The organism is Rouxiella sp. Mn2063, from assembly GCF_049319665.1.
Lineage (GTDB): Bacteria > Pseudomonadota > Gammaproteobacteria > Enterobacterales > Enterobacteriaceae > JBMOUD01.
Genome location: NZ_JBMOUD010000007.1, coordinates 115,344 through 173,014, shown reverse-complemented (window position 1 = coordinate 173,014; position 57,671 = coordinate 115,344). Strand labels below are relative to the sequence as shown.

Annotated in this window: 33 protein-coding genes and 1 tRNA gene (2 of these 34 cut by a window edge); 22 read left to right on the top strand and 12 right to left on the bottom strand. The window is 51.3% G+C overall.

Annotated elements, in window-relative coordinates; genetic code table 11:
- From ACL9RG_RS12685 to ACL9RG_RS12630, 12 genes are all read left to right on the top strand, one after another.
- On the top strand, positions 1–9,557 hold the 3' portion of the coding sequence (locus ACL9RG_RS12685) for an SDR family NAD(P)-dependent oxidoreductase (protein ID WP_422792975.1). The gene continues 6,529 nt to the left of window position 1, outside the view; the window shows 9,557 of its 16,086 coding nt (coding positions 6,530–16,086); its start codon lies beyond the left edge, outside the window; the stop codon is at positions 9,555–9,557.
- Positions 9,554–10,543 (top strand): NAD-dependent epimerase/dehydratase family protein, encoded by a 990-nt coding sequence (locus ACL9RG_RS12680; protein ID WP_422792974.1) that lies wholly within the window; start codon positions 9,554–9,556, stop codon positions 10,541–10,543. The genes ACL9RG_RS12685 and ACL9RG_RS12680 overlap by 4 nt, the downstream gene beginning before the upstream one ends.
- Before the next feature lie 50 nt (positions 10,544–10,593).
- Positions 10,594–11,838: an aminotransferase class I/II-fold pyridoxal phosphate-dependent enzyme gene (locus tag ACL9RG_RS12675; protein WP_422792973.1), complete on the top strand. Its 1,245-nt coding sequence runs from the start codon at positions 10,594–10,596 to the stop codon at positions 11,836–11,838.
- Between the two features lie 27 nt (positions 11,839–11,865).
- Positions 11,866–12,135 (top strand): acyl carrier protein, encoded by a 270-nt coding sequence (locus ACL9RG_RS12670; protein WP_422792972.1) that lies wholly within the window; start codon positions 11,866–11,868, stop codon positions 12,133–12,135.
- A 71-nt stretch (positions 12,136–12,206) separates the two neighbouring features.
- The gene (fabD, locus tag ACL9RG_RS12665) at positions 12,207–14,081 is read left to right on the top strand and encodes an ACP S-malonyltransferase (RefSeq protein ID WP_422792971.1); all 1,875 of its coding nucleotides are present in this window, start codon (positions 12,207–12,209) and stop codon (positions 14,079–14,081) included.
- 3 nt (positions 14,082–14,084) lie between these two features.
- Positions 14,085–20,972 carry an amino acid adenylation domain-containing protein gene (locus ACL9RG_RS12660; RefSeq protein WP_422792970.1) on the top strand — a complete coding sequence of 2,296 codons (6,888 nt, stop codon included), beginning with the start codon at positions 14,085–14,087 and terminating at the stop codon, positions 20,970–20,972.
- A gap of 103 nt (positions 20,973–21,075) precedes the next feature.
- On the top strand, positions 21,076–24,567 hold the full coding sequence (solG, locus tag ACL9RG_RS12655) for a solanimycin non-ribosomal peptide synthetase SolG (protein WP_422792969.1): 3,492 nt from the start codon (positions 21,076–21,078) through the stop codon (positions 24,565–24,567).
- A complete protein-coding gene (locus tag ACL9RG_RS12650; protein ID WP_422792968.1) occupies positions 24,564–30,290 on the top strand; it encodes an amino acid adenylation domain-containing protein in 5,727 nt (1,908 codons plus the stop codon). The genes solG and ACL9RG_RS12650 overlap by 4 nt, the downstream gene beginning before the upstream one ends.
- Before the next feature lie 103 nt (positions 30,291–30,393).
- Positions 30,394–31,674 carry a solanimycin biosynthesis cytochrome P450 SolI gene (solI, locus tag ACL9RG_RS12645; protein ID WP_422792967.1) on the top strand — a complete coding sequence of 427 codons (1,281 nt, stop codon included), beginning with the start codon at positions 30,394–30,396 and terminating at the stop codon, positions 31,672–31,674.
- 57 nt (positions 31,675–31,731) lie between these two features.
- Positions 31,732–32,997: a glycosyltransferase gene (locus ACL9RG_RS12640; RefSeq protein ID WP_422792966.1), complete on the top strand. Its 1,266-nt coding sequence runs from the start codon at positions 31,732–31,734 to the stop codon at positions 32,995–32,997.
- A gap of 91 nt (positions 32,998–33,088) precedes the next feature.
- Positions 33,089–33,796, top strand: coding sequence for a solanimycin biosynthesis MBL-fold hydrolase SolJ (gene solJ / locus ACL9RG_RS12635; RefSeq protein ID WP_422792965.1), 708 nt, complete (start codon positions 33,089–33,091; stop codon positions 33,794–33,796).
- Between the two features lie 192 nt (positions 33,797–33,988).
- On the top strand, positions 33,989–34,432 hold the full coding sequence (locus tag ACL9RG_RS12630; protein WP_422792964.1) for a MaoC family dehydratase: 444 nt from the start codon (positions 33,989–33,991) through the stop codon (positions 34,430–34,432).
- A 281-nt stretch (positions 34,433–34,713) separates the two neighbouring features.
- On the opposite strand, the gene ACL9RG_RS12625 is transcribed toward ACL9RG_RS12630, so the two are convergent.
- Positions 34,714–36,120 (bottom strand): MATE family efflux transporter, encoded by a 1,407-nt coding sequence (locus ACL9RG_RS12625; RefSeq protein WP_422792963.1) that lies wholly within the window; start codon positions 36,118–36,120, stop codon positions 34,714–34,716.
- A gap of 435 nt (positions 36,121–36,555) precedes the next feature.
- Here ACL9RG_RS12625 and ACL9RG_RS12620 point away from each other — a divergent pair, with 435 nt between their 5' ends.
- On the top strand, positions 36,556–37,266 hold the full coding sequence (locus ACL9RG_RS12620; RefSeq protein ID WP_422792962.1) for a 4'-phosphopantetheinyl transferase family protein: 711 nt from the start codon (positions 36,556–36,558) through the stop codon (positions 37,264–37,266).
- Positions 37,267–37,375: 109 nt separating this feature from the next.
- Here ACL9RG_RS12620 and ACL9RG_RS12615 read toward each other — a convergent pair whose 3' ends face one another.
- The 8 genes from ACL9RG_RS12615 to aspA form a co-directional block, all read right to left on the bottom strand.
- Entirely contained in the window at positions 37,376–37,684 is a 309-nt protein-coding gene (locus tag ACL9RG_RS12615) for a SelT/SelW/SelH family protein (RefSeq protein WP_422792961.1), read from the bottom strand.
- Between the two features lie 137 nt (positions 37,685–37,821).
- A complete protein-coding gene (locus tag ACL9RG_RS12610) occupies positions 37,822–38,826 on the bottom strand; it encodes an ornithine cyclodeaminase family protein (protein WP_422792960.1) in 1,005 nt (334 codons plus the stop codon).
- A 76-nt stretch (positions 38,827–38,902) separates the two neighbouring features.
- Positions 38,903–40,435 carry an HAL/PAL/TAL family ammonia-lyase gene (locus ACL9RG_RS12605; protein ID WP_422792959.1) on the bottom strand — a complete coding sequence of 511 codons (1,533 nt, stop codon included), beginning with the start codon at positions 40,433–40,435 and terminating at the stop codon, positions 38,903–38,905.
- A gap of 382 nt (positions 40,436–40,817) precedes the next feature.
- Positions 40,818–40,893, bottom strand: a tRNA-Phe gene (locus tag ACL9RG_RS12600).
- 133 nt (positions 40,894–41,026) lie between these two features.
- Positions 41,027–41,602 carry a division control transcriptional repressor DicD gene (gene dicD, locus ACL9RG_RS12595; RefSeq protein ID WP_422792958.1) on the bottom strand — a complete coding sequence of 192 codons (576 nt, stop codon included), beginning with the start codon at positions 41,600–41,602 and terminating at the stop codon, positions 41,027–41,029.
- Positions 41,603–41,646: 44 nt separating this feature from the next.
- Positions 41,647–43,437, bottom strand: coding sequence for a protein-disulfide reductase DsbD (locus ACL9RG_RS12590; RefSeq protein ID WP_422792957.1), 1,791 nt, complete (start codon positions 43,435–43,437; stop codon positions 41,647–41,649).
- 263 nt (positions 43,438–43,700) lie between these two features.
- Entirely contained in the window at positions 43,701–45,002 is a 1,302-nt protein-coding gene (locus ACL9RG_RS12585; RefSeq protein WP_422792956.1) for an anaerobic C4-dicarboxylate transporter, read from the bottom strand.
- Between the two features lie 133 nt (positions 45,003–45,135).
- On the bottom strand, positions 45,136–46,572 hold the full coding sequence (gene aspA, locus ACL9RG_RS12580; protein WP_422792955.1) for an aspartate ammonia-lyase: 1,437 nt from the start codon (positions 46,570–46,572) through the stop codon (positions 45,136–45,138).
- Positions 46,573–47,018: 446 nt separating this feature from the next.
- On the opposite strand from aspA, the gene ACL9RG_RS12575 reads away from it, so the two are divergent.
- The 4 genes from ACL9RG_RS12575 (at position 47,019) to ACL9RG_RS12560 (ending at position 50,294) form a co-directional block, all read left to right on the top strand.
- The gene (locus ACL9RG_RS12575; RefSeq protein WP_422792954.1) at positions 47,019–47,507 is read left to right on the top strand and encodes an FxsA family protein; all 489 of its coding nucleotides are present in this window, start codon (positions 47,019–47,021) and stop codon (positions 47,505–47,507) included.
- A 164-nt stretch (positions 47,508–47,671) separates the two neighbouring features.
- Complete coding sequence (locus tag ACL9RG_RS12570; protein ID WP_422792953.1) at positions 47,672–47,965, top strand: co-chaperone GroES; 294 nt, start codon at positions 47,672–47,674, stop codon at positions 47,963–47,965.
- 51 nt (positions 47,966–48,016) lie between these two features.
- Positions 48,017–49,663 carry a chaperonin GroEL gene (gene groL, locus ACL9RG_RS12565; protein WP_422792952.1) on the top strand — a complete coding sequence of 549 codons (1,647 nt, stop codon included), beginning with the start codon at positions 48,017–48,019 and terminating at the stop codon, positions 49,661–49,663.
- A gap of 286 nt (positions 49,664–49,949) precedes the next feature.
- Positions 49,950–50,294 carry a DUF4156 domain-containing protein gene (locus ACL9RG_RS12560; RefSeq protein ID WP_422792951.1) on the top strand — a complete coding sequence of 115 codons (345 nt, stop codon included), beginning with the start codon at positions 49,950–49,952 and terminating at the stop codon, positions 50,292–50,294.
- 77 nt (positions 50,295–50,371) lie between these two features.
- Here the strand turns inward: ACL9RG_RS12560 and epmB are convergent, their stop codons facing one another.
- Positions 50,372–51,400: an EF-P beta-lysylation protein EpmB gene (gene epmB / locus ACL9RG_RS12555; protein ID WP_422792950.1), complete on the bottom strand. Its 1,029-nt coding sequence runs from the start codon at positions 51,398–51,400 to the stop codon at positions 50,372–50,374.
- 40 nt (positions 51,401–51,440) lie between these two features.
- On the opposite strand from epmB, the gene efp reads away from it, so the two are divergent.
- Entirely contained in the window at positions 51,441–52,007 is a 567-nt protein-coding gene (gene efp, locus ACL9RG_RS12550) for an elongation factor P (protein WP_017493725.1), read from the top strand.
- Positions 52,008–52,085: 78 nt separating this feature from the next.
- On the top strand, positions 52,086–52,214 hold the full coding sequence (locus tag ACL9RG_RS12545; RefSeq protein WP_422792949.1) for an entericidin A/B family lipoprotein: 129 nt from the start codon (positions 52,086–52,088) through the stop codon (positions 52,212–52,214).
- 75 nt (positions 52,215–52,289) lie between these two features.
- On the opposite strand, the gene blc is transcribed toward ACL9RG_RS12545, so the two are convergent.
- The gene (blc, locus tag ACL9RG_RS12540; protein ID WP_422792948.1) at positions 52,290–52,814 is read right to left on the bottom strand and encodes an outer membrane lipoprotein Blc; all 525 of its coding nucleotides are present in this window, start codon (positions 52,812–52,814) and stop codon (positions 52,290–52,292) included.
- A 327-nt stretch (positions 52,815–53,141) separates the two neighbouring features.
- Between blc and epmA the strand changes: the two genes are divergently transcribed.
- The 3 genes from epmA (at position 53,142) to ACL9RG_RS12525 (ending at position 56,136) form a co-directional block, all read left to right on the top strand.
- A complete protein-coding gene (epmA, locus tag ACL9RG_RS12535; protein ID WP_422792947.1) occupies positions 53,142–54,119 on the top strand; it encodes an elongation factor P--(R)-beta-lysine ligase in 978 nt (325 codons plus the stop codon).
- Between the two features lie 789 nt (positions 54,120–54,908).
- Positions 54,909–55,745: a glucosaminidase domain-containing protein gene (locus tag ACL9RG_RS12530; protein WP_422792946.1), complete on the top strand. Its 837-nt coding sequence runs from the start codon at positions 54,909–54,911 to the stop codon at positions 55,743–55,745.
- A gap of 136 nt (positions 55,746–55,881) precedes the next feature.
- Positions 55,882–56,136 carry a hypothetical protein gene (locus ACL9RG_RS12525; RefSeq protein WP_422792945.1) on the top strand — a complete coding sequence of 85 codons (255 nt, stop codon included), beginning with the start codon at positions 55,882–55,884 and terminating at the stop codon, positions 56,134–56,136.
- 354 nt (positions 56,137–56,490) lie between these two features.
- On the opposite strand, the gene mscM is transcribed toward ACL9RG_RS12525, so the two are convergent.
- Positions 56,491–57,671, bottom strand: the end of a protein-coding gene (mscM, locus tag ACL9RG_RS12520; protein WP_422792944.1) for a miniconductance mechanosensitive channel MscM. 2,161 nt of this gene lie beyond the right edge of the window; 1,181 of the gene's 3,342 nt are visible here — the last part of the coding sequence; the start codon falls outside the window, past its right edge — the gene reads right to left on this strand; the stop codon is at positions 56,491–56,493.

Sequence of the window (57,671 nt, the reverse complement as noted above, 5' to 3'; positions counted from 1 at the left end):
AAGAATTTTTACTGAGCGACCATCGCCTGGGTGATAACCGCATTCTGCCGGGTGCCGCTTATATCGAGATGGCGTTGAGCGCCAGCGAGTTGGCGTTGCAAGGTCATGCACTGCCATTAGCCGGTGATAAGCCAGTACTTTCTCTGGTACAAGACATCAAATGGCGTCAGCCGATTATGGTGACCACCGCGCCATTAACCGTTGAAATCGCGTTGGCTCCTTCTCACGGCGGTTTGGATTTCGATATCTATCGTATCGACGGTGATAAACGTCACATCTATGGCAGCGGTCGTTTAAGTGAAGGTACGGCGAGTGAGCCAGAGGCGGTGAATCTGCAACCTCTGCTCAGCAGCGGCCTGGTGCATCAACGTCACGAAATCGACGCAGCATTTACGCAACGCGGCTTTACCTTCGGCCCGGCGTTCCAGGTGCTCGAACGTCTCTATGCTAGTAGCGACGAAGCCTTGGCTGAGCTGAAGTTCCCTAATGAGTTGTTGGCTACACAGGCGGTACATCCGTTTGTGCTGCCGCCTTCATTATTAGATGGCGCATTCCGTACCGCATTAGGTATCGGTGGTCTTACTGCATCGGGCAAGGTGCTGGAAGTTCCGGTATCTCTGAACAGCTTGCAAGTCTTCAAGCCTGTCTCTGGTATTTGCTACGCCTACGCGCGCCGCAATAGTTCATCAGGTTTGGCAGCAACGGCAGCCAGTTACAATATCGACCTGCTCGATAGCGCGGGCAATGTCGTGGTCAGAATCGACCAACTACAAACCCAGGCTGCGCCTCATTTGGGTATCCGTTCAACGGCGGCGACCACTAGCAGCAAGCCTGTTGCGTTGGCAGCGGCAAGCAAAGCCGCCACTGTGCAACCTGTTGCTGCTGTTGCCACGACAAGCGCGCCGCGTACTCAACCTGCGACAGCTTCAGCGCGTGAAGCCATTATCAATACGCTGATCGCTGATGTGATTGAAGTGACCAAATTAGCCGCGGGCGACGTTAGTGCCAACGGGCTACTGTCAGAGTACGGTCTGGATTCGATGATGATTCTGGCTCTGAACGAGAAATTGTCCGTCGCCTTCGATGATGTGTCGAAAACCCTGTTCTATGAATATGAAGATCTCGCTTCATTAGCGGACCACCTGATTGAGAGCAATCCTGAACAGGCGGCGGCTTTCGGTGGCGCCGTTGTTCCGGCAAGTATTGTACCGGCTAGTATTGCACCGACTGCTGTTGAACCGGCTGTACAAGCAGCACCGATTGCGGCAGCGGTTGTTAACGTTACGCAAGCGGTAAATAGCGGTTCGGTACGTGATGCGGTGTTGGCCTATCTGATTGCTCGCGTTATTGAGGTCACTAAGCTGGATGCGGGAGATGTGCAACCAGCAACGCTGCTGTCGGATTACGGCCTCGATTCAATGATGATTTTGGCCTTGAACGAGAAGCTGTCTGCTACCTTCGGCGAAGTGTCGCAAACGCTGTTCTACGAATACCAAGATATCGACTCATTGGCTGACTTCTTCTGCGAAAGCTATCCAGAACAAGTGGCGACATTGCAGCCAACTGCGCCTGTCGCGGCAGTAACCCCTGTTGTGGCCGTACCTGCGCCAGTCGCTGTGCCAGTTGCGCCGGTGGCTGCGCCACCAGCGCCGACCGCGGTGTCTGCTCGCGATGGTCTGTTTGCCAGCTTGACGGCAGCACTCGGTGCCGAGGCAGTAAACTGCTCGCCGCTGACGCCGTTGTACCAATGGCCGTTGGATACCATTAACCACATTCGCCTGCAACACGAGTTGGATGCGCGCTTCACCGGCGTGAATGCCGCCGCCGTGTATCTGCATACCAGCCTTGATGAGTGGGCTGCTGCGATTCAGGGTGTTCAGGCTGCACCGGTTACTGCGCCGAAGAGCGACACTAATGCGTTAGTGTCTGCACTGCCTGCTCGCGCATCGCTGTCCGAGTTACTCAACGGTTCACGTGCTGATGTTCTTAAGCGTAACGCTCAAGGCAGCTCACAAGCGGCGGAGAGCGAAGATGATATCGCGGTTATCGGCCTTAGCGGTCGTTACCCTGGTGCGAAAAACGTTGATGAATTCTGGGCTAATCTGAGCGCAGGTGTTGACGGTGTTACCGAGATCCCGCTGTCGCGCTGGGATTACAACGAGCACTACTCTCCAGAGCGTGGACCGAAAGATAAGGTCTACAGCAAGTGGGGCGGGTTTATCGATGATATTGATAAATTCGACAGCCAGTACTTCAATATCTCTCCTCGCGAAGCAGAACTGCTTGATCCGCAGGAACGTCTGTTCTTGCAGACCGCTTGGGAGTGTTTATCTGACGCCAGCTACTCACGTAATGCTCTGAGCAAGGCTAACGTTGGCGTGTATGTCGGCGTGATGTGGGGCCAGTATCAATTTATTGAAACCACGGCGAAACAGCATGAATCAGGCTGGCCGATGGCGCTGCACTCATCGGTGGCTAACCGTGTGTCGTTCTACTTCAATTTCAATGGCCCGAGCGTTGCGCTAGACACCATGTGTTCTTCATCGCTCACCGCATTGCATATTGCTTGTCAGGCGATCCGCAGCGGCGATTGCAAAATGGCTATCGCCGGTGGCGTTAACCTGATTGTTCACCCGATGAAATACTACCAACTTGGGCAGAGTCAGTTCCTCTCCAGCGATGGCCGTTGCCGTGCGTTTGGTGAAGGTGGCGATGGCTATGTGCCGGGTGAAGGTATGGGCGCTGTACTGCTCAAGCCATTGCAACAAGCTATTGCCGATGGCGACCAGATTTATGGCGTGATCAAAGCAACGGCGATTAACCACGGCGGTAAAACCAGTGGCTTCACCGTGCCGAACCAAGCGGCACAAAGTAATGTGGTTAGCACGGCGTTCCAACGTGCGGGCTGGAGTCCAGAGTCTCTGGATTACATCGAAGCACACGGTACCGGCACTATGCTCGGCGATCCGATTGAGATCTCTGGACTGACCAAAGCCTTCTCGCGCATTAGCGCAGAAATGAGCCAAGGTGCGGTGAGCAAACCCTTGGCAGGCAGCTGCCGCATTGGGTCAGTGAAAAGTAATATTGGGCATCTTGAGTCTGCTGCGGGTATCGCAGGCTTAACCAAAGTCTTGTTGCAGATGCGTCATCGTAAGATGGTGCCTTCACTGCACTCGGCGACATTTAACTCAAAAATTAACTTTGAGGCTTCACCGTTCCGCGTTGTACGGGCGCTTGAAGATTGGAATACAACACCAGGGAATACACGTCGTGCAGGCTTGAGTGCTTTCGGCGCGGGCGGTTCAAACGCTCACGTACTCATAGAAGAAGCACCGGCACTTGCACCAATAGCAGCACCGAGTGGTGAACCGCGTCTGTTTGTTCTCTCTGCCGACAGCGAAGAACGTTTAGCGCTGTATGTTGAGCGGATGATTACCTTCCTTGGCAAGGTCACGCGTGAACCCGCAACCGCACCGCGCTTTGATTCGTTGGCCTTCTCTTCGTTGATCGGACGAGATGCCATGACTGAGCGTCTGGCTATTGTGGCGAACAGTTTAGGCGACCTGCTAGGTCAGCTTGAACAATACCGTCATGAAGGCAGCGCGAACCAACTGTTCCGCGGACGTATTGTTGGTAGCAACGATCGCCTGGATACCATTCTTGACAGTAAGCAGCTTGATGAGCTGGTGACCGGATTGGTACAGGAACGTCAACTTTCTCGTCTGGCACGTCTGTGGACCACCACGCTGGATGTGAATTGGGAGCTGCACGCCAAAGCGCTGTTTGCCAGCAATACCGCAGCGGGTGCTGTGCGCCGGGTTTCCTTCCCGCCTCTGCCGCTGATTATGCGTAGCCATTGGTTGGAACTGCCGACTGAGCAGAACAAACAAGGCCGCGTGAAATCACTGCATCCACTGCTCGATGAGAATACCTCTACGCTGTCTCAGCAACGGTTTGCCAAAAAACTGACCGGCCGCGAAACCTATCTGCGTGACCATGTCATTGATAGCGGTGAAGCGCGGGTGATCTTACCAGGCTCTGCGTATCTGGAAATGGTACGTGCCGCAGGCCAGTTGGCGATTGAAGATGAGTGGACTGTCGGTGCCGTTCGCAACCTGATGTGGATGACGCCAGTCGAAGTCGAAGGTGCGCCGGTTGATGTTGAAGTCAATCTGGTTCATCAAGGCGGCGACCACGTTAACGTGGTGGTGCGTAACCTCAGCACCGATGCGATGTCGGTTGAAGCTGAACTGGTTTATCACAGTAAAGAGGAAGAGATTGCCGATGAGTGGATCGATCTTGAAGCGCTGCGCAACAGCGGCAAGCGCGAAGACGATCATGCGGCATTCTACGCTGAATTTGCTGACATGGGCTTTGCATACGGCCCAAGCTATCAGGTCACCCGTGAGCGCTATCGCTTTGCTGACTCTGCGCTGAGCTACCTGTGTCTGCCGGACTCTGCCGCGGCGTCTGCTGATGATTTCTATCTGCATCCATCGCTGGTGGATGGCGCATTGCGTACCTGTCTGGCTGTAGGACTAGAGCCAGCAGAATATTCGACGCCAATCGTGCCGTTCTTCCTCGGTGAGTTGGAGTTCCGTCATCCGCTGGGCAAAGAGTGCTATGCCTACGTGACCCCGGCGCAATCACTGACGCCGGGCGAAGATCAGAATAGTAATGTACAGAAGCACGATATTACGCTGCTCGATATCAATGGCCGTGTATTAGCGCGCCTGAAAGATTTCGCCGCACGCACCCTGACCGGCGAGTCCAACGCGGCCGCGGCTCAGAAACAACAAGATGTTCAGTACTACGATTATGCGTGGTTGGAATCGGCATTGCCGGCGGCGAAAGCTCCGGTTAGCGCTAGCGCACCGCGAGTATTGGTACTGAGCGACGATGCTGCGCTGGCTGACTCCTTGCGTTCGTTGTACGGCGATGCGGCAACGGTGATTGGCGTCACGCCTGGTGAAGAGTTTGCCCAGCATGACAGCAACCGCTTCAGCGTTGATGCGCTGTCGTTATCTAGCCTGCATGCGCTGTGTGAACAGCTCGATGCTCAGCAGACATGGCCATCGCATATTGTCCATGCCTTAGGCGCTAACACGCACTTTGACGACGTAATGCAAGCGGGGACGGTAGCGCAATTACATGCGCGCCTTCAGTCGCTGCGCTACCTGTTTGTGGCACTTGAGCGTGTTAAACCGGGCCAGGATCTGCGTTGTGCCAACATCTATACTGCACGCGCCGATCAGGTTGAGCCGCAGCATGATGCGGTGAGTGGCTATGCGCGTTCACTGCTGACGATCAACCACCGTTTCGAGTTATTCACGCTGCGTAGCGACGCGGATAACGCCGTGGCTCTGGCTGAAAATGTCTATGCAGAATTTGTTCAACGTCCGGCTTCTATTGCTGGATTAGAGCTGGCGTACTGGGGCGGTAAACGCTACCAGCGTCAACTGAGTGAAATTACCCCACCTAAAGCCGACGGCGCAGGTAGTGATGCCAGTCTGCCGCTGGTTCACCAGGGCCATTACTTGATCACCGGCGGTGCAGGTAAGTTGGGTCTGCTGATGGCGAACTACTTAGCGTCGCGTTATCAGGCGCGCATCGTACTGAGCGGTCGTTCAGCTCAGCCAAGCGATGAGGTGCAACAACAACTGATCGCCATGCGTGAACAGGGCGCTGAAGTCCGCTACGTCGCCGCAGATGTTGCCATTGATGGTCATGCCAATGCGCTGATAGCTCAAGCGAAAGCCGCATTTGGCCCGCTCGATGGTGTGTTGCACTGTGCCGGTGTGGCAAGCGCTACGCCAATGACTGAACTGCAAGATAACGAGTTTACTGCGCTTATCGGTCCTAAAGTCGATGGTCTGGTGGCTTTAGATCGCGCCACGGCGCAAGAGCCGCTGTCGGTCTTCGTTAACTTCTCATCGGTATCCGCGGTACTGGGTGACCTGGGTTCTGGTGCTTATGCTGCCGGCAACCGCTTTATGGACAGCCATGCCGTATGGCGTAACCAAATGGTCACTAAAGGCCTGCGTTCCGGTCAGACGCTGTCTGTTAACTGGCCGCTGTGGGCCAGTGGCCAGATGGATATCGGCGAAGACGATGCCACCTTGTTTGAGTTCTCCGGCATGGCTGCACTGCGCCAAGATGCGGGCATTATCGCCCTCGAGCGTGCGCTGCTGGAACAACAATCCGAGCTGCTCGTCGTCGTGGGTGACCGTAGCAAGATTGCTCGTGCGTTGCGCGTTCAAGTTGCCGATGTCGTACCAGTGGTGAAAACCGTGGTGCAACCGACGGTGAATACAGTCGCCGCAAACGTAACGAATGTCGCGAACGTAACCAAGGCAACCAATGCCGTTGTCGCCAGTATTGAGCCTGCTAAACAAAATAACGCGGCTTATATGCACAGCGAGAATGCGCTGAAAGGGCATATCTCCGCTATCACCAAAATTCCGGTGGGCGATATTGCCATTGATGCCACTTTCGAGCAGTTGGGCATGGATTCCGTGATGTTGATGGAACTGCGTGCGGTGCTTGAGAAAGAGTATGAAGGTTTGTCGAAAACCGCACCGTTTGAGTTTGATACCACCGCTAAGTTGGCTGGGCATCTGTGTGAACGTTACGGGTCAAAAGCCAGCAACCAGCCGGTCGTTGCCGATGTGCAACCACGTCCAGCGGCGGCAGTAAACCATCAGCGTGCGCAGGCAAGCACGGTTGCGGTGCCTGTTAGCAAACCGGCTATGAATAAAGCACCGGCCACGGCCTTTGGTGCGCGCTTCGCGAAATCTTTACCAGCGGCAGCCGCTCCGGCGGTGGCACAGGTTGATAGCGATGCCGTCGCCATTGTGGGTCTGGCGGGTGAGTTCCCAGGCGCAGATAAGCTGAGTGATTTCTGGACTCACTTGCAAGCAGGGACGGAGAACCTGACGGCGATCCCTGACGAGCGTTGGGCGATAACGGGCGACAACAAAGATAATCCGCGTTATGTCAATCGCGGCGGCTTCCTCAACAACGTGAATGTCTTCGACCCGGAGATGTTCCGTATGAGCAGCGATGAAGCTAGCCGTCTTGATCCGCAAGTTCGTGTGTTGCTGCGTTCAGCATGGCACGCATTAGAAGACGCGGGTTACACCCCATCGGCGCTGAAATCACAGCAAGTTGGTGTGTATGTCGGCGCAATGAATGAAGACTTCACCTGGGTGATGTCCGAACTCTATGCCCGCACCGGTAAATACCCGGGCGCAGGCTCGGTGGTCAGCGAGTTGGCTAACCGTATTTCATTCCTGATGAACTTGCGTGGCCCGAGCTTCAGCGTCGCCACCACCTGTGCTTCATCACTGACCAGCGTGCATATCGCCCGTAAAGCGATTCTCGGTGGCGAGTGTGATATGGCGCTGGCGGGTGGGATTAACCTGAGCCTGCACCCAAGCAAATACATGCTGCTGCAAGATATGAAAGTGCTCTCTTCCGATGGCAAAGAGCACACCTTCGACGAGAAGGCCAACGGCCTGATCCCAAGCGAAGGTAGCGGCATGGTGGTACTGAAACGTCTGAGCAGTGCATTGGCCGACGGCGACCATATCTATGGCGTACTGCGTGGTTCAAGCATTGGTCATGCCGGTACTGGCGCCGGGCAATACATGCCTAACCTATCCGTGATGGAAGATACCGCTGTCCGTGCGTTGAGCGAGGCACGTATTGATGTCAACGAACTGAGCTATATCGAGAGCCACGGTGCGGCCACCGAACTGGGCGATCCTATCGAGCTGAAAGCGTTGTCCAACGCGCTGCGTCGCCAGACTGATGCGCAGTTGTTCTGTTCATTGGGTACCAAGGCCAACCTCGGACATATGGAAGCAGCATCGGGCATCTGTTCGCTGATTAAAGTGCTGTTAAGTATGCAACACGGGCGTTTGTCGCCATGTGTGAACCTGAAAAATGTTAACTCGTCGTTTGAGCATGAGAACTCGCCGTTCTTGTTCCCGAACGAAGCGCAAGCCTGGGAAACCAATAGTCGCGGCACGCGTCTGGCGGGGATCAACTCCTACGGTATGGGCGGTTCCACCGCATTTGTCGTGGTGGAGTCTGCTGAGGCCGAACTGGCACAGCACCATGCTCAAACCCCAGCGGTTGCTGATAATTCAGCGCAAATCGTGGTGTTGTCAGCGCGTCGTGCCGATCGTCTGGCCGCGTATGCTGCCGATATGCGTGACTTTATTAAGCAGCAAGGCAGTAACGTAAATCTCGCGGATCTCGCTTACACCAGCCAGATTGGTCGCGTGACGCTGGATCATCGTCTGGCGATAGTGGCGAGCAGCGCAGATGAACTGCTGACGAAGTTGGAAAGCTTTATTGCTAACCCAACGGCTGAACGCAGCAATCTGGATATTTACAGCGGCAACGTGCGCGAAACCAACGAAGTCTCGCAACTGATTGCTGGTGAAGCAGGTAAGAGCTTTATCAGTGCCTTGGTACAGACCCAACAGCTTGCTCGCGTGGCCGCACTGTGGTGCCGCGGCTGTGATATTGACTGGGCGCTGTTACAACACCGCGAAAGCCTGCGTCGTCGCGTGGCCTTCCCTGGCTATCCGTTTGCTTCAGAGCCTTGTGACCTGTACGCCGCACTGCGCCTTGATGCACCGCGCCGTGACGCGCAAAACAGCGACCTTGCTGTGCTGCATTCAGAAGAACACAGCTTGCCTTCGGTACCGCAGGCGTGGTTTGCCCGCACCTTGGGGGATCGCGAAAAAGCGGGATTGAGCGCTGAGCAACTCCAGGAATTCTGGGTTGAGCAGGTTCATGCCAAAGGCGAAGAGGGTTCTCTGTTGGCGGCGGTACTGCTCGGTAACGAAGAAGCAGAAGCGGTAGACGCTTCTGAACTGCAAATCCTTTGTGTTGAGAGACTGATTGGGGAAGACACGGTTGCTGCGCTGCAATTCTGTACTCAACGTCTGGGTATCGCGCTGGAGACGCTGGTAGTCGCCGGTTGGGCGCTACTGACTAACCGCCATGTGCGGGCCAGTCATCCGCAGTTCGGCCTGATTCGCTCCTTTAAGGACCAAGACCTGCAAATGGTTCCTGCGCGCATTCAAGCGGTTGGACGCCAGAAAGTTGCGCCTTGGCTCAGCGGCGTTGAAGAGCAACTTGAAGAACGTCTCGACCATGCCGGCGCCTCGCTCAAGCAGATCGAGCATTGGGTGGATGATGAGCCATTGTTCGACAGCGCGGTCGCTATCTTGACTGACTGCAGCAATGTCGGCTTGAACGAGAATATTGTCGACCTGTTTGCCCTTCAGCCTGCGCTGCATCTGGCGCTGTTGGTCAGCGTAGAAGAAAACGCGGTGCATCTGCGTCTTGATGGCCGTGCTAATGAAGCGCATGTCGCCCAGCTCAATGTGCTGCTGGAACAGCTTGAGGTACTGCTCGAAGGACTGGCTAACAATCCTGACAAAAACCCGGCCGCGCTCTCTATGCGCAGCAAAGGTGAAGGACGTAAAGCCTTCTGGAAAACGCTTGAACAACTTAATCAGCAGGATCAGACCCCATGAAAGTATTGATCACCGGTGCGAACGGATTCGTTGGCCTTAACGTGGTGAAAGCCTTAGTTGCCGCGGGCCATGAGGTGACTGCCTATGTGCGCGCTTCATCTAACGTCGCTTTCCTTGAGCCTTTTGGCGTCACGTTGGTGCGTGGCGAATTACATGACCGCCAGGCGCTGCGTGCGGCAATGGCTGGACATGAAGGCGTTATTCATACCGCAGGCAATACCAGCAGCAACGCGCGCGACTGGCCGCTGTTGGAAGCAGTAAACATTGAAGGGACGCGTCAGGTTGCTGAGGCAGCACTGGAGTGCGGTATCGCGCGCTTAGTGTTTACCAGCACCACGTCAACGATTGGGGCCAGTGACAACCCTGGCGTTGAGGCAACGGAAGAGACAAGCCTGACTGGTTTCCGTGCCAAAAACCCTTATGCCAAAAGTAAATTACAGGCTGAAGAGTTGCTGTATCGCGCCTGTGACCGTGGGTTATCTGTGGTCATCCTCAACCCGGCAGAAGTGCTGGGTGCCTACGACTACTCAATGCAGTGGGGGCGTATGGTGCTGGCAGTGAACTATAACCAACTGCCATTTATGCCTCCAGGCGGTGCCAGTTTTTGTGGTGCCGGCGATGTCGGTCAAGCGCATGTGAATGCACTGACCAAAGGGCGCTCGGGGGAGCGTTACATTATTGCCGGTGCGAATACGCGCTATACCGGATTGATCGAAACGATCGAAGCGGTCGTGCAGCGTAAGGTTGATCTGCCACAGATCAATTATTCGCGCTTCTATCTGAAAACGCTGTTGCAGGAAAAACTCCCTTGGTTAGTACGTGGCGAGCCGGTGCTTGATGCCTATCGCTTGCGTGTTTTCAGCGGAACTTATTACTTCAGCAGTGCTAAGGCAGAACGTGAATTGGGCTATCAGCCCACTTCCCTAAACCAAATGGTGAGCGATTGCGCCTCTTGGTATCGGGATAACGGTTTTATTGCATCCTAACAATCTGAATCATTTTTTGTGACAGAACAAACCAGCAAGGGGTCGTAGTAATGGATTTCCGTGAACTGATAGAACTTGAACGTAAGCCGTTCAAGGAACGCGTCAAATTGCAATATAGCACCTATCTGAAAGAGGTAGAGAAAGGCTTTATGATAGGGCGCCAAGGCTCGGGTCCTGTAGATGTGCGGATGCAATATAAAGATCTGCATAGCGATACCTTCAACGATGTGTTGGTGTTTGGCTCAAACAGCTATCTCGGTCTGGCTAATCACCCTTACGTGAAAAGCAAAGTGGTCGAAGCGGTAGAAAAATACGGTATCGGCACCGGCGGTTCACCGGCGTTTTCTGGCTATACCAAACAGCATAGAGATCTGGAAAAGCGTCTGGCGGCGTTAGCGGGTCACGAAGATGCGGTACTGCTGCCAAGCGGTTACATGGCCAACCTGTGCTGGGTTAACGGTTTGATGAACCGTAACGACATCATTATTTATGACCAGAACAGCCACGCCAGCGTTATCAACGCGATCAAAATGACCAACGTTCCGTTCTTTACCTTTGACCCGGAGCGTCTGGACGAATTTGAGAAAATGTTGCCTAAAATCCGCGAGCGTTCAAAGCCGGGTGCACAGATTTTCTCTACCGTTGAAGGCGTACGTTCTACTGACGGTACCATCATCGATCTTAAGCGTTACATTGAGATCTGCCGTGCTAACGACATCGTGACCATCCTCGACGATGCACATGGCGTGGGTACATTAGGCCGCACCGGTAAAGGTACGCTTGAGCACCTCGACTTGTTAGGTCAGGTTGACTTGCGTATGTCTACTTGCAGCAAATCACTCGGCGCGCAGGGAGCTTTCGTTTCCGGCAGCAACGAGTACATCTTTATGCTGCGTAACTTCTCTTATCCTTACCTGTTCACCTCTGGTTTGGCACAGCCAACCATCGCGGCGATTTCTGCTGCGCTGGATGTCATGGAACGCGAGCCTGAGCGTATTGAACGTCTGCATGACAACGTGCGCTACATGCAGGATAAGTTGGAAACTGAAGGTTTCAACATTATTCGCGGCCAGTCAGGGATCATTCCGATCTTCTTCGAGAAATTGGGCATTGTAGGCAACATCAACCGCCGTCTGTTTGAGCGTGGTCTGTTCGCCAACATCATGGAATACCCAATGGTTCCGCCAGATAAAGAACGCCTGCGTATTTCGGTCATGACCTCCCACTCACGGGATGAAATTGACCAAGCGGTCAAGTTGATTGTTGAAGTCGCACGTGAGTTTGAAGCGCTCTAAATAGATTTGGGTAAGGGGATAAGAAAAATGAGCAGTCAGCAAGAAATTTTGGTTGTTGTTCTTGATGTTATCAACGAGATCAAAAAGACCGGTTTTACTCCTGAGATCGTCGATTTGGAGTCATTTCTTGGCGGTGAGCTTGGAGTGGATTCAGTAGAGATGCTCGAAGCCTGGTACGAGATTGAGAAGAAGCTGAACATTAAAGTAAACGACGGCGATAAGCGTGACATTTATACGCTCGGTGACCTGGTCAGCAAAATCGAAGCGCATTTGCCTGCGGTAGAGACCAAGTCCTGAATTCGTGAATAGCTGGCGGGATAAGCAAGCAACGTTTAGTGATTATCTTTTGAAAAAGTAATAGGCGATTTATGTCTTCTTCAATTTGGGTATTTCCTGGTCAGGGATCGCAGCAGAAAGGGATGGGAAAAGATCTCTTCGATCGTTTTCCTCATCTCGTAAAGGAGGCCGACGATGTGCTCGGCTTCTCGATTCGTGAGCTGTGCCTCGAGGATCCGCAAGGTGTCCTTGGTGAGACGGCATTCACCCAGCCAGCACTGTTTGTTGTCTCAGCGCTTGGGTTACTCGCCAATCGTGAAGACGGTGTGGCGGCACCTGACTGCTATGCCGGCCACAGTCTGGGGGAGTTTGCAGCGTTGTTTGCAGCCGGTGCATTTGATTTTGCTACCGGTGTCGCGCTGGTGAAAGAGCGCGGTGCGTTAATGTCAAAAGCCCCGCGCGGGGCAATGGCGGCGATTTTGAATATTGATCATGCGCGTGTTGCAGAGCTTATCGCCTCGTCGCCATTTACCGGTATTGATATCGCCAATATCAACTGCGCACCGCAAACCGTTATCTCAGGCCTTTATGATGACATTGTTGCCTGTGAATCACTGTTTACTGATGCAGGTGCGCGCTACGTCAAACTGAACGTGAGTGCTGCTTTTCATTCACGTTACATGAGTGAGATTGAAGCGCAGTTTTCCCAGTTTGCGCAGCGCTTTACCTTTAACCCGCTCAAAGCGCGGGTTATTTCTAACTATACGGCGCAAGACTACCCAGAGTCCGATTACCTGCAACTGTTAACCCGTCAGATAAGCCAACCTGTGCGCTGGTACGAAAGTATCTCGCGCCTGCTGGCGGCGGGTGACGTCGAACAGCTGGAAATTGGTCCGGGGAAAGTGCTTAGCGGTCTGTTTACCAAAATCAAAGCGCAGCCAATGGCGTTGGCATCCACTGCGGCGCAGGCAGCCGTTGTGGCCTCGTCGTCCAAACCGCGCGTCGTGTTTATGTACAGCGGGCAGGGTGCTCAGTATTACGGTATGGGCAGCGAGCTTTATCAGCGTAATAGCGCGTTCCGCAACCAGATGGATCAATGCGATGCGCTGTATCGTCAGCACACAGGCAATAGCCTGTTGCAACCTTTGTATGACGAATCTCGCCGTCGCCAACCGCTTTCTGATGTCATTTTGTCCCATGCTGCGCTGTTCAGTATTGGTGTCAGTCTGACCCACGTACTCAAGGCTGAAGGTGTTGAACCTGATGCGTTGCTCGGCTATAGCCTGGGCGAGTGCGTATCGGCGGTGATTGCCGGCGTTCTGACTCTTGATGATGCCATGAAGCTCGTAGTCTCTCAGGCACAACTGCTGCGTGATAAAACCCAAGGCGGCGGCATGATGAGTGTGCTGTCTTCGGTGGCTCACTTCCATGCTAATCCTGAGCTTTATCAAGGCACGGAACTGGCGAGCATTAACTTCCAGAACAATTTCGTGGTCAGCGGTTCGCTGGCGAATCTGTCGGCAGTGAAAGTCCGTCTGACGCAGCAGGACATTATCTCGATGATGTTGCCAGTGGAACAAGCTTTCCACTCGGCGGGTGTCGATGCCATTGAGCATGATTTCCGCGCCTTGGTCGACACCTTGCCTAAGCGTCAGCCAACGCTGACGGTTTATTCCTCTATGTTGGGTGCACCGGTTGAACGCTGGGATAGCCAGTATTTCTGGAAAGTTGTGCGTGAACCGGTTGATTTCCTCGGTGTGATGCAGGTATTGGCCGAGCAACGCGATACGTTCTATGTCGATTTGAGCCCAAGCGGCACCTTATCGACCTTCCTCAAGTACGGTTTCGGCCAGCGTCTGCAACACGGCGCGATCATCAATCAGTTCGGCAGAAATGTTGAAAGCGTGTCTACTTTGCTCGATGCCCTTAAAAAGCATGCCGGGCAGGTTGCCACCGAGGGAGCATAACCAATGACTACTTTGCAGGATAATATGCTCTTGTCGCGCGATGGTACTGCCCTGGCTTATTGGCAGCACTATCTTAACGGCGCGCAGAAAACCACCAACGCCAACCTTATTAGCGCCATCGATAGCGATGATGCCAAAAAGGTAGCGGGTTCTTCTGCCGATGTGAGTCGCACTCTGCTGTCTCCGATTGCGACAGAGTTGCACAACGCCCTGTTGGCGCTGGCGCAGCGTGAATCTATTAAGTTAGATGTACTGATTACCGCAGCGTGGATCTTAGTCTTAAGTAAGTACAGCGGCGAAGATGACGTGCTGTTTGGCAAGCTGCTCTCTACGGGTGTTGCCGGTGGCGTTAACGCATTGCCACTGCGCTGGCGTCTTGACGCACAGCGCACTATTGGCGACTGGTTTAAGGATATTGCCTTGGTGCTAGAACAGCATCAGGCGCATGCCGATGTCACGCCTGGTGTGTTGCAGCAATATGCCGGAATTGAAGCGGGACAACCGCTGTTTGAGTCGTTGGTCAGCGTGCAAAACACGCGCTCGGCTATTGATGCCAGCATTGTAGCCCAGGCGCCGTTACATATTATTTTGCACACTGAAGACGCGCTATCGCTGGAATTACGCTATCACGATAGCGAGATGAGTGAGGCGGACGCCTACAACATCCTCGATCGTCTGCAATTGTTATTAGCCAGTTTTGCACTCGGCGGCGAACGTACTATCGCTGCTCAGTCGCTGCTGAGCAGCCAAGAGCTTGAACGCGTTGTCTATCAGTGGAATGCCACTGAACTGGACGTGGTGCTCGATCGCTCGTTGTACGCATTATTCGAAGAGCAAGTGGCTGCCAGAAACGACGCCATGGCGCTGGTCGCTGATGACGTGCGTTTAAGCTATCGTCAGCTTGCTGAGCGTGCCGGACAGATTGCGGCCGGGCTGCGTAGCGTTGGGGTGAAGAAGGGCGATCGCATTGCATTGAGCATGGATAAAACGCCTGACCTTATCGCCGCAATGCTGGGAATTATCAAACTCGGTGCCGCTTATGTGCCGATTGGTCTGGATGCACCCGCAGAACGTCGCGCATTTATTATCAGCGATGCACAAGTGCGTTGGACGCTGACCGCTCGCGCCCAGCAAGCCAGTTTTGCCGAGGACGAAACCAGCACCTTACTGTTCGTTGATGACTATTCAGAGAACGCGTCGGTTGACGGCGTTGATGACGTTATCGACTCAGGCACTATTGCTTATATCATCTATACCTCGGGCACCACAGGCACGCCAAAAGGTGTGGAGATTGCGCATCGCAGTCTGATCAACTTCTGCGCCTGGTGTGAACACATCGGCATTTTCAGCGCTGGACAGCCGATCACCCAGTTCGCGCCTTATACCTTCGATGCTTCAGCGGGCGAAATCTTCGGCACCTTGACCCGCGGTTGCGAACTACACCTCCTGTCGAATGCGTTGATTCAGAACCCGCCTGCGCTGACGGAGTATATGGTTGAAAACGATATTCGTTTTTCTGCTTTCCCGCCTCCGTATCTGACCCATTTGGACCCAGCGCGTGTGCCAGAAGGCATGACGATTCTGACCGCAGGTTCTGCACCGACACTTGAGCTGATTGAGCGTTGGAGTGAGCGTTGTCGCTATATCAATGGCTACGGCCCGACTGAAACTACCATCATGTCATCGGCATGGATGCGTGGTTTTGAGCAGAGCAAAGACAACCGTCTTAGCATTGGCCGACCGATTGCCAATACCCGTATGTATGTGGTCGATACGCTTGGCCAACTCTGTGCACCGGGTATGGCGGGTGAAATCTGGATTGGTGGCGAAGGTGTGGCGGTCGGTTATGTCAATCGCCCTGAGCTGACGGCGCAGCAGTTTATCGCCGATCCTTGGGTCGCTGGTGCGAAAGTTTATCGCACTGGGGATATTGGCCGCTGGTTAGACGATGGTCGTATTGAGTTCCTCGGCCGTCGCGACCACCAGATCAAACTGCGTGGCTTCCGTATTGAACTGGGCGAAATCGAGTCGCGTATCGCAGCGCTGGAACAGATCAAAGAAGCGACCGTCGTGGGTATTTCACCAGACGGCGGTGAAACGCGCTTGGTGGCTTATGTGGTACCAGAAGCCGGCCATGGCAATGAATCCATTGCCCAGTGGCGTGAAGTCTTGGCCACACAGCTGCCGGAATACATGATCCCAGCCGCGTTTGTGGTGATGGCTGCGTTGCCATTAACGGCTAACGGTAAGATTGATCGCAAAGCCTTGCCGCTGCCAGATAACAGCGCTTACGCACAGCGTGATTATGAAGCGCCTCATGCTGGGACAGAATCGACGCTGGCACAACTGTGGCAGACCCTGCTCGGTGTCAACCAGGTTGGGCGTCAGGACAATTTCTTCGAGCTTGGCGGGCATTCACTGCTGGCCATGCAGCTGTTGGCGCAACTGCGCGAGCAGAATCTGTATACCGACGTGCCAACTCTGTTCGCGCATCCGGTACTGGCTGAGCTGGCCGCTCACATCCAACTCGAAGAAGATGCGTCGGCGAAGGTAGTTATCCCGACAAACTTGATTACTCCAGCGACTATGGCGATTACGCCTGAATTGCTGCCATTGGTTGAGCTGTCGCAGCCGCAGATTGATCTTATCGTCGCGCGTGCGCCGGGTGGTATTGCCAACATTCAAGATATCTATGTGTTGGCACCGCTACAGGAAGGTATTCTGTTCCACCACTTGCTTGACGATCGGGGCGATCCGTACTTGCAGCTGGGTCATCTTTCCTTTACCCATCGTCAGACGCTGGATAACTATCTTGCGGCTATCCAACGTGTTGTCGATCGCCACGATATCTTGCGGACTGCCTTTATCTGGGAAGGGTTAGAGAAGTCGGTGCAGGTGGTATTGCGTGATGCCCGTTTGCATGTGGCTGAGCTGACCTTTAACGCTAAAGACGGCGCTGTCGTTGAGCAGATGAAGGCGCGTTTCGACCCGCAATTCAACCGTATTGATTTGTCACAGCCACCGTTGCTGCGCATGGTCGTGGCCTATGATGATGAGCACGCCCGCTGGGAAGCGCTGATGTATATCCATCATCTGGTGGATGACATTGCCTCATTGCAGATTTTGCTCTCTGATATTCAAGCGTTCCTGACCGGTGAGGGCGATAATTTACCGCCTGCCTTGCCATTCCGTCAGCATGTTGCACAGTTGCATCTGCGCAATGATGCCCAACAGCAACTGGCATTTTTTGCCGAGATGCTGGGGGATATCGATGAGCCGACGATGCCGTTCAATATCAAGAGCGGACATCTCGAAGGGCAGCAAATCAGCGAAACCCGCCGCCCGCTTGACGCTGCGCTGGCGCAACGTTTGCGTTATCAGGCGCGTCGTCTTGGCGTCAGCATGAGTAGCCTGTGCCACCTGAGCTGGGCGCGTGTGCTGGGTGCTTCTAGCGGCCGCGATACCGTGGTGCTGGGCACCGTGTTGTCTGGCCGTATGCAGGGTGAAGGCAGCGATAAAATCATGGGGCCTTGCATCAATACGCTGCCATTGCGTCTTGATGTGGGTAGCGTGAATGCCGCTGATGCCGTGCGCCAAACGCATAAGCTGTTGACCACCCTTATCAAACACGAGCAAACCTCATTGTCGCTGGCACAACAAGGTAGCAGCATTGTGGCCCCGACGCCGCTGTTCAGCTCAGTATTCAACTATCGCCATAATCGTCCTACCGATGTCGATGTGTTGGGTGATATCGAATTTGATGGCGTGGTATGGCACGGATTTGAAGAGCGCACCAACTATCCGATTACCGCTTCGGTCGATGACTTTGGCAACGGTTTTGATATTGGCGTGCAGACTATCGATTCGCTCTCTTCTGAACGCATCTTTGGTTATTTCCAGCATAGCCTTATCAGCCTGGCGGAAGCGCTGGAGGCCGATGCACTTTCTTCATCGGCACAGACGCCGCTGTATGCGCTGAATATTCTGCCTGCGCTTGAGCGCGAGCACCTGCTGAAAACCTGTAATGAGACGGCAGTCTCTTACCCGGTATCGGCAACCATTCATCAACTCTTTGAGCTGCAAGCTGCCCAGCAACCACAGGCGTTGGCGCTGCAAATGGCTAACGTGCGTGTCAGCTATGCCGAGCTAAATCAGCGTGCTAACCGCCTAGCGCACCATCTGATTGCTTTGGGTGTGACGCCGGATATGCGCGTGGCGGTCTGTACCGGCCGTAGCGACGATATGCTGGTTGCCTTGCTCGCGGTGTTGAAGGCTGGCGGCGCGTACGTGCCACTTGACCCGGAATATCCGTCTGCACGACTGGCTTATATTCTCGAAGACGCTAGCCCGAAAGCGCTGATTGTTGATGGCCGTGGCCGCGAAATCTTTGGTGCCGAGCAGAGTCAACACGTCACCGTGATTGATATCGATCGCGATGGTCAGCAGTGGGAAGCCTTGTCCAGCAGTAATCCTGATGTGGCAACGCTGAACTCAAGCCATCTGGCTTATATGATTTATACCTCGGGTTCTACCGGTAATCCGAAAGGCGTGATGGTCGAACATCGCCATGCGGTCAACTTCTTGACCGGCATGCAGGCGCTGTTCCATCTGACGGCGAAAGACAGGTTGCTCTCCGTAACCAGTATCTCCTTTGATATTGCCGGATTGGAACTGTATCTGCCGCTGATGACCGGTGCCTCTATTGTGTTGGCGAGTCGCGATCAGGCGATGGACCCTCATGCGTTGCTGCATCTGTTGAACACGCTGGATATCACCATCATGCAGGCAACGCCAACCACTTGGCGTTCGCTGGTGGATACTGATACAACGCCGCATCCACAGCTGAAAGTCTTGTGTGGTGGCGAAGCATTGCCAAGCGATCTGGCACAGCGTCTGCATCTATTCGGTGAGTCACTGTGGAATCTCTACGGACCGACCGAAACGACCGTGTGGTCAACCTACAACCACGTGGGGGCTGACGATGTGTCGCGCTACAACCAAGCGATTGGTTACCCGATAGCCAATACCCAGGTTTATCTGTTGGATACCCACGGGCAACCGGTGCCGATGGGCGCGATGGGCGAGCTGTATATCGGTGGTGATGGCGTGGCGCGTGGTTATCACGAGCGCCCTGAACTGACCGCGGAGCGTTTCTTACCAGATCCGTTCTCCAGCGACCCTGCTGCACGTATTTATCGTACCGGCGACTTCGCGCAGTTTATGGCCGATGGGCGTTTGGTATACCTCGGACGTGCTGACCACCAGTTGAAACTGCGTGGACATCGTATTGAACTGGGCGAAATTGAAGCGCGTCTGCTAAGCCACTCCATGGTGCGTGAAGCGGTGGTTGTTGCTCGCGACAATATGGCTGGACAGCCGCAGTTGGTGGCTTATGTGGTGCATACCGCTTGTGACGATATTCCAGCAGACGACGCGGTGTTGACCGATAGCCTGGATTTCAGCCTGTTCTTCTTTGGGGCTAACGGCGAAGGCATACAGGGATATCGTGATTACGCCGAGGCGGCGGAATTTGGTGACAAACACGGCTTTGCTGCGGTGTGGACGCCAGAACGTCACTTCCACAATGTGGGCGGGCTGTACGCTAACCCGGCACTGTTGAGCGCTTCACTGGCAGCCAGAACAAGCAATATCAAACTGCGCTCTGGCAGCGTGGTACTGCCATTGCATGACCCAATCACCGTGGCCGAAAACTGGGCGATGGTCGACAACTTGTCGAACGGTCGCGTCGGTATCGGTATTGCCTCCGGCTGGAACGAGAAAGACTTTGTCCTGGCACCGCAGAATTATTGCGAGCGCCGTGACGTGATGCGTAAAGGCATTGAAGAGCTGAAAACGCTGTGGCAGGGCGGCAGTGTGACTCGCCAAGATAGCAGCGGCAACGATATCTCTGTGCAAGTTTACCCGGCGCCAATACAAAAAGAGCTGCCTATTTGGATCACCGCCGCTGGCACGAAGGAAACCTTCGAATACGCAGGCAGCAGTGGCGCGAATGTGCTGACTCATATGTTGACGCAGACCATGGAAGGCCTGGAAGAAAATATCCAGCTCTACCGTACTGCGCGCGAGAAAGCAGGTTTTGACCCTCGTACCGGCAAAGTGACGGTAATGATTCATACCTATGTGGGTGCGCATCTTGACGACGTATTACAACAGGCTAAAGGGCCGTTCCTTGATTATCTGGAAGAGCATCTTAGCTTGCTTTCCGGCTGGCTTAAGGCTCAGGGCATTAACCTCGATACGTTAAGTAGTGAAGATAAACGCAGCATGCTGGAATTCGCTTTCGAGCGTTATACCCGCTCGCTGTCCTTTATCGGTACACCAGAGTCGGCATTGTCAGTCGCTGAACAACTGCAAGATGTTGGTGTAAATGAAGTGGCATGCCTGATCGATTGGATTGTTCCTGAGAACGCACAATCGGCTCTGGAGCACTTAGCAAAACTGCAGACGCTGGTTCATGCCCGCTTTAGTCGCAAGACGCTGCGTACACATCTGCAAGATGCGTTGCCGGATTATATGGTCCCGGCAGCTTTCGTGATACTCGACGCTTTACCGCTGACACCTAACGGCAAGATAGACCGCAATGCCTTGGTGACACCGGATGAGATGTCCTTTACTCGCCGCGCTTATACCCCGCCACAAGGAGACATGGAAATTACCATGGCTGCTATCTGGGAAGAGTTGCTGGGTATTGAGCAGGTTGGACGTCAGGATCACTTTTTTGAACTCGGCGGATATTCGCTATTGGCCGTACGTCTGATTGAACAGCTGCGTCGCAAAGGGCTAAGCATTGAAATACGCACCCTTTTCGATACGCCTGTTTTGGCAGATCTCGCAGCCAGAACCATAGAGCTTACGGAGACTCGACTGTGAAGACGTTATTTCCGGCATTTTCGCACCATGAAAGTGCCCGTTTCGCCGCATTGCATTACGTAAATCACCATCACACACAAGTTATTATGACGGAGAATAAAGAATGAGCGATTTCGATCAATTACTGCTTACGCTAGAAGAAGCAAAAATCTCGATCTCGCTGGATGGCGATGATTTGGTCATCACGGCTGCCAAAGGCGCGCTAACCAGCGAGATTAAGAGTGCGCTTCGCGAGCACAAAATGACCATGGTAACGGCTCTACGTAATGGTAAGCGTCTGTCCAACGCCTTTGAGGTGGTGGTACCAGCGAACAAGATTACGCCAGAGACCACGGTGATTACTCCGGAACTGTTGCCATTAATCGACTTTACCCAGAAAGATATCGATCACGTCGTCGACCATGTTGAGGGCGGCGTGAGCAACATTCAGGATATCTACTCCCTGGCGCCGTTGCAGGAAGGCATCCTGTTCCACCACATGTTGGCAAGCAAGGGCGACCCGTACCTGCAAACCGGCCAGATGACGTTTGATAGCCGTGAAAAGGTTGATAAATACCTGGATGCGGTGCAGAAGGTGGTAGACCGTCACGATATCATGCGTACCGGTTTCTACTGGGAAGGTGTATCGACTCAGTGCCAGGTGGTACAACGCCAGGCAAAACTGCATGTGCAGGAAGTTGAACTCGACCCAGCCAATGGCCCAATCGCAGAGCAACTGGCCGAGCGTTTCGACCCGTCTCACTACAGCATCGACCTGTCTAAGCCACCGTTGCTGCACGCATTCGTTGCCTATGACAAGAGCACTGAACGTTATGAAATGTTCCGTGTACTGCACCACTTGATCGATGACATTACCTCGGTACTGATCCTGTCTGCCGAGATCCATACCTTCCTGGCTGGCAAAGGTGATACCTTGCCAGAAGCGCAGCCATTCCGCCGCTTGATTGCGCAAGTGCGCTTGGGTAAGAGCCCGGAAGAACACGAGCGTTATTTCCGTTCTACATTGTCTGATATTGATGAGCCAACCGCGCCTTATGGCTTGGTTAATATGCTCGATGACTCAGAAATTATCGAAGTCGCGCGCAAGGTTCCACAGCGTTTGAACGATGGCCTGCGTGCACATGCACGTCGTCTTGGCGTGAGCCTGGGCAGCATCTGTCACCTGGCCTGGGGCCAAGTGCTGGCTTGCATCAGCGGTCAAGATTCTGTGGTCTTCGGGACTATCTTGTTCGGTCGTATGCACGCCGGTGAAGGTGCAGACCAGATCATGGGGCCATTTATCAACACGCTGCCATTGCGTCTTGATATGCACGGTGCCAGCGTTGAAGAGAGCGTACGTGCGACCCACAAACGCCTGGCTGAATTGCTGAGCCACGAACACGCCTCATTGGCATTGGCACTGCGTTGCAGCGGAATTTCCGGTTCTACACCGTTGTTCAACACGCTGTTCAACTACCGTCATAACCGTGAATCAGAAACCAACTCACTTGATTTCGCTGTACCAGAAGCGGACCAATGGGATGGCTTTGAAGAACGTACTACCTACCCAATCACGCTGTCCGTGGACGACTACGGCACCGCGTTGGGCCTGAATATTCAGGTGGTTGAATCTCTGGACCCAGAACTGCTGTTTGCCTATACCCAGCACGCGCTTGAGAACATTTCTAAAGCCCTGGATGAAGCGCCGCAGACCCCAATGCAGCAGATCAACATTCTGCCAGCGGCAGAGCGTAACTTGCTGTTGAACGACTGGAACAACACCGACAAAGTGTACCCAGACGTGGCTTATACACATCAGATGTTCGAAGCACAGGTGAAACTGACGCCGTCAGCTATCGCACTGCGCTTTGGCGAGCGTGAACTGAGCTACGCAGAACTGAATGCGTTGTCTAACCAACTGGCGCACCACTTGCACCAGCAAGGCGTGAAACCAGACGATCGCGTAGCTATCTGTCTGGATCGTAGCATCGAGATGGTGGTTGGCTTGATGGGTATTATCAAAGCCGGTGGTGCCTATGTGCCATTAGACCCTGATTACCCTGTTGACCGTTTGGCTTACATTCTCGAAGACTCAGCACCGAAACTGCTGTTGCTCGACAAACGTGGCCGCGAAGTGACCGCAGAACTCGATACCAGCAAAACCGTTGCTTTTGACCTGGATGTGGCGGCACTGGCTAGCTCATCGCTGTCAACTGACTCACTGTCTCCTGCTGAACTGGGTCTGACCTCACGCAACCTGGCTTATGTTATCTACACCTCCGGTTCTACCGGCAAGCCAAAAGGCGTAGAGAACGAACACATCGGTCTTATCAACCGCTTGCAGTGGATGCAGGACGCGTATCAGCTCGATAGCAGCGATGCCGTATTGCAAAAAACCACCTTCAGCTTTGACGTATCGGTGTGGGAATTCTTCTGGCCGCTGTCTGTTGGTGCAACCTTAGTGGTCGCGCCTCCAGGTGCACACAAAGATACCCAAGCGCTGGCTCAGGTTATTCAGGCTAACAACATCACCACCATGCACTTTGTACCATCGATGTTGAACCTGTTCCTGGCAAGCGATGGCGTCTCAGCCTGCCGCTCACTGCGTCGTATCGTATGTAGTGGTGAAGCGTTGAGCTCAGCCAGCGTTGCCGCTTGCTACAAAGTGCTGCCAGACACCGCGGTACACAACCTGTACGGACCAACCGAAGCGGCCATCGACGTAACCTCTTGGACCTGTCCGAAAGACTTGCCAGAGACTGCGATTGTGCCAATTGGCCGTCCAATCGCTAACCTGCGTATCTATCTGCTGGACCAACATCAACGTCCAGTTCCGCTGGGTGTTATCGGCGAGTTGTACATCGGCGGCGTGGGCGTGGCTCGTGGCTACCTGAATCGTCCAGACCTGACTGCAGAACGCTTCCTTAAAGATCCGTTTGCTTCTAAAGCTGATGGACGTATGTACCGCACCGGTGACATCGCGCGCTATCTGCCTAATGGCGATATCGAATACCTCGGCCGTAACGATAACCAAGTTAAGATCCGTGGTTTCCGTATCGAACTGGGTGAAATTGACGCTGAATTGCTGAAACAACCTTCTGTACGTGATGCGGTTGTTGTGGCGCGTGACGACGCTCAGGGTGACCTGCGTCTGGTGGCTTATGTGGTTCTCGATGCCGCAGCGCAAGCTGAAGGTCTGAGCACTTCTGAGCACATCGCTCAGTGGCGTAGCAGCCTGGCGGCACAGTTGCCTGAATACATGGTGCCAGCAGCCTTCGTCAAACTTGATGAGCTGCCGCTGACTGCCAATGGCAAGTTGGATCGTAAGGCGTTACCTCTGCCAGATGATTCTTCATTCTTCCGTCGTACTTATGAAGCACCAGAAGGTGATATTGAGATTGCGATGGCTGAGCTGTGGCAGGAGCTGTTGGGCGTTGAGCGCGTTGGACGTCATGATAACTTCTTTGAGCTGGGCGGGCACTCGCTGCTGGCAGTTCAACTGATGGAACATCTGCGTCAGCGTGATTTGAGTACTGAGATCCGTGCACTGTTCGAGAGCCCAACTTTAGCAGAGCTGTCTGCACGTACCATTGAACTCGATGAGATGAGACTATGATGGATTTTGATGACCTTTTGAAGACACTTGATGAGGCAAATATTGCCTTATCGCTTGATGGTGAATCTCTGGTCATCAAGGCAGCAAAGGGGTCTTTGACCCCTGATATCAAAACCGCTTTGCGAGAGCATAAACCTGCTCTCGTCGAAGCCCTGCGCGGGGGGAGAGATTTCTCCTCGCAAGGGGGGAGTGGTGGTGCAAGAGTGCCAGCGAATAGAATCACTCCGCAGACCACTCATCTGACGCCAGATATGTTGCCTCTGATTGATCTTACTCAGGACGATATTGAGCAGATTGTTGCGCAGGTTCCTGGTGGCGTGGCGAATGTGCAGGATATCTACGCATTGACGCCGTTGCAGGAAGGGATTTTATTCCTGCATCAGCTAAGCGACAAAGGCGACCCTTACCTGCAGTTTGCCAAGGTTTCCCTGGCAAACCGCGAGGTGATGCTGCAATACGTCGAGGCCGTTCAGCAAACCATTAATCGCCATGACATTTTGCGCACGGCGTTTTTCTGGCAAGGTCTGTCAACGTCGGCACAAGTTGTACTGCGTAATGCGCCGGTTAAGCTCACAGAAGTTGAACTTGATCCGGCCAATGGCCCAATCATGGCGCAGCTGGTTGAGCGCTATGATCCCTCGCATTATCGTATTGATCTGACTCAGGCGCCGTTGCTGAGTCTTTATACCGCTCAGGATCCACAAAGTGGACGCTGGGAAATGATCATGTTGCAGCACCATCTGATCGATGACATCACATCGCTGCAGATCATGATCCAAGACATTACCGCCTTTATCATGGGGCGCGGGCAGCTATTGCCTGCGCCGCAGCCGTTCCGTCGTCTGATCTCCAAGATCCGCAGCGGCACGACTGATGCCCAGCACGAGCAATTCTTCCGCGAGATGCTCGGTGATATCGACGCACCGACGCTGACATTTGGTATCAATAATGTCGTCGTGGACAACGAAACTGTCGTCGAGCTGCGCCAAGATGTTGAGCCAACGGTAGTCGATCGTCTCCGTGCGCATGCGCGCCGCCTTGGCGTCAGCATGGGCAGTATCTGTCACCTGGTGTGGGGACAGATTATGGCCCGCGCCAGCGATAGCGACACCGTGGTGTTTGGTACCATTCTGCTCGGTCGTTTGCAGGCGGGCGAGGGTGGCGACCAGATCATGGGGCCATTCATTAACACCTTGCCGATCCGTCTTGATTTGGGCGATGTCAGCGTTGAAGAAAGCGTGCGCGCCACGCACAAGCGTCTGGCCGCATTGCTCGATCACGAGCATGCTTCGCTCAGCCTGGCCCAGCGTTGCAGCGGCATTGCCGCGCCAACGCCGCTGTTTAACATGCTGTTCAACTATCGCCACAATCAACAGGCGTCAGATGAGAGCGTAGATGTTAGCGGCGAACGCGATATGGTCGAATGGCACGGTTTTGAAGAACGTACCGATTATCCTCTGACCGTGTCAGTGGACGACTTTGGCGATACCTTGCGCCTGAACGTGCTGGCTGTTCCACAACTCTCTGCTGAGCGCATTATTGGTTATTTGCAGCAGGTGATGAAAAGTCTGGCCGATGCGCTGGATTCCACCCCAAGCAAACCAATGCATGCGTTGGATATCTTACCTGCCAGCGAGCGCCAGCAACTGCTGGTGGATTGGAACAATACGGCAACGTCTTTCCCTGCCAATGAACTCGTTCATCGTCTGTTCGAGCAACAAGTTGCCCGTACGCCAGAAGCGATTGCGGTCATTGATGGTGACGAACAACTCAGCTATAACGCCCTGAACCAGCGTGCTAATCGTCTGGCGCAGGTGCTGGTTGCCAAAGGCGTTCAACCGGGTGACTTCGTGGCGCTGTTGCTGCCGCGCGGTAGTGCGCTGTTGGCTGCGACCTTGGCTATCCTCAAGGCTGGCGCGACTTATGTACCGCTAGACCCGTTGGCACCGCCAGAGCGTTTAAGCTGGGTTATCGAAGACTGCGCGGCGCGTGTATTGGTCAGCGATGTGCATCAGGCACTGGCTGCGGATATCCATCTGCCGGTCATTGATGTCAATGGCGCTGACGTCGCGAATGCCAGCGATGCGGCCGTTGATGTGCAGATTGCGGCCAGCGCACCGGCTTATGTTATCTACACCTCAGGTTCGACCGGCATCCCGAAAGGCGTGCTGGTACCGCATTACGCGATCAACCGCTTAGTGATTAATAGCGGCGTGGGCAGTTTTGAAGCGGGCGACCGTATGGCGCTGGCGGCGAACACCGCATTTGATGCGAGTACTCTGGAAATTTGGGCACCGCTGCTCACGGGGGGAACCTGCGTCACTATCGATCACGACACACTGCTCTCTCCTGCGGCGTTGGTACGTGCACTTAAGTTGCATAACGTGAACCAGCTGTGGCTCACTGTGGGTCTGTTTAACCAGCTTTATACTGAGCTGGCTCCGGTCATTCCACAGTTTAAATCACTGTTTGTTGGCGGTGATGCGCTTGATCCAAACATCATTGCTCAAGTGCTGCGTACTTCACCATCGGCCAAACTGGTCAATGGTTACGGACCGACTGAAACCACCACTTTTGCCACCACTTATGCCATTGATAATGTATCGGCTAATGCCTCGAGCATTCCGATCGGCCGTCCAATCGGCAATACCACCACTTACGTATTGGACAAGCATCAGCATCCAGTACCGCTAGGTGCGGTAGGTGAGCTGTATATTGGTGGGGCTGGTGTGGCGCTGGGTTATCTCAATCGTGACGACCTAACCGCCGAACGCTTTGTGGCTGACCCGTTTGTCGCCGATGCACGCTTGTACCGCACCGGCGATTTAGTGCGTTATCAGCCAGATGGCAACCTGATCTTTGTCGGTCGTAACGATCAGCAGGTCAAGCTGCGCGGCTTCCGTATTGAGCTTGGTGAGATTGAAGCCCGTCTGGTTGAACATCCGCAGGTTGATAAGGCGCTGGTGCTGGCCGTAGACAACGGCGCGGGTAAACGCCTGGTAGCTTATGTTGTGGCACCTGAGCTGCAAGAAGTCTCTGAGCAACAAGACATCTCTGAGCAGCAAAAGGTAGAAGCGACATTGCAGGATTACCTCAATGCGCGTCTGCCGGACTACATGGTGCCTGCGCGTATTGTGGCGCTGGATCAATTCCCACTGACCGCTAACGGCAAAGTGGATCGCAAAGCACTGCCTGCGATTGAATTCAGCGATGCCTCTAGCTATCGCGCGCCGCGCAACGAGCGTGAAGAAGTGCTGTGCGCACTGTACTCAGAATTGCTGCAACATCCGCAAATTGGCATCGATGACGACTTCTTTGCAATGGGCGGACATTCGATTCTGGCAACCGGATTGATTGGCCGCATTCGCGCCAAACTCGGTATTGAGCTGCCGGTGCGCGTGCTGTTTGAAAACCCAACGGTGGCTAGCCTGGCTAAGCAACTGAGCGATCAAACTAAAGTACGCCAACCGCTAGCTAAAGTTGAACCGCGTCCAGCGCCGCTGCCGGTTTCTTATGGCCAGCATCTGATGTGGGTGGGCCAGAATACCCGTGGTGATAACTCATCGCTGAATACACCGATTGTCGTGATGCTCGAAGGTGAGCTGAATCAAGCGGCGTTAAAAGCGTCACTGTACGACTTGGTTGAGCGTCATGAAACACTGCGCACTCGCTTTGGCGTCGTTGACGGGCAAACCGTTCAGTTGGTTGAGCCATTTGCTAACGTCCATTTCGACATTCCTTATGTTGACGTCAGCCCAGAACACGCCAAGCAGGCGGTATTTGAAGCGATTACGTCGGTGTTCGACCTGGCGGTTGACCTGCCGTTCCGTCCGTCAATTCTGCGCGTGGGGCCACAAACTCACATTCTGGTGATTTTGTTCCACCACATTGCGTGTGATGCGTTCTCTTTGGCACCGCTGACTCGCGACCTGACGCTGGCCTATAAAGCGCGCAGTGAAGGTGAAGCACCTGCCTTTGTCCCGCTGCCTGTTCAGTATGCGGACTATGCCGTGTGGCACCGCGAACTGCTCGGTGATCCTAACGATGCCGACAGTCTGTTTGCCGAGCAATTAGCCTATTGGAAGAAAACGTTAAAAGGCGTTCCTGATACGCTGGCTCTGCCGATGGATTATCCGCGTCCAGAAAAACCGAGCTATCGCGGCGAAATGCTGCCATTGCCAATCAACGCCGATTTGCATCAGCGTTTAAGCGTGCTGGCGCGCGAGCGCAACATGACATTGTCGATGGTCTTGCAGGCGGCATTGGGTATTTATTACACCCAACTCGGCGCAGGCGAAGACATCCCGCTGGGCGCCATTTCTGCTGGGCGTAGTGACCAAGCGTTGAGTGAGCTGGTGGGTTGCTTCCTGACGCAATGGGTGATGCGCGTAGATACTTCAGGTAATCCTCGTGTGAATGATGTACTCGAAAGAGTGCGTACCCAGGCGCTAAACTCGTATGGTCATCAGGATATTCCTTATCTGAAATTGGTCACTGAATTATTGCCGGTACGTTCACCGTCGCATTATCCATTGTTCCAAACCATGATGATCCTGCAAAACACGCCGTCGGAAATCTTCAACGTTCCCGGCCTGAATGCCAGCGTATTCCCAGCCCACAGCGGTAACGCTAAGTGGGATCTGTACTACATGCTGTATGAAAAATATGGCACCGACGGTACGCCGCTGGGGATGGACGGAATACTGGAATATGCCACCGACTTGTTTAGCCGCGAAACGGCCGAGCGCATGGTGGCGGGCTATCTGGCTACGCTGGAAGCGATGGTGACATCACCTGATGCGCCAATCGCCGAATTGCAGGCTGGTAGCGCCCAGGCTTCGCGCCCGGCGACTCTCTCTGCACCTGTTGATAGCGCTGACTTCAAACCGTTGATCGCATTACAAAAAGGCTCGGCTAACACCACGCCTGTGTTCTGCATCCCCGGTGCTGGCGCGACAGTGACCGACTTCTTGCCTTTCGTACAGTCATTACCCGCTAATCAGCCGGTTTACGGACTGCTGCCAAAAGGTATCGATGGCGTTACAACGCCAGAGGCGTCGGTAGAAGCGGCAGCGGCACGCAACCTGGCAGCGATTCGTCAGGCGGGCTTTGATGTGCAGACGCCAGTTCACCTGCTTGGTCACTCTTTTGGTGGACAAGTGGCGTTTGAAATGGCGAGTCAACTGGCGGCCCAGGGATATCAGGTTGCGTCGTTGACGCTTATCGACTCTGAAGCGCCATTGGCGAGCAAAGATGACGCTGTGACGCCAAGTTTGGCTGATTGTCTGCGCGAATATGTCGAGAGCATCGGCTTCAATCTAGGAGCGGCGCTGGATATTGACCCATCCATTTACGCCAGTAACGACATTGAAAAGATGCTGTCCGTCGTGCACCAACATTTGCATCGTGCCGGGAAACTGCCGGGCAACTCATCGCCTAGCTTGTTGCAAGGCCCGTGGCAGACTTTCCATGCCGCGAGGCAGGCACATTACGTTCCGGCATCTCGCTATCAGGGGCAGGTAAACCTGGTACAGGTTCGCGATCCTTGGATGAACGACGACGAAGATGTTACCCGTCGCCGTGAGGATCAGGCTGGATGGGCCCATTGGGCCGATGCGCTTAATACAGTGAACGGGCCTGCTCAGCACTTTACGGTGTTGAAAGCGCCTTATGTTACTGAGCTGGTGCAATTGTGGTTTCAGTTTGTGCAGGCGGGTCAATAAAGGCTAGCTGACTCTTCCCGTGGAAGGTGCCTGAGTTTGTGAGTGGGCACTTTCCACGGTCATGTGCATTAACACAATCAAAAAATATAACGAGTGAATGAAAATGACCGAACAATCACACGCTGCTTTTGAAGATATTAATACGATCCCACTGGAAGAACTTAACCCTGCGCGCAGAGATCGTTTTGCTAATGCCACAGAGCTGCCGGTCTTCGAACGTTTAAGACGCGAAGATCCTGTGCATTTCACCCCTGAGAGTGAATTTGGCCCTTATTGGTCGGTGACGCTATGGGACGATATCCGTAGCGTGGGGAATAATCACCGCGACTTTACCTCCACACACAACATCGATCTTAAGTCGTTGGAAGAGAAGGTCAAACTTGAAGCCGCGTTACAGGCAATTGGCCATAAACGCCGTAAAAACGTGGGCTTCATTACCATGGACCCACCAGAACATACCAAGCACCGTAAAGCGGTAACGCCTGGTATGGGGCCTGCTAGCCTGGCAAGAATGGAACCTATCATGCGTGAGCGTGCAGGGATTATTCTCGATAATTTGCCAATTGGCGAACCCTTTGACTGGGTTGATTTAGTTTCTAAAGAAATGACCGCCGCCGTACTGGCAACGCTGTTTGATTTCCCGTTTGAAGACCGTCGTTTACTGACCTTTTGGTCTGACATCCTGATGATTGAGCCAGGACGTGGTCCGGTTAAAAGTTGGGAACAAAAAGCGGAAGAAACCGTTAAGTGTTATCAAGCGTTTGAAGCCTTGTGGGAAAAACGCCGCAATGAGCCGCCAAGCCATGATCTTATCTCGATGCTTGCTCACCATCCTGAAACGGCAAATATGACCGTCGATGAGTTCCGCGGCACCATTGTTCTGCTGATTATCGGCGGCAACGACACCACGCGTAACACCATTTCAGGCAGCATTTATTGGTTGAATAAATACCCGGAAGAGTTCGCTAAGCTCCGTGCTAATCATAAGCTGGTGATGTCGATGGTATCGGAAACCCTGCGTTTCCAATCGCCAATCAGCTTTATGAGCCGCGTGGCTAACCGTGATGTGGAACTGAACGGCAAGAATATCAAAGAAGGCGACCGTGTATTGATGTGGTATGTCTCTGGCAACCGCGATGCGGCAGCAATTGATGATCCTGATAACTTCTGTATCGACCGTGAACGCGCTCGCCGTCACCTCTCCTTTGGGGTGGGTATTCATGCCTGCTTAGGCAGCCGAGTGGCTGAAATGCAGCTGTCGATTATTTGGGAAGAGATCCTTAAGCGTTTTTCCAAAATTGAAGTGCTCGAAGAGCCAACACGTAATTACTCCAATTTCTTGCGTGGTTTTGAGAATCTGCAAGTGATCATTCCTAAAGATTGAATATCACATGTCGAAAAAAAGACTGAAAGGTCGCGGTAGCAACGAGGTATGTGAGTGATGAAAGTGTCCATTTTTACCGCAGGTTCGATGGGTGATATCCGCCCGTTTATCGTTCTTGGTAAGAAGCTTCAACAGATGGGGCACCAGTGCTCCATCATGTCCGGTGAACGTAATGAGCAATTTGTTACCGATGAGGGATTGGGATACGACAGGTGGGATCTTGATCTTCCAGAAGCCAGGCAGGTTGAACAGGGACTGATGGACGGAGATTCATCACGCAAGGCCGCGAAAAAGATGTCGGGAGTCGTCAATAAACTGATGTCTCTTTGGGTTGAACAGGCGATTGCAGCGGCAAAGGATAGCCGCTTAATCATCGCCGCCAACCAGGCAGTGCCCTTGGCAATGTCGATTGGCGAGAAATTCGATATTCCTGTGGTGACGGTCTATTTTGCGCCATTGACGCCATCGCGGACGATACCCCCGTTTTTCTTGAAGAAAATCTTCAAGCTACCGGGGTTTATCAATCTGGCAGTCTGGCAGTTTCTGCGTCTCGCTATGTGGCGTTTCGTGGCGAAATCTTTTGCCGATTGTCGCCAGAGTCTGGGGCTTCCCGCCTGGCCGTGGAGCGGCCCGTGGGCGGATAAAAACAACGCGGCAAGAAAGGTGTTGTATGCATTTAGCCAGCATATCGTGCCGCGTCCGAGCGAATGGCCACAAGACACCATCAAGATAACCGGTAATTGGTTTGGTGATGTCAGCACCACGCAGCAGGTTTCGTCGGAGCTTGAGCAATTTATTGCCGAAGGCGACGCGCCTATTTATATCGGTTTTGGCAGCATGGCCAGCTCCGATCCTGCTGGGCTGACACAAAAAATTATCAACGTCATTAAACGTTCAGGTATACGTGCTGTAATCATGAGTGGCGGTGGCGCACTTAAAACCGACATGATTTTAGCCGCCAATCTGCCGGGCGTGATTTGTGTTGAGAGTGTGTCACATGAGTGGCTGTTTCCAAGAGTCAAAGCCGTATTCCACCACGGCGGCGGCGGTACGGTTGCCGCTGCGGCGAAAGCGGGAACACCGCAAATCGTCATGCCATTTATCTACGATCAGTTTTACTGGGCATGGCAGCTTGAGGCATTGGGCGTGAGCGGTGGCAGCATTGATATGAAACGCTCAGGAGAAGCTGAAATAGAACATGCCCTGAACAAAAGTTTCTCAGCTGAGGTGAAGAGCCAGGCGAAGCGCCTTGGGTATCAAGTCAGCCAAGAACATGGGGTAGAAAATACGATTGCAGAGTTGCAGAACTGGGGTTTGCTTTGACACACAAGGCGCTGGTTTTACTGCACAACAGGCAACAGGAGTCCCTTGCTACTGATGGGTCGGTGCGAGTGCAATCAGACAGGAGAAGAGGATGATGCCGTCGGCGTTAGAGTATGCGATCTCGTCAGAAGATGTCGCGGTGACGGCGTTAAAAGTGAGCCGTGGCCGCTTCATTAATAATAATTATATGGTGCTTAACCGCCGCACGGGCCAGGCATTACTTATTGATCCCGCATGGGAACTGGACACAGTAGAAAAAGCGTTGAGTGATGCCAACGCTGAATTGGTGGGAATACTGATTACCCATGCCCATGCTGACCATATTGATCTTGCCGATACGTTGGCAAGCCGACATGGTTGCCCGGTGTGGATATCGCGTAAAGAAGCGGAGTCTTCAGGTTTTAGTATTCCCGCATTACGTACCTTTGAGGAGTGCTCTTGGGAAGCCGCTGGCATGCTTATCCGTCCGATAATCACGCCAGGACATACGTTAGGAAGCACGTGCTATTGGATAGATCAGCACGTATTTACCGGCGATACGCTGTTTATTGAAGGATGCGGATTGTGTCCCGATGACGCTGCTGCTGTGAACCTATTTTCAAGTGTCGAACGCCTGAAGGCGATTCTACCTGGAGGGGTGCGAATTTACCCTGGACACAGCTATGTGCAGCCGCCGGGTTTAACGTTTGAGCAGCTCTTTCAGTACAACGTCTATTTGTCGTTTAACAGCGCAGAAGTATTTGCAAAATTTCGTATGAGGCGTGGCCAGTCTAAGGCTGGTTGGATGGCCTTTTCATAGACTATTGAGTCTCTAATTTTACCTGACGGCTGTGTAGGGAACACACTGAACATCTGGGAAACCAAGGTGTTACCAGCCGGAGGATATATTTATATTGATAAGGGGTTGATCGTGAACATGCATGTAGAAAATGCTGCAAACGATTCTTCGAGTAGCGCTGATAACCACTTTGAAGGAAGCCTGGTGACGACTATGACACCATCCAAATTGCATTTGGATGACCTTGAAGTGGGTCAGGTATTTCATAGCTCTGACTATTACGTCAGTGCAGATGAAATAACCGAATTTTCGACAAAATATGATCCTCAGTCCTTCCACATGGACGATGACCTGGCCAAAGATTCTATCTTCCGAGGCCTGGCCGCCAGCGGTTGGCATACGGTAGGGATCACTATGAACCTGCTGGTAAAAAGCTTGCCTTTGGCGAATGGTATTATCGGTACTGGCGTTGAGAAAATCAGCTGGCCGCGACCTACGCGCCCAGGCGATATATTGCGTATCAAAGCCAAGATCACCGAAATAACTACCTCTCCGTCAAAACCGGATAGAGCGCTGGTGAGAATTCATATCTGTACCTTCGCGCAAGATAATAGAATGCGTCAGGAGTTGCTCGGTAAGTTACTTATTTTAAGATAAGAGACGATCGCTTAGCGGAAATATATCGACCAAAATATATTTCCGCTTAATCGAACGCAGTACCGTGATAAATGAAAACGGCCAAATAGAAATCTATCTGGCCGTTATTATTTTATTGCTTAAGTCGAAACTTCTTTCGCCTGAAAAAACCTGCCGGGCGCGTTCGCCAACGCTGAAATATTGCCGTTTAGTGATAAGCGACCGAATGAACATGATGTTGGCATACTAATGACTACCTCGGCACTGATGTTTACATCAGCGCCGAGGTGATGACTGCAGTATCAGGCGGCACTTTCCTGCGCAGCCCCTTGCGGCCCAATCAACCTTGTACGCTGCCAGTTAATTCGAGCGAACAATATCATTGTCATGGCGGCCGTGAACAAGTTGGTCAGTGGGTAAGCCCACCAAAGCCCTGATATTCCAAGTGAAGTATGATTGTATAGCGCCCAAGCTAAAGGCAACTGAACCAACCATTGAGCGATCAGCGCCAGTGTCATGGTCGTCATGGTTCGACCCGATGCGCGGAACGCACCGCTCAGTGCCATATGTAAACCAATCAACCCATAACTTGGTGCCATGATGTACAAGAACTGCGCACCGTATTCGATAATGCGTGGTTGGTCAGGCGTAAATATCGCAATAATGTTTGGGGCAAATATGAACCCTAACAGGCCGATAACGCTTAGCCCTAAGAACGAAATGAGCGCGCTTAAACGAGCAATTGACCGAGCGCGATCAAATTGTCCTGCCCCGATATTTTGTCCAACGAGCGTAGCAGTTGCCATCGACATGCCAATTGCCGGGACGATGACCAGCGCATTCACGTTGTTGACCACACCGAAAGCCGCGGTCGCCACGGTGCCCACGGCCGTAACCAGAAACATCATTCCACTGGCACTTAACGCATAAGAACACAACTCAATAGAGGCCGGGAATCCGAGTTGCATGGCGCGCTTTGCGGTATCCCAACGTGGTTTCATTTCCGAGAAATTAATAGAGATCCCAATACGTCCAGAACGTAGAACCATAAACCCGACCAGCATGGCAAGACATTGGTTTGTCACTGTGGCAATGGCCGCGCCTTCAACACCAAATGCCGGGATCACGCCCCAGCCAAAGATGAAGATCGGGTCAATAATCGCATTGAGGAGTAGCGTACCTGCGGTGATAAAAAGCGGGATACGCACTTCGCCTGCGGCACGCATTAGCGATTGCAGCATGGCAAAACCAAAAGTGAATATGATGCCGCCAAGAATGACTCGCAGAAATTTCAGCGCAGAAGGGAAAACATCGGCCTGAGTACCCAACATATGTAGCATCCAGGGGGCGAATATCTCACCTAGCAATGTAATAGGCAGAGCAAATATCAGCGCCAGAATGAGCACTTGTGAAGCAATAGTGCTGGCGTCGCGATGTTTTCCTGCGCCGACAAATTGTGCCACTAACATTGAGCCGGCCACATTTAAAGCAATACCTAGTGCGAAGGCCAGAAAGAAGATGGGCTGACTGACGGCGATTGCCGCGACCGCTGTGCTTCCTACGCGCCCAACCCAGAACGCATCCACAGTGATATACCCAGACTGCAAAAGGTTAGATAAGATCACGGGTATAGCAATGCTTAGCAACGAACGCAGTATCGATCCTTCCAGCAGTGCATTAGGTGCGTTACCCGAAGTTATAGAAGACAAGAGGTGATCCCTTTACATAAATGGTTATCGATATTGGGTATAAATATTTGCAGCGGTATAGGCTACGCAAGAAGCTCCCGCCGAATCACTTGCACAAGTAAGTGATTCGGGATGAACTCCCTGCTCTGATACTGCTCCAATTATTTCCAGTATATTATCTAGTATTATATTTTTTGGTCTAGTGATAATTGAATCGTTATAAGAATATTCTGCAAATATTTTGTTATAAGAAATTAACCCATTCTCATTTTTCAAATTTAGAGAATTAGCAAGAGTTAAATAGAAAATATTATTGGTGTAACATTAAAACGGGCCTGAAATGCTATCTGGTTTTGTTAAGCGTCTCACATTGTCTTGAGATATCATTGACAAGATAAAACCGTTCCTAAAAAAGGGCGCAGATTTAAAACTAATAAGTTGGAGTCAAATAATTATATGTTGAATAGTTTCGCTCCTCGATTTGTTAGCCAACTGTCTGAAAAGGAAATATCAGGTTTTTCAGGTGTTTGTTATCAATGTCACTACAATGATCAACAGTATACGGATGCCGATACGAGCCGTTTATTTGGTGGCAGGTTCGATAAATATCTTGAACGCGCAGTGGTAAAACGTAAGGCAGAGTTTGTTGCAGGGCGGTATTTGGCACATCAGGCGCTGACGCAGTTAGGGGCAGGTAACGCTAGCGTTGATGTCGGGGCTCATCGTGCGCCGTTATGGCCTGATACTTTCATTGGCTCTATCAGTCACTCCGAAGGCTTTGTTGTTTGTGCCGTTGGAAATAAAAATGTCATAAAAGGTGTGGGTATCGACGTCGAACGTTTTATTGACGCAGAAACTGCCGGAAAAATTATTAATAGCGTATTAACTCATTCTGAATTTTATTTTACAGGAGAAAATATTGCGCTCGACGCTGAGATATTGACCCTTATTTTTTCCGCAAAGGAAAGTCTATATAAAGCGTTGCATCCTCATGTCGGCCGCTATTTTGATTTCAAAGCCGCGGCAATAAATAAAATAGATATTATAACAAACCGTTTTACTATCGAGCTCGTCGAAGAACTGGCCCCTGACTTACCAATAGGCACTCAGTTTGAAGGGATATTTGAGCGCGATAGTCAGAAAGTTTTTACCGCTATTTTTTGGTAAGTGAGAAGGCGTTATTAACAGTGATTTTCGGTGATTTTTTGGCGCGATAATATCAACAACAGCCTGAATTTTGATGGGATGTTGTTGATGTTGATAATGGGATAGGATCTTAGGCCGAAGGCGTTTCTGGGTTACTCTTTGCCTTATCGATATGCCCTAAAGATCGATCTGGGAAGCAGATATCACGCAGTCGCTGTTTGAGCACCGCGGCGTCAGGGAAGCCGCCATCAGTTTTGCGATCCCAAATGAGCTGCCCATCCACGCTAATCTGATAAATCCCGCCGGTGCCCGGCACGAGAGTGACTGCCGCAAGATCGGTGCTAAATGAACTCAATAACTCTTGTGCCATCCAGCCCGCACGCAACAGCCAGTTGCATTGCGAGCAATAGGTGATGGTCACCGTTGGAAGTGTTGCCATATCTGTGTCCTGTAAAACGCCCAATGAAGCCGATAGATAAACGCTGAAGTCTGTCGTTAGTAATATTCCTCAGCGTTCAGTGAAGTGCAAACACAAACTGCGGGTTACTCCGGCCAGGCGACTGATAAAGTCAGTTATCAGGCATAGCGCAGCTGTTGGCCGAGTCCGAGGGTTTTCGCCTTCTCCAGCATGGCGTGTCCTAAGGCGATATCGCTCAGCGACAATCCACGATGCCAGAACAAAATGGTTTCATCGTCGTTTTCACGTCCGACTTTACCTTGGGCAACAATTTGCCCCAGCTCAGCATGCAGCGTCTGTTCACTCAATTTTCCGGCTTCAACATGCGCACGTAGCGAACCAAACATACCGCCTTTGCATTGTCCCCAATCGTCAACCACCATTTTGTCCATAATATCGGTCAGCGACAGCTCAACGGCGCTCATGGTGCCGTAAGGTACCACTAAGGCTCCGGGCTTAATCCACTCGGTTTTCAACAGCGGCTCAGGCTGATTAAGACGCGAGGCTTCGACCACAATATCGGCATCGCGTACGCAGCTTTCCCAGTCATCGGTAATCGTCACCGGTTTGCTCAAAGCCTGTTCCAATCGTTCGGCAAAGGCCTGACGACTTTCCGGGCGGCGTGAGTGAATGCGAATTTCATCAAAATCAAACAGGTGATCCAGCAGACGAACGTTCCAGTAAGCGGTGCCACGTGCGCCGATATGGCCCAGTACCTTGCTGTCTTTTTTCGCCAGATATTTTGCCCCCAGCGCGGTCACGGCACCGGTGCGCATATCGGTAATGCCTGCGGCATCGAGTATTGCCACGGGTTTGCCGGTACGGGGATCAAACAGGTTTAGCAGCGCCATTTCCGAGGGCAGGTTTTGTTGGTAGTTATTAACGTAATCGCCAACCACTTTAACGCCCGCCAGATTGATAGACTCAATATAGCCGCGCAACACGTTAAAATGGCCGTTAAACGCCGGATCGGGGATCAGATGAACACGAGGTTCGATCACGGCTTTGCCCTGGCCTTGTGCTTGTAACCCCATTTCTACTGCCGCCAGAATTTCATCATTGGTTAATTCAAGCGCTTTAACGTCTGGCCCATTAAGCCAGGTGATCATAATTGGATCGCTCATGGTTATCTCCGGTTACGGCAGCGCGAGGACGCTGCTGGCAAAATGTGGGATGTCGCGCAGAATACCTTGCTGCGAACTAGCCTCTCTCTAACAAAAGTCGACTCTGTGGCACTAAATCTTCTTGCTCAATTAACGCTACCAGCCGGTAGATATCTTCCGTGCTGCTGCGATCCTCATCCAGTCGTGCTACCCGCTGGCGGACTTGGTGGTAAATAGCCTGGCTGCCAACGCCGAGAGACAGGTCACTACGCAGATCGATAGCCTGTGCCGCGACTAACAGCTCAATGGCAACCAGTAAACGCCAGCTATCCAGCAGACGCTGCAGTTTGTGCACAACCGCCATGGTTTGAGCGGCGTAATCTTCAATACGATCGGCTACCGGCATGCTGACCGCTGCCAGCGGTTGGGCCTGTTGTTGAATATCCGCCACCAGTGCGGCAATGGTTTTTTGCAGCGGCCCAAAGCCAGACTGCGCGTTGCCGGAGACTAAAAAGCGTGGTAACTCGCTGGTGCCAGGTGACATCAACTTCATCAGCCGTTCGCCACTGGTGGCCGCCAGTCGACTCAGGGCCAAGCCCAGCAGTTCCAACGCCAATGTAAGGTGCGTAGCGTCAAAATTGGCGTTGGCCAGAATGATCTGTTCTTCCGCCAGTACCGCAGGATTGTCATCGCTGCTATTAAGCTCCAGCTCCGTTGCTCTAAAAGCACCAGCCAGCGCCTGTTGTACACAGCCAAGTACTGAAGCGATATTGCGAAAACTCAATGGATCTTGCAGACGACGCGCTTTACCCGGTTCGCCCAGGCTGCCGCCGGCGAGCAAAGTATTAAGCAATGTGGCAGCTTCTTGTTGTCCCGGTGCCGGGCGCAGGCGGGCAGCTAAAGGTGAGAGCGGGGAAATATTAGCGACAAAACCTTCAAAACTGAGAGCGATAGCCGCACTTTGGGCGCTGAATACCCGCGCCATATCATCTAGCAGCAGCGCAGTAAGACCAACGGTGGCGGCATTGGATACCACCAGTGCTAAGCCATCTTTGCCTGAGAGTTCCGCTGGGCGAATACCCAACGAGGCCAGCAGTTCTGCCACGGCACGTTGCTCGCCTTGATATTGGGCATCACCTTCGCCGATGACTGCCAGCGCGATGTGTGCCAGCGGCGCCAGATCGGCTTCGCTGATTGAACCGATTAACGGTACGTGAGGATGGATACCGGCATTAAACAGCGCCAACAAGGTTTCGGCGGTGGCCAACGAGATACCGGAATGGCCCACAGCAATACCGGACAGACGGGCCAGCATCATGGCGCGCACCTGTTCTGTATTGGCAGCATGCCCCACGCCAACGGCTCGCCCTCGGGGAATACGACGTTGAATCTCGGTTGCAGTAAGAGTTTGCAAGCTAGTTGGTGTATCAACGGCAGCACCCAGACCGGTGGTCAGGCCATAAATCGGCGTGCCCGCCGCTTGGCTATGCAATAAAAAATCGTTAGCACGGATAATGTGTTGCTTAGTTTGCTCTGCAAACTCCACGTGGCCGGACTTAGCCCGCGCCAGCGTGGCAAGCTGGGTGACGCCGAGCGGCTGGTCACCCAATATAAAAGAAGCGCTACTCATGAGGATTTCACCAAGCCTTTTTCTTTCAGAAATTCTTGCGCGACATCTTCCGATTTCTCTATATCGCGCTCTTGTGCCGCGCAGGCTAGCGATTAGAGCAAAAACCAGCAGATAGACAAAGAAAGAAACAATCTACGAAATAACGGCAGGGTATAACTGCGGGGGAGGAGTGGATCTCAGAAAGCAAAGAACCCGCCATAGGCGGGTTCTTCTAAATATGGTGCCCGGACTCGGACAAGGGTGCGTTAGCACCTTTGAACAGCGCTTGCGCTGGCCCTGAAAGGGTGAGTTTCAGGATGAAACGAATAATCGAACGAAGTTCGATGGAGAGTCCGTATCCCAGAAAGCAAAAAACCAGCTGTTAAGCTGGTTTCTTTAAATATGGTGCCCGGACTCGGAATCGAACCAAGGACACGGGGATTTTCAATCCCCTGCTCTACCGACTGAGCTATCCGGGCAACGGGGCGCATTAAACCGTATTGGCCGTGAGTCGTCAACGGATTTATGCGAAAACTTAGCTGACTGCTGGCTTTTCGGACAAAAAGCCAGAGTTATCGCCATTTTGCCTATTCGATGTACGACTCGGATGTATTAGGTCAGCGCGCCGTGTTTGCGACAGCGGGCAACGTTGAGTACGTCTTCCGCCAATCGACGGGCTACTGCAACATCATGTAATTGGCGTTTAACCAATAACTTGCTCAGGCAGCCTTCTAAAATTAGCTCCATCTGTTCGGCCACCATTTCTGCGTCATCAGAGCTCATTTCTTGCAAGAGTTCTAACGTGTAATGGTAAGACGCCTGTTTTTGCTGCTCGGCTAACTGATGAATAGGGGAGTCGCTTTCTGGGTAGAAACTACAGGCGGCAATAAACAAGCAACCTGGATAGCGTTGTAGCCGTACTTGCTCATCGAGCACCTTATAGCGAGCCAGCAACTTCTGTGTGCCATTTAGCGTGTCATCGAGCAATAACTTGCGACGCCACATATCAATTTGCGCGCCGTGATGGCGCAAACTGTCATAGAGCAAAGCTTCAGCATCGGGCCAGAAACGTTGTAAGTCTTCTAAGCCAATGCCGGTTATTTTCTCTATATCTTCCAGTGACAAATTAGCTAAACCACGCTGTTCTAATAGCGTCAATGTTTGGTCTAAGACCTGTTCACGTAGCACCTTTGCCTCCTCGCAATTTTCATACTGCAATCAAGTTGTGTCATTTAAGGCTGGGTTTTCTGCAAATGGGCAGTGAAATCCGCGCCATTCATAAAACCAGTCACTCGTGATTGTGGTAGCTCTTTACCCTGTGTACCGAAGAAAAGAATAGTCGGTAATCCCAGTACGTTAAGTTGTTTGAGCAATGCGGAATTCTGCGCGCTATTTTGCGTCACATTGGCTTGTAGCAGTACCGTGTTCGCCAGTTCCTTTTGTACCTGTGGATCGGTAAAGGTATATTTTTCAAACTCTTTGCAGGCCACGCACCAATCGGCATAAAGGTCGAGCATCACTCTTTTGCCTTGTGCTTGTTGCAACGCGGCGTTGAGCTGGTCGATATTTTCAATGTTCTGGAAGCGTAAATGCGTGGCGCTACTTTGGCCGTTAGTTGGCGTTACAAACGCCCAATCCTGTAGCGGACGGCTGATAATCAAGGCGGCGGTAAGGAACAGCAGTTGCAGTAATCTTACCCAGCCACGTTGGCTTTTCAGACTTAATTGTAATGCCCAACCAAAGAATGCGATACCCAGAATACTCCATAAACGCAGTCCCCACGTATCGCCGATAATCCGTTCTAACAGGAATACCGGTAAAGCCAGAATAACAAAGCCAAAACCTTCTTTGACGTAGTTCATCCAAGGGCCGCTGCGTGGTAGCAGGCGATTGCCAAATAAAGTGGCGATAATCAGCGGAATCCCCATACCGAGCGCGTACAGATATAAGGTGCCTGCACCGGCCCATGGATTACCGCTCTGTGCGATATAGAGCAAGATGGCGCTAAGCGGTGCAGTAGTACAAGGTGAGCAAATCAACCCTGCCAGTGCCCCCATGACAAAGACGCCGAATAGCGATCCGCCTTTCTGTCCGTTACTCAGTAATGACAGGCGAGTTTGCAGCGAAGAGGGAAGTTGCAGGCTATAGAAACCAAACATCGACAGAGCCAGCAGAATAAACATTGCTGATAATACAATCAGTACCCAAGGGCTTTGTAGTGCGGCCTGAAACTGTAACCCGGCGGCGGCAACGACTACCCCAAGTAAGGTATAAGTCAGCGCCATGCCTTGTACATATAACATCGCCAGCAGGAAGATTCGCTTCATACTGTGCGGGCGTTCACGTCCGAGGATAATCCCGGAAATCAGAGGGTACATCGGTAATACGCAGGGGGTAAAGGCAATGCCGATGCCAATCAATAATGCCCACAGCGGCGAGAAAGGCAGTGGCACGGATTGCACAGCCGGTTCTGCTGTCACTGGCGCGGCTGAATAAGTGAGTGGGCTCGTCGGTGCTGCATCCATTGCTGGCGCTGTATTCGTCGCCGTTGAGGCGACTGCGCTGAGCGGTACCTCTCGCGTTTCTGGTGGGTAACAGAATCCAACGGCGGCACAGCCTTGGTAAGAGACACGCACTGTTGCGTCTGATGCAGCGTTACGAATAGGTATCGTCAGATGTAGCGCATCTTTATAGATCTCAGTATCACCAAAAAACTCGTCGTGATGATCCAGACCCTTGGGCATGATAAAGGCGGCGAGTGAGGCCTTATTGGGGATGATTTCTATTTTTTGGCGGTAAAGGTAGTAACCGTCGCGGATATCCCAGTTAAGGTCAAGCGTGCCATTTTTTTGTTTAAAATCAAAACTGAATGCCTGATCAACCGGCACAAATTGTGTGGCAGCCGGTTTGTCGAACAATCCAGCCTGCGCCGTTTTGGGCGTGAATACGCTAACGCTGAGCAGCAGTGTACACAACAAAAAAGCATAGCGGCGAAAGCCGGATGTAAAAATGCGGTAATCCATGAGGGGGAAGTGTCTCTCGGTTGCTGTCAGCCAACGACCACAGCGTTGTTTCAAAAATAGCCTGAGTAAACTCATCGCTTGCGCTACGGGGGCATCGTGCCACGACCGCTGATTCCATGTCTTCTAGGCCGTTACTATACCTTGCGAGGCATAAATCGAGAAAGGATGTGATGTAATTATGTGCTACGTGTTAGCTGAGAAGCAGCTCGGGGACGTTCCCGAGCCGTTTATTTAAGATGATATATCCCTATAAATGACCGGTTCTATAGCACAAGCGCGCCGAGCGCGAAGCTGAAAAGAACCGACAGGAAAACGCTAATAGTGCCAGGGATAAAGAATGGATGGTTAAACACAAAGCGCCCAATGCGCGTAGTGCCGGTATCGTCCATCTGTACTGCGGCTACCAGAGTTGGATAGGTTGGCAGAATAAATAACCCAGATACCGCCGGGAAAGAAGCCAGTGCGGTCAGCGGAGAGACATTGAGCGCTAAGGCTAAAGGCATTAAAGCTTTAGCAGTGGCCGCTTGCGAGTAGAGCAGGGCGGAGCTAAAGAAGAAAATCAGCGCCAGTAACCAAGGATGAGCCTGGATCATTTCCCCAGCAGTATCTTTAATCCAATCCAAATTAGCCTGAACAAAGGTATCGCCAAGCCAGGCGACGCCAAGAATACAAATACATGCGCTCATACCGGCCTTAAAGGTACCTGAGTTGAGGATAACATCGGTACTGACACGGCAAACCAGCGTAATTAAAGTGGCAACGCTGAGCATGATGATAAGAATAGCGCTGGTTGTTCCCATTAATGGCGTAGTCACTAAGCCTATGCTGGGGCTGTTCACCACGGCAAAGGCGACGACTGACAATACGCCTAGCAAAAACAGCAGAACCGAGGCTTTTGCCCGGGGTTTGACTTCGAGCTTTTTACCGCCGCGTAGGGCAATGAGTCCGTCTTCGTAACGTTTTAGATAAACGGGGTCATCAGTTAGCGTGGCATTAAAACATTTGCTGATAATCAGTGACATCACAATGACGGCACAGAACGTTGCTGGGATTATTATCATCAGCAGATGCAAATAACTGACGCCATGGCCTTCCATCACTGAGGACATATAAACCACCGCAGCCGAAATAGGCGAGGCGGTAATGGCAATCTGTGCGGCAACGACAGCCGTTGAAAGAGGGCGGCAGGGTTTGATGCCTTGTTCTTTAGCAACTTCAGCTATCACAGGTAATGCAGACAGCGAAATATTGCCAGTGCCGGCCATAATAGTCAGGAAATAGGTGACAATAGGTGCTAATAAAGTGATGTGTTTGGGATTACGTCGTAGCAGTTTTTCGGTTTGCTGAACTAAATAGTCCATTCCGCCTGCAACTTGCATCGTGGATATTGCGGCAATCACCGCCATAATAATTGAAATAACATCAAACGGAATAGTCCCTGGTTTTACGCCAACGACGGCCAATGCTAATACCCCCAGGCCACCCGCAAAACCGATACCAATACCACCTAAACGCGCCCCAAGAAATATTGCTGCAAAAACGATAACTAACTCAATGAGCTGCATGATTATTTAACCCGATCCCTGTCTTTGAAATTGTCGCAAAAAAATAGTTTACTTATTATTCGTAATACTCTGCAAAGTAAAAAGGCTCGTTGTTAATAAAACAACGAGCCTGGGAAACTAAATAAATATTAGTTTATTGTTCATTTTCATCGGTATAACGCTTCGCCTTATAGGCAGGGTGCATTAAATTCTCAACCGAGAAAATATCATCCAATTCGGCTTCGGTTAATAGGCCGCGTTCAAGTACTACTTCGCGCACACTCTTACCCGTTTCGGCACAAATTTTACCCACGATATCGCCATTATGGTGGCCAATGAACGGATTCAGATAGGTCACGATGCCAATAGAGTTGAAGACGTAATATTCACAGACTTCTTTATTAGCGGTGATGCCGTTAATGCATTTTTCCAGCAGGTTGTAGCATGCGTTAGTCAGAATATGAATGGATTCAAACATCGCCTGACCAATGACCGGCTCCATTACGTTGAGCTGCAACTGACCTGCTTCCGCCGCCATGGTTACGCAAATATCGTTACCGATAACTTTAAAGCACACCTGGTTCACTACTTCAGGGATCACCGGGTTAACTTTGGCTGGCATAATCGACGAACCGGCTTGCAGTTCTGGCAGGTTGATTTCGTTCAAACCAGCGCGCGGACCTGAAGAAAGTAAACGAAGGTCGTTACAAATTTTGGACAGTTTCACTGCCAAACGCTTCAGCGAACTGTGAACCATCACGTAAGCACCGCAGTCAGAGGTCGCTTCGATCAAATCTTCAGCTGGAACGCACGGCAGGTTGCTGACTTCCGCCAGTTTCTTCACCGCCAATGCCTGATAGCCATCCGGCGTATTCAGGCGAGTACCGATTGCTGTTGCACCGAGGTTCACTTCCAGCAGATATTCGCCGGTACGGATCAGGTTACGGGTTTCTTCTTTTAATAAGACATTAAACGCGTGGAATTCCTGCCCTAATGTCATTGGTACCGCATCCTGCAACTGGGTGCGACCCATTTTCAGGATGTTATCGAATTCTTTAGATTTACGCTCAAAGCCTTCGCCCAATTGCGCAATCGCATCAACCAGTTTTAATAAAGATGCATACACGGCGACACGGAAGCCGGTTGGGTAAGCATCATTGGTCGATTGGCATTTGTTTAGATGGTCATTGGGATTCAGGAATTGATAATCGCCTTTCTGGTGACCCATTAGCTCAAGGCCAATGTTTGCCAGCACTTCGTTGGTGTTCATGTTCACTGAGGTGCCCGCGCCCCCCTGGAAAACATCAACCGGGAATTGATCCATACATTTCCCTTTATCCAACACTTCATCACATGCCCGAATAATAATGTCGGCGATATGACGCGGGATGGTTTGTAGCTCTTTATTGGCGAGTGCTGCGGCCTTTTTCACCATCACCATGCCACGAACAAATTCCGGGACATCGCTAATTTTTGTATTGCTGATATAGAAGTTTTCAACCGCTCGCAGAGTATGAATACCCCAATATGCATCGGCCGGGACTTCACGTGTACCCAGCAGATCTTCCTCGATACGAATCGTATTTGACATGAGAACCTTCTTTTTGATGCAGGAACCAGTTGCAGGTTGAGTAAAATATTACTAACGGACAAAATTAATAGACGATCAGCCGTCCTTAGTTATGACGAGTGCGATCATATGCTGCTCATGGCGAATTGCACGCACAATTGTCACGTATTGCACCGTTTTAATGCAGGCAGTTTACGTATCTGTGAGATCTCTCACAAATAGTAATTCTTCACAATTAATCCCACTTATCTCCCTAATAAACTTCGAGAGTATTTAACATCTTTTTAACTTCACGCATGACAGGTATCGGCAATAAAAATATTTACTGCAGGTTGAAATACTGACCAGCCGCTACCATCTCATAACGGTCAGCCTGCATAGTACTAGTGTAGGATCTCTTTTGGCATTCGGGTGCGTGGCTTGTAGAGGAACCGGGATGCTTTTATGAATCAATTGAGGAGAGTGCGGTGCGCTTGTTACCGTTAATCGTGTTATTTCTGTTGGCTTACATCGAAATAACCTTATTTATCAAAGTCGCATCCATATTTGGTGTCGCGATTACGTTGCTGCTGGTGGTCTTTACTTCCTGCATCGGTATTTCTCTGGTGCGTAATCAGGGAATGAAAACGTTTGTGCAGCTACAGCAAAAGCTGGCACAAGGAGAAAGCCCGGCCGCTGAGATGGTTAAAAGTGTCTCCCTGGTGCTGGCTGGTTTCTTGTTGCTTATCCCTGGTTTCTTCACTGATTTTCTTGGTCTGTTGCTGCTATTACCGCCGGTACAAAAGTCACTGACCTTGAAAGTGCTTCCACATTTGAATATTTACCGCCCCGGTGGCGCACAGCCACAATCTGGTCACACTTTTGACGGAGAATTTCAGCGTAAAGATGAACCGTCTGAGCGATTGATTTCGTCGCGTGATGAAGATGACGCAGATAATCAGCGGCCGCATTGTTAAGAAAGGTCGCTAGATGAGGGGGGAAAGAAATGCAAAATTTTTTCCTCCTCGCCCTTGAAGGGCTATGTAATGCCCCCATTAAACATACCACGAAGCCGGATTAGCCTTTCTGTCCGACATTCAAACTTAAAATTAGAAATGACCTGCTAACAGGAGAGTTATCAATGAAAATTCGTCCATTGCATGACCGCGTAATCGTCAAGCGTAAAGAAGTTGAATCCAAATCTGCAGGTGGCATCGTTCTGACTGGATCTGCAGCGGGTAAATCTACTCGCGGTGAAATCCTGGCCGTTGGCAAGGGTCGCATTTTGGAAAATGGTGAAGTTAAAGCGCTGGACGTTAAAGTTGGCGACATCGTTATTTTCAACGATGGCTACGGCGTGAAAGCTGAGAAGATCGACAATGAAGAAGTGTTGATCATGTCTGAAAGCGACATTCTGGCTATCGTTGAAGCGTAATTGCTTCCCGATGACTTCTTTCTGAACTGAACGAATTTAAGGTAAATAACAATGGCAGCTAAAGACGTAAAATTCGGCAACGACGCTCGTGTAAAAATGCTTCGTGGCGTTAACATCCTTGCCGATGCAGTTAAAGTGACCCTGGGCCCAAAAGGCCGCAACGTAGTTTTGGACAAATCTTTCGGCGCACCGACCATTACTAAAGACGGCGTCTCTGTAGCACGTGAAATCGAACTCGAAGACAAGTTCGAAAACATGGGTGCACAGATGGTGAAAGAAGTCGCGTCCAAAGCTAACGATGCTGCGGGTGACGGTACGACTACTGCAACCGTTCTGGCACAAGCTATCATCACCGAAGGCCTGAAAGCTGTGGCTGCGGGTATGAACCCGATGGACCTGAAGCGCGGTATCGACAAAGCCGTTGTTGCGGCAGTTGAAGAGCTGAAAAAACTGTCTGTACCATGTGCTGACTCTAAAGCGATTGCTCAGGTTGGTACTATCTCCGCTAACTCCGACGTAACCGTAGGTACACTGATCGCTGAAGCGATGGAAAAAGTCGGTAAAGAAGGCGTGATCACCGTTGAAGAAGGTACCGGCCTGCAAGACGAGCTGGACGTTGTTGAAGGTATGCAATTCGACCGCGGTTACCTGTCTCCTTACTTCATCAACAAGCCAGAAACCGGTTCTGTTGAACTTGAAAGCCCATTCATCCTGCTGGCTGACAAGAAAATCTCTAACATTCGCGAAATGCTGCCAGTATTGGAAGCCGTTGCTAAAGCGGGCAAACCACTGCTGATCATTGCTGAAGACGTTGAAGGCGAAGCCTTGGCGACTCTGGTTGTGAACACCATGCGTGGCATCGTGAAAGTTGCAGCGGTTAAAGCACCTGGCTTCGGCGACCGTCGTAAAGCTATGCTGCAAGATATCGCAACACTGACCGGCGGTACCGTAATCTCTGAAGAGATCGGTATGGAGCTGGAAAAATCGACTCTGGAAGACCTGGGTCAGGCTAAACGTGTTGTGATCAACAAAGACACCACCATCATCATCGATGGCGTGGGTGACGAAGAAACTATCAAAGGCCGTGTTTCTCAGATCCGTCAACAGATCGAAGAAGCGACCTCTGATTACGACCGTGAAAAACTGCAAGAGCGCGTTGCTAAACTGGCAGGCGGCGTTGCTGTTCTGAAAGTTGGCGCGGCGACTGAAGTTGAAATGAAAGAGAAAAAAGCTCGCGTTGAAGATGCTCTGCACGCTACCCGTGCTGCAGTAGAAGAAGGCGTGGTTGCTGGTGGTGGTGTTGCTCTGATTCGTGTAGCGCATTCATTGGCTAATCTGACTGGCGACAACGACGACCAAAACGTGGGTATCCGTGTGGCACTGCGTGCCATGGAAGCACCACTGCGTCAAATCGTAGTGAACGCCGGTGAAGAAGCGTCTGTTATTGCCAACAACGTGAAAGCGGGTCAAGGCAGCTACGGCTACAACGCTTACAGCGAAGAATACGGCGATATGATCGCAATGGGTATCCTGGACCCAACTAAAGTGACGCGTTCTGCTCTGCAGTATGCATCATCTGTTGCTGGCCTGATGATCACCACTGAGTGCATGGTAACTGACCTGCCAAAAAGCGATGCACCTGACTTAGGTGGCGCAGGCGGTATGGGTGGAATGGGCGGCATGGGCGGCATGATGTAATCATCCCCCGGCGCTTGATGCCTTCACCAACGATGAGTTAATCATTTTAGGTGAGAAAGAACCCGGCCTTCACAGGTCGGGTTTTTTTTGTACCTTTATTATTCAGTGTTAAGTAAGATAACTCGCATTGTAGTCATAGTTTTGCGTGTAAACTGTTACTAAGATTTGCTGTAGGCTCAATAATTTTGCCGCCTTGTTACTTAGGGGATGTGATGAGAGTGGCTGAAGATAACGGGTTTTTTCTATTAGTTTTAAGCAATGCTCAACATAAATAATGGGGAAAGAGATGCGGATTAAAATTTTGCTGGGCTTCTCAGCCGCAATGTTGCTGGCTGGTTGCAGCACGACAAATCAGCTAGATTCTGCGGGGCAACAGGTTAAATTCACCGACGATCAGCCGAGCAAAGAGTGTCAATTGTTGGGTAATGTCACCGGTGAGCAGAGTAACTGGTTATCTGGTACCGGTGGTGACGGTAGCGCAATGCGCGGTGCGGCAAACGATCTGCGTAACAAAGCGGCAGCAATGGGTGGTAATACTATTTATGGTGCCAATAGCCCGTCTCAGACTATCTTGTCTAGCTTCGCGCCACTATCGAGCAAAATGATCGGTCAGGTTTATAAGTGCCCATAAGGCTTGCTTGCTGACGACCAATAAAAGGGATGCCCGATGGCATCCCTTTTACGTATTAGCTGTTTATTTTTGTACTATCAACACTGTTTCAGTTTCAGGTCTAACGGTGTTTTGCTGCGTTCGCCAGCAACTTCGCGCGAGAGTGTCGGGACTAAGTAGCCAGAAATTTTAGACAGCAACTGTTGCATGATCTCGCGGGCTTTTTCGTCGCTCACTAAGAAATGGGCGGCGCCTTCTACCTTATCGAGTACATGAATGTAATAAGGTAATATTCCGGCATCAAACAAGGCATTGCTTAGTGCCGCCAACGTGTCTGCACAGTCATTGACGCCCCGCAACAAAACGCTTTGGTTGAGTAGCGTCACACCTGCATTTTTCAAACGCGACATGCTGTAGCGCAGCGCATCGTCAATTTCATTGGCGTGGTTAATATGGGTAACCAATAACACCTGCAGCCTTGAATCTGCCAAGCGTTGGCATAGCGTATCGGTGATCCGTGCTGGGATCACTACCGGCAAACGGCTGTGAATACGCAGGCGTTTGATATGGCTAATTGACTCCAACTGGGTAATCAACCAGTCCAATTCGGTATCTTTAGCCATCAAAGGATCGCCGCCGGAGAAAATTATTTCATCCAGTTCTGGGTGAGCGCGGATATACTCCATCGCCTGAGACCAGTTATTTTTATTACCCTGGTTTTCCTGATAGGGGAAATGGCGTCTAAAGCAGTAGCGGCAGTTGACCGCACAGCCGCCTTTCACCAGCAGTAATGCACGATTGTGATACTTATGCAGCAGCCCTGGAACAACGCTGCGCTGTTCTTCCAGTGGATCTGTGGTAAAGCCGGGAGCGGTGAGAAACTCTTCGCGCGCGGTGAGTACTTGCAATAGCAAAGGGTCCTGGGGATCGCCTTGCTTCATTCGGGCTACAAAGGCACGAGGAACGCGCAGGGCGAATAAGCGCCGGGCTTCACGGCCCTGCTGCAGTTCTGGATGATCATTAAGTGCCAGAAGTGTGAGCAGTTCATCCGGGTCAGTAATAACATCGCCGAGTTGATGCGACCAATCTTCTCTAAAGGGCGTATTTAGGGTTACAATGTTTGCCATTTTTTTGGCTAAGCTACCAGTTTAAAATTAGAGGGCCATTATGGCGACTTATTCTAGCAACGATTTCCGTCCGGGTCTTAAAATCATGTTCGAGAGCGAGCCTTACGCTATCGAATCAAGTGAATTTGTAAAACCAGGCAAAGGCCAGGCTTTCGCACGCGTTAAAATGCGTCGTCTGCTGACCGGTTCTCGCGTAGAGAAAACCTTCAAATCTACCGATTCTTGCGAAGGTGCTGATGTTGTTGATACCAACATGAACTACCTGTACAACGACGGTGAGTTCTTCCACTTCATGCACCCTGAGACTTTCGAGCAGCACGGTGTTGAAGAGAAAACTGTTGGTGACGCAGCTAAGTGGCTGCAAGACAATGCAGAATGTATCGTCACTCTGTGGGACGGTCGTCCTATCGCTGTTCAGCCACCAAACTTCATCGAAGCAGAAATCACTGAAACCGACCCAGGTCTGAAAGGTGATACTGCTGGTACCGGTGGTAAGCCTGCGACTCTGAGCACTGGCGCTGTTGTTAAGGTTCCATTGTTCGTACAGATCGGCGAAGTTGTTCGCGTTGATACCCGTTCTGGCGAATACGTTTCACGCGTTAAGTAATTGCCGGCGAGTCTGGGTGGCTGCGGTTGCCACCCAAGCTTTTATCGTTCCCTATTTACTGTCTGGATTACGTTTACAATGTTGAAAAAAATGTTGTTTATCGTGGTTTCTATGCTGATGTTGGCTTCTCTTAGTGGCTGTAATACCGTGCATGGTTTCGGTGAAGACATTCAGCACTTAGGTGGCGCAATTACGCATGTAAGCTGACCTCGGTCAGCCTTTTATCCCAGCTCATTTTTCTCTTCACTTTTTTCCGCGTCGTATTTGTCCACTCTGTGCGTATTAAGGCTGTTTGATCCACAGCAGTTTGTTGGTATCAAAGCCATTGCGTCGTGCTGTTTCCAGCAACTTTTGTTTTACGTCAGCATCCAGCGTCGGTGTTCTTGATAATATCCACAAATAGCTTTTATCCGGGCCGCTAACCAGCGCATAGCGGTAATCTTTATCCAGCTCAATCACGTTATAGCCGCCATAGAAGGGGCCGAAGAACGAGACCTTCAATGCGCCATGTGAAGACGGCCCGGTAAAATAGGCTTTGCCAATACTTTGTTTAAACGCCTGTTTCTCGGTACTAAAGCCGCGATTAACGACCTTGACTCCACCATCATCCCGCAGGCTGTAAGTAGCGGTCACGCGCTCAAGTCCACGTTCAAAACGGTTGTCTAGTCTGGCTATTTCATACCAGGTGCCCAAATAGCGGTTCAACTCGAAATTTTTGACGACATTGATATCAGGTGTCGGTGTCACGCTACAGCTGACACATAGTAATACGCTAACGAGTACGCAGATTTTTGACCACAGTTGCACAGCATGTTCCTTCACTTTGGGGAATGGCGAGAGTTTATTGTAATAGCTGAAGTGTAGGTGATTTCACGTCAGTAAGACGCAGATATGTTGGTCTGGACTTAGGATATGACGGACTTATCTAACAACCATGCGCCGATCTTCTAATATGGGAGTATCAGGGGCCGATAATCTCTGAGATAGCAGGGTTGAATTCGAGAGTTAGAAACCAGAGATGCATTATTGTGATGTTGAGCATGTTATCGGAAATTTGTTTGCATTGTAGGATGCAGGTAGACTGCATGCCCTTCCTGACTTCGGAGAGAAAAAGCCTTGAGCGAGATAAAAAAGATGAGCGAAACTGAAAACTGGCAACCAAGTGCGTCTATCGCCAACTTATTGAAACGTGCATCTATTGTCGCTGAAATACGGCGTTTCTTTGCCGATCGTGGCGTGCTGGAGGTGGAAACACCGACAATGAGTCAAGCGACTGTCACCGATATTCACCTGGTGCCTTTCCAGACTCAATTCGTCGGGCCTGGTGCTGCTGATGGCATGACGCTTTATATGATGACCAGCCCGGAATACCATATGAAACGTTTGTTGGCTGCGGGCAGTGGACCGATTTTCCAGATGTGCCGTAGTTTCCGCAATGAAGAAGCGGGTCGCCACCATAATCCCGAATTCACCATGTTGGAGTGGTACCGCCCACGCTATGACATGTATCGTTTGATGAACGAAGTGGATGATTTGCTGCAACAGGTACTTGATTGTGATGCCGCAGAATCGCTCTCTTACCAGCAGGCTTTTAGTCGCCATTTAGAAATCGATCCGCTTTCTGCCGATAAGGCGCAATTGCGAGAAGTTGCCGCCAAGCTGGATTTATCCAATATTGCGGATCAAGAAGAAGACCGCGATACGCTGCTACAGCTGCTGTTCGCCATGGGCGTAGAGCCACATATTGGCCGTGATAAACCGACCTTTGTGTATCACTTCCCGGCGAGCCAGGCATCATTGGCGGAAATTAGCACCGAAGATCACCGTGTCGCCGAGCGTTTCGAGGTGTATTACAAAGGTGTTGAATTGGCAAATGGCTTCCGTGAGCTGACCGATGGCCGCGAACAACGCCTGCGTTTTGAGCAAGACAACCGTAAACGTGCCGCTCGTGGTTTGCCGCAGCATCCGATTGACGAAAATCTTTTGGCCGCACTGGAGCACGGTTTACCTGAGTGTTCAGGCGTTGCCTTAGGTGTGGATCGCTTGATTATGATTGCGTTGGGAGCGGATAGCCTGGCGGATGTATTGTCATTCCCTGTTTATAAGGCGTAATGCCTTTCGAGTGTCTTTGAGCCAGATGGGCTTAGAGCAATAACTGTGCTTGGACGGTGATTAAAACCAGAGTAGTGTTATTTTCGGTTCTTCAAATGCGGTGTTTAATGTGGCTTTGTCGCCCGAACCGCCGAAAGGGGACAAGGCCGTCCCCTTTGCGAATCCTGGGCCTTTCCAAACCGTTACTCTGAGCCCTGTGGCGGCTATGTTCCAGGTGCCGCAACGATAGGCGCAAATTTCATGGCTTCGCCATGCCTTCCTTCGGGGTCGAGCCAGCTTAATAAATGCTTTAGCGGCATTGTCGGGTAACGCTATCTATTCCGTTGGGGCAGACGTCAGAAGAGTGAATGCGTAAGGCTTCTTGAGCCCAGCTCCATGAGCATCCTGATAACCCCAAACAGAGTGAAAAGATAATTATTGCTCTCATATATCAGCCATCGTCCTTTGAACTGGATGAGAATCATACCAAAAGAATAGTTAACAGTTCAAAAAACATAGAGTAATTAATTTCACAAGGTAAAAATACTTTTATTTTATGAATATCAATTCTTTATGAAAAATATAAGCGGCTGAAAACTATTTAAGTTATGCGGGTAGAATTATTGTAAGTATATTTTACATTGATAGGATGTATTTTTTTATTGTTTTGATTTTAATCATTTTTTTATATTTAAAATGTAGCGTTTTTTCTCCTTAGGCATCTTTATTTTACAGTTGATAGATTCTATTCTGATTATAATTTGCTGAGTATTGCTCATGTCATATTGATAATTTTTAAGGTGATTTATTATGAGATGGAGACTTAGAGCCTCTGTTGGTATTGGACAGCCAAACTATCGTGATGATGTTATAAAAATACAAATGCTACTTAACCGCGCGTCAGAAGATAATCATTTAGAACACTTAAACGAAGATGGTATTTTTGGGATAAAAACGAGTGCCAGATTAGCTGAGTTTCAGAAAAACTCTGTCCATATGCTGCATGCGGATTCAATTGTAAACCACAATGGCCGAACGTTAAATATACTCAATCATGGTGGAACGTTTACTCCTCCAAATCAGTTACAACAGGCTATCGTTCCAGATAGCGCAGCTGCTAAATTACTAGAAAAACAAGCATCATCAAAGTCGCCAAACTATAAATCAGCTTGGTTCAATAGGGCGCTTTCAACTGCGAAAAATGTAAAATACCATTGGGGGGTCCCAATTGCTGTGACATTAGCTCAAGGTGCTCTTGAATCTAATTGGGGAAGGCATGCCCCGGGTAATATTTATTTTGGTGTTAAAGGTAAATCTCCTAATGGCAAGGCTATCGCTGTAATAACTCACGAAAACTATGCTGGAAAATCCACGGTTACCAAAGATAGTTTTCGTTCTTACGACACGCTCGAGCAGTCTGCGGATGATTATGGCCGTTTTCTGGCAACTAACAAACGTTATGCTAGAGCGTTTATATTTAGAAATGAACCTGAAAGATTTATACATATAGTTGCATGCGCAGGTTATGCTACTGACCCTAACTATGAGAAGAAAATTTTGAGTATTATTCGCTCAAATGGTTTAAGTGATTACGATAATCCAAGAGTAACGACATCTGCTAGCTACAGTAATCCTTTGCATCAATAGCTTCATTCTATCTACAGAGATTATTTATAAGATGAATAAAATTAATCTATTAAAATTCATTACCTTTTTTATATTGTTACTCACAGGAGTGCAAAGTTTCGCAGCACAAACCTCCCAAAGTTCGGTAATTTCACAGGTGAAAAAAACAGTCGAACAAGAAAAGTTGACCATTGATCCTAAATGTACCGACTATCTTTTCACTGCAAATGCTGAAGCTGGCTTGGATCTGGTTGATGTGGTGGAAAAGCATGGTGGAGAGTGTGGAGGGAGCCCAGAAATACAACATCGTCTATTTAGCGTTTATGTCGATCAAGTCACACACCAAATGCTAAGTGACAAGGACGACCCGGCTAACGGCACGCTATCACTGCTACCAGCCAGCAAACCTTAATTAAATTTTACCTGTGCCTGTGCCTGTGCCTGTGCCTGTGCCGTTGACCTTAAAAGCCACCAAGCGCCCTCAAAATTTCACCGGCAAGTGGTGAGAGACAACTATATTACCGTTGACTCGAATCCGCAGCCGGGCATCCCGGATGGGATGAAATTTGTGCGATAACGGAAGCCGCTGAAACATGGCCTCCGCTGGACACGGAGCTGAAGTGGTAAAAAGCGCAGGATTGCGAAGGGGCGTGCACGCCCCTTGGCTCGGTTTCGGCGGCGGGGCCGCATTGATAACTGTATTTGAAAAACCGAAATATTCTCGGCCTAAGATTTTCCAAAACCGTTCAAAAACCTGTTAAGGCTTTTAAAGATCCCCACTCGATCGTGGTGTCGTACTACTGAACGTTGCTCCCACACCATTTTGCGCACGATGTAACATCTCCATGCGCGCTTGGAAGGGTGGGAACGGCAGCGTCAGGCCATGTTCACGGAATCCGGCAAGGATCAATTGGTGAATCTCATGGCGTAACGGCATACGATGCGCCATTTCTGCGGCGTGCATACGCAGCTCAAAGATCTGAATACCTTGCTGTAGATCCACCAGATAGGCTTCTGGCGCTGGAGTTTCCAGCACCAGACTACATTTCCTGGCGGCATTGATCAGAATGGATGTCACTTCCTCGCTATTGGCTTCTGGCGGAGCAGGCACAGTAAGCACTACACGGGTTACTGAGTCAGACAGCGACCAGTTGATGAATTGCTCGGTAATAAAAGCCTTATTAGGCACGATAATTTCTTTGCGGTCCCAGTCGGCAATGGTGGTAGCGCGGGTATTGATCTTAGTGACGCTGCCGGTCAAATTGCGGATCGTCACCGTATCACCGATGCGGATCGGTTTTTCAAACAAGATGATCAAGCCGGAAATGAAGTTGGCGAAGATCTCCTGCAAGCCAAAGCCTAATCCCACACCTAATGCGGCAACCAACCATTGCAGCTTGGCCCATTCAATCCCAAACAGGGAAAACGCTGTCAGGCCACCTATCAGCATGATGATGTATTTGATGATAGTCAGCGTGGCATAGCCAGTACCGGGTCTAAGCTCGAGATGCTGTAGCACCGTGAGCTCAATCAAGGCTGGGAGGTTACGTACCAACTGAGCCGTGATAATTAACACCAAAATAGCAATCAGCACCGCGCCAAGGGTGATTGGCTGCATGGTTTCAACGCCCTGATTGGTCGATGAAACGTCCCACAGATGGATATTTTCCAAAAACGAAAACGCGGAATGTATCTCAGACCACAGGAAGATAACCGAAACCAGCGCCACCATTGCCAGCAGAGAACGTACCAGACGCAGCGACTGTGCACTGATAACGTCAAGGTCTACGACCGGTTCTTCTATCTCAATGGTGCCTTCGTTGCTGGTATTTTGCGGCGTATCTTCGTCATTACGAGCACGTTGACTAAGGATCTCGGAGCGTCGTTGTTTGGCGCGCTCAAAAGCAATTTTCCGTCGCTGAATCAGCATCCAGCGGCGGATAATGT

What these genes read in the sequence shown, in the direction of transcription:
- ACL9RG_RS12680 (WP_422792974.1), top strand. Translation starts at nt 9,554, where the DNA reads ATGAAAGTATTGATCACCGGTGCGAACGGATTCGTTGGCCTTAACGTG.
- ACL9RG_RS12675 (WP_422792973.1), top strand. Translation starts at nt 10,594, where the DNA reads ATGGATTTCCGTGAACTGATAGAACTTGAACGTAAGCCGTTCAAGGAA.
- ACL9RG_RS12670 (WP_422792972.1), top strand. Translation starts at nt 11,866, where the DNA reads ATGAGCAGTCAGCAAGAAATTTTGGTTGTTGTTCTTGATGTTATCAAC.
- fabD (WP_422792971.1), top strand. Translation starts at nt 12,207, where the DNA reads ATGTCTTCTTCAATTTGGGTATTTCCTGGTCAGGGATCGCAGCAGAAA.
- ACL9RG_RS12660 (WP_422792970.1), top strand. Translation starts at nt 14,085, where the DNA reads ATGACTACTTTGCAGGATAATATGCTCTTGTCGCGCGATGGTACTGCC.
- solG (WP_422792969.1), top strand. Translation starts at nt 21,076, where the DNA reads ATGAGCGATTTCGATCAATTACTGCTTACGCTAGAAGAAGCAAAAATC.
- ACL9RG_RS12650 (WP_422792968.1), top strand. Translation starts at nt 24,564, where the DNA reads ATGATGGATTTTGATGACCTTTTGAAGACACTTGATGAGGCAAATATT.
- solI (WP_422792967.1), top strand. Translation starts at nt 30,394, where the DNA reads ATGACCGAACAATCACACGCTGCTTTTGAAGATATTAATACGATCCCA.
- ACL9RG_RS12640 (WP_422792966.1), top strand. Translation starts at nt 31,732, where the DNA reads ATGAAAGTGTCCATTTTTACCGCAGGTTCGATGGGTGATATCCGCCCG.
- solJ (WP_422792965.1), top strand. Translation starts at nt 33,089, where the DNA reads ATGATGCCGTCGGCGTTAGAGTATGCGATCTCGTCAGAAGATGTCGCG.
- ACL9RG_RS12630 (WP_422792964.1), top strand. Translation starts at nt 33,989, where the DNA reads ATGACACCATCCAAATTGCATTTGGATGACCTTGAAGTGGGTCAGGTA.
- ACL9RG_RS12620 (WP_422792962.1), top strand. Translation starts at nt 36,556, where the DNA reads ATGTTGAATAGTTTCGCTCCTCGATTTGTTAGCCAACTGTCTGAAAAG.
- ACL9RG_RS12615 (WP_422792961.1), bottom strand. Translation starts at nt 37,684, where the DNA reads ATGGCAACACTTCCAACGGTGACCATCACCTATTGCTCGCAATGCAAC.
- ACL9RG_RS12610 (WP_422792960.1), bottom strand. Translation starts at nt 38,826, where the DNA reads ATGAGCGATCCAATTATGATCACCTGGCTTAATGGGCCAGACGTTAAA.
- ACL9RG_RS12605 (WP_422792959.1), bottom strand. Translation starts at nt 40,435, where the DNA reads ATGAGTAGCGCTTCTTTTATATTGGGTGACCAGCCGCTCGGCGTCACC.
- ACL9RG_RS12590 (WP_422792957.1), bottom strand. Translation starts at nt 43,437, where the DNA reads ATGGATTACCGCATTTTTACATCCGGCTTTCGCCGCTATGCTTTTTTG.
- ACL9RG_RS12585 (WP_422792956.1), bottom strand. Translation starts at nt 45,002, where the DNA reads ATGCAGCTCATTGAGTTAGTTATCGTTTTTGCAGCAATATTTCTTGGG.
- aspA (WP_422792955.1), bottom strand. Translation starts at nt 46,572, where the DNA reads ATGTCAAATACGATTCGTATCGAGGAAGATCTGCTGGGTACACGTGAA.
- ACL9RG_RS12570 (WP_422792953.1), top strand. Translation starts at nt 47,672, where the DNA reads ATGAAAATTCGTCCATTGCATGACCGCGTAATCGTCAAGCGTAAAGAA.
- groL (WP_422792952.1), top strand. Translation starts at nt 48,017, where the DNA reads ATGGCAGCTAAAGACGTAAAATTCGGCAACGACGCTCGTGTAAAAATG.
- ACL9RG_RS12560 (WP_422792951.1), top strand. Translation starts at nt 49,950, where the DNA reads ATGCGGATTAAAATTTTGCTGGGCTTCTCAGCCGCAATGTTGCTGGCT.
- epmB (WP_422792950.1), bottom strand. Translation starts at nt 51,400, where the DNA reads ATGGCAAACATTGTAACCCTAAATACGCCCTTTAGAGAAGATTGGTCG.
- efp (WP_017493725.1), top strand. Translation starts at nt 51,441, where the DNA reads ATGGCGACTTATTCTAGCAACGATTTCCGTCCGGGTCTTAAAATCATG.
- ACL9RG_RS12545 (WP_422792949.1), top strand. Translation starts at nt 52,086, where the DNA reads ATGTTGAAAAAAATGTTGTTTATCGTGGTTTCTATGCTGATGTTGGCT.
- epmA (WP_422792947.1), top strand. Translation starts at nt 53,142, where the DNA reads ATGAGCGAAACTGAAAACTGGCAACCAAGTGCGTCTATCGCCAACTTA.
- ACL9RG_RS12530 (WP_422792946.1), top strand. Translation starts at nt 54,909, where the DNA reads ATGAGATGGAGACTTAGAGCCTCTGTTGGTATTGGACAGCCAAACTAT.